The following is a 57,671-nucleotide window of genomic DNA, read 5'->3' as shown; positions in this document are numbered from 1 at the left end:
GGCCTGTGCCATGTGCTTCTCCTAGAAATCGGTGGTCGAGTGCCGAGGCGGAGCCTCGGCGTATCGAGACCGGGCCCGCGTTACTTGCGGCCGGCCTTCTTCTTGCCGGCGACCGTGCGCTTGGGGCCCTTGCGGGTGCGCGCGTTCGTCTTCGTGCGCTGACCGCGCACCGGGAGGCCACGGCGGTGGCGGATGCCCTCGTACGAGCCGATCTCGACCTTGCGGCGGATGTCGGCGGCCACCTCGCGGCGGAGGTCGCCCTCAACCTTGAAGTTCGCGTCGATGTAGTCGCGCAGGGAGATCAGCTGGTCGTCGCTGAGGTCCTTCACGCGGATGTTCTCGTCGATCGAGGTCGACTTGAGGATCTCGGTCGAGCGGGTACGGCCGATGCCGTAGATGTAGGTAAGTGCGATCACCACGCGCTTGTCGCGCGGGATGTCGACGCCGGCAAGACGTGCCATGCGGCTCTCCTAGGAGTGAGTGGAGGTGTGGAGCAGGATCGGTGCCCGGGCCTCCGCCCCGGGGTGTCCCCGATCGGTGATCGAGTGCCGGCGAAGCCGACGTATCGAGATCGGTTCTGATCCTGCCGTTCGTGTGTATTCAGTTATGGGTTCGCAGGGACGCCGCGTCGCGGCATCCGAGTCAGCCCTGGCGCTGCTTGTGGCGCGGGTTCGACTTGCAGATGACCATCACGCGGCCGTGGCGGCGGATCACCTTGCAGTGGTCGCAGATGGGCTTGACCGAGGGGTTGACCTTCATGATTCTCTTTCGCTGTCTTCGCCGGGCCGCTCCGGTGATCGAGTGCCGCGCGCAGCGCGGTGTATCGAGATCGGGGCGGGGGCGTTACTTCTCGACCGGTCTAGCGGTAGCGGTAGACGATGCGGCCGCGGGTGAGGTCGTAGGGGCTGAGCTCCACGACCACGCGGTCCTCGGGGATGATGCGGATGTAGTTCTGTCGCATCTTGCCCGAGATCGTGGCAAGCACTTTGTGTCCGTTGGTGAGCTCGACGCGGAACATCGCGTTGGGAAGAGCCTCGGACACCGTGCCTTCGATCTCGATGACACCGTCTTTCTTTGCCATAGCCTCGCTGACGCTTGTGCAGACCGGTCGGTCTGCGGTGGATGGGATGCGGTGCGGCGACACGCCAATAAAGGCGCAACGCACCAAAGGTCAACTATACGTGATAGGGAATGCCCCCGGCAACTCGCCGGGGGCATTCCCAGAACAGCGGGAGCTGCTCGCGTGTTACGCGCGGATGCGGCGCCAGATGAACAGCGCGGCTCCGATCAGCGTGATCACGCCGGCGCCGATCGGGACGATCGGGTTGACCGCACCGCCACCGGTCGCCGGAAGCGAGCCGGTCGGGGCTGCGCCGCCGGTCGGCGTGCCCGCCGACGCGGGGTCGTTCCCGACCTCCACGTCGTCGGCGCAGTCCTGGCCCTCGCAGTCCTCGGCGAGCGGGTCGAGCTGGCCGGGGTCATCGCACTCGGTCAGGTCGGCCCTCCACACGTCCTCGGCATCCTGCGGGAACGCATAGCCCTCGGCCGGAACCGCCCAGATGTAGGCGAAGTCGTCCTCTGAGGCTTCCTCCCAGATGACTGTGTCGGAGTCCACGTGCCACCAGCCCTCCTCGCACGTCCACACCGGGGCCTCCGGCGTGATCTCGACCACCGTTGGGGCGCACGGCTCGCCCGAGTCCGAATCCGACCATTCGGTCTGCGCCTCGTCCGGGAAGGAGTACCCCTCGGCAGGCGATGCGGTGGCGGTCACGACGCCCTCGTCGTTGGTGGCGGACTCCCAGACCACACCGTCTTGCTCGGCGGGCGTCCACGAGGCGTTGTCCGGCCCGCACGGGTCGTCCCAGAGCGGCGCGGCGGGGACGACCACGGTTGTCGCCTCCTGCTCGCAGGTCACCGGCTCGACAGCCGGCCGCGCCTCGACGTCGACGTGCTTCTGCGTCGTCCCCGTGCGGTAGTAGAGCGTCCAGTTGTAGATGTCGAGTGGCCCCTTGTCGGAGTGGGACCACCGGCCCTGGCTGCCCCTGACCGGCATGTACCAGTAGTCGGTGTGGCTGACCTCTGCGACCGCAGGGCTCCCCGGCGACGGAACGCATTCCACCACTTCGACCGGTGCCGCCGACGCGGGCGCAACCGCCACGAGAGGTGCCAGCACCAGTCCTGCGGCGACGGCGAGCGCGACTATCGTCTTGTTCTTCTTCATTCAATCCCCTTCATCGGGTCGAGCCGGAGTCGCCAGCGACTCCGGCCTTCTTCGTGCGCGCCGAACGTCTCGCGCGCGGCATGCGCGCCAGAGACGTCCGCTCTTCGATTACTCGAAGAGCGAGCGCAGCGCAGCGGGTTCGGGCAACTCGCTGTTGGAAATGACCTTACCGTTCACCGCGAGGGTCGGTGTGCCGATGCCGCCCGCCCCGGGCTGCACCGGCGTCTTCGCGGTCATCGCGCGGACGAACTTCGTGTAGCGCCCGTCGTTGATGCACGCGTCGACGCCCGAGACGCCCACGCTCCCGGCGATCTCGATGATCTGCGCGTCCGTGAGTCCGGGGGAGCCCTCCTCGGGCTGGTTGGCGAACATCGCCTGCATGAAGGGGACGGATGCCGCGGCATCCGCTTCGGCGACGCAGTACATCGCGCTCGCGGCCCGCGACGAGAACTGTGTGCCCTGCGACCGGCTGTCCAGGATCGCGATCGGGTGGATGTTCAGCGTGATCGTGCCGTCGTCGGCGAGACCCTGGATCGCGGAGCCGTACGCCTGCTCGAACTGGTTGCAGATCGGGCACATGAAGTCGATATAGGTGTCGAGCGTGCCCGCGCCGTCGCCGACGACGATCGCCCCGGTCTCGGCGCTGATGTTCGCCGCATCCGGAACGTCACCGGTCTCGGTCGACGGATTGTTCAACCACACGACGAGGGCTCCGACGCCGATGAGCACGACGACCACCGCCGCGCTCACCCAGATCGCGAACCAGTTGACCTCGCGGGCCGGTGCCATGTGTTCCTCCCAAGAACGTGGATCAGGCGATGGGCGCCGGGATGACGCCGAACGGTGCGAGGCCCTCGGCTCCGCCGTCGGGTGCGGTGAGCACCCAGATGCCTCCATCGTGCACCGCCACGCTATGTTCCCAATGAGAGCCGACCGAGCCGTCGAGTGTGGAGACCGTCCAGTCGTCGTCCTCGACGAACGTCGCCTGATCGCCGGCGACGACCATCGGCTCGATCGCGACCGCGAGGCCGGGACGCACCTCGGCACCGGGGTCGGGGACCCGGTAGTTGAACACCGACGGCGACTCGTGCATGCGACGCCCGATGCCGTGGCCGACGTAGTCCCGCAGAATGCCGTAGCCCCCGTCCGGGGCGTTGGCCTCGATGTGCTCCTGGACGGCGACGCCGACCTCGCCGAGGTGCCTCGCGGAGGCGAGCGCGGCGATGCCCGCCCACAGCGACCCTTCGGTCACCCACGAGAGCTTCTCGCGCTGGGCCACGAGCGCCGGGCGCGCCGGGTCGGGGACCACGATCGTGATCGCCGAGTCGCCGTTCCACCCCTTGTACTCGGCGCCGGCGTCGATCGAGACGATGTCGCCGGGCTCGAGCACGCGGCTTCCCGGGATGCCGTGCACGACCTGCTCGTTCACCGATGTGCAGACGGTGTGCCGATAGCCGCGCACGAGCTGGAAGTTCGAGCGGGCTCCGCGCGAGGTGATGATCCGGGATGCCTCGGCGTCCAGTTCGAGGGTCGTGACCCCTGGCCGCACCAGCGCACGCACCGCGTCGAGCGCCGCCGCGGTGATGAGCCCGGGCTCGACCATCGCCCGCAGCTGGGCGGGCGACTTGTAGATCGAACGGCGAAGTGCCACGTCAGGCTGCGGCGGAGCGGTTCAGGCCGCGCGCCTCGAGGGCGGCGACGATGCGCTGCGTCACCTCGTCGAGGGTTCCCACCCCGTCGATCTCATCGACGATGCCGCGCGTGCGATACACGCCGAGGATCGGCGCCGTCTCACGCTCGTAGATCGCCAGACGGTTCGCGATGACCTCTTCGGTGTCATCGGTGCGACCCTGCTGCTGAGCGCGCAGCGACAGACGCGAGATGCTCTCGTCGCGCGGCACGCGCAGCTCGATCACGGCGTCGAGCGTTTCGCCGCGGCCGGACAGGAACTCGTCGAGGTCACGCACCTGCGCGAGGTTGCGAGGGTACCCGTCGAGGAGGAACCCGTCCTGGGCGTCGGCGTGGTCGAGCCGCGAGCGCACAACCGCGCTGGTCAGCTCGTCCGAGACGAGCTCGCCCGCCTCGATGACCGACTTCACCTGCAGTCCCAGCTCGGTGCCGCCTGCCACTGCGGCGCGGAAGACATCACCGGTGGAGATCGCCGGGATGTCGAACGCCTCGGCGATGCGGACGCCCTGCGTGCCCTTGCCGGACCCCTGGGGTCCGATGATGAGCAGGCGTGCGGGGTGGGACTGGTGGACCATCAGCGGAGGAGCCCTTCGTAGTGGCGCTGCTGCAGCTGCGCGTCGATCTGCTTCACGGTCTCAAGACCCACACCGACGATGATGAGGATCGACGCACCGCCGAACGGGAAGTTCTGGTTCGCACCGACCGTCGCGAGGGCGATCAGCGGGAGCAGGGCGATGAGGCCGAGGTAGATCGAGCCGGGCAGCGTGATGCGCGTCAGCACGTAGTCGAGGTACTCGGCGGTGGGGCGACCGGCCCGGATGCCGGGGATGAAGCCGCCGTACTTCTTCATGTTGTCGGCGACCTCGACCGGGTTGAACGTGATCGCGACGTAGAAGTAGGTGAACCCGACGATGAGCAGGAAGTACAGCACCATGTACAGCGGGTGGTCGCCCTTGGTGAGGTAGTTGGTGATCCAGACCACCCACGCCGGCGCGGTCTCGCCCGGCTGCGGCTGGTTGAACTGCGCGATCAGCGCAGGGATGTACAGCAGCGACGACGCGAAGATGACCGGCACGACGCCCGCCATGTTCACCTTGATCGGGATGTACGTGTTCGTGCCGCCGTACGTGCGGCGACCGACCATGCGCTTGGCGTACTGCACCGGGATGCGGCGCTGGGACTGCTCCACGAAGACGACGAGCCCCACCACGACGATGCCCACCGCCAGCACGAGCAGGAACACGTCGAAGCCGCGCGACTGCGCGATGGCCCACATCGACGCGGGGAAGGCCGCCGCGATCGAGGTGAAGATCAGCAGCGACATGCCGTTGCCGATGCCGCGCTCGGTGACCAGTTCGGCGAACCACATGATGAGGCCCGTGCCCGCGGTCATCGTGATGATCATGAGCAGCTGCGCCCACCACGCGACGTTGGTCAGCAGCTGCTCGCACTCGGGGACGCCGGTGACCCCGAAGAGCTGGCCGCTGCGCGCCACGGTGACCAGCGTCGTCGACTGCAGCAGCGCCAGGGCGATGGTCAGGTAGCGCGTGTACTGCGTGAGGCGCGCCTGGCCGGCCTGGCCCTCCTTGTAGAGGGCCTCGAAGTGCGGGATCACCACGCGCAGCAGCTGCACGATGATCGTCGCCGTGATGTACGGCATGACGCCGAGGGCGAAGATCGACAGCTGCAGCAGGGCGCCGCCAGAGAAGAGGTTGACCAGCGAGAGCAGACCCTCGGTTCCGGCGCTCTGCCTGAGGCACGACTGCACATTCGGGAAGTCCACGAACGGAGCCGGCACGTGGGCGCCGAAACGATAGAGGGCGATGATCGCCAGGGTGAATGCGATCTTCCGACGGAGGTCGGGTGTACGGAAGACCCGCGCAATGGCGCTGAACAAGAGGATGCCTCCAGAAGGGGATGCCGGCCCGCTTCGGCGTGCCAACGTCCAGGGTAACCCAGTGGGGGCCGGAGCAAGCTCCGACCCCCACTTGGCCTGCTACTTGACGGTGCCGCCGGCGGCGACGATCTTCTGCTGGGCTGCGCCCGAGACCTTGTCGACCGCAACGTCGAGCTTGACCGAGATGTCTCCGGTGCCGAGCACCTTGACCTTCTCGTTCTTGCGCACGGCGCCCTTGGCGACGAGGTCGCTCACGGTGACCTCTCCGCCCTTGGGGTACAGCTCGGCGAGCTTGTCGAGGTTGACCACCTGGTACTCGACGCGGAACGGGTTCTTGAACCCGCGCAGCTTCGGAGTGCGCATGTGCAGCGGCATCTGGCCGCCCTCGAAGCCGACCTTCACCTGGTAGCGGGCCTTGGTGCCCTTGGTGCCACGGCCGGCGGTCTTGCCCTTCGAGCCCTCACCGCGACCCACACGGGTCTTGGCGGTGTTGGCGCCGGGGACCGGACGCAGGTGGTGCACCTTGAGCACACCGGGGCGCGCGGCCGGGGCATCCTTCGGCTGTGCCTTCTTTGCAGCGGGCTTGGCCGCTGCGGCCTTCTTCTTGGCGGGGGCCTTGACGGCCTCCGCCTCGACGGCCTCGTTCTTCTCGGCCTTGTCAGCCATCAGTCGATCTCCTCAACCTTCACGAGGTGTGCGACGGTCTTGACGTAGCCGCGCGTCTGCGCGTCGTCGGGACGGACGACCGAGTCGCCGATCCGCTTCAGACCCAGCGAACGCAGCGTGTCGCGCTGGTTCTGCTTCTCACTCACCTTGGACTTGACCTGGGTAACCTTCAGGCGCGCAGCCATCAGACACCTGCCTTCGCAGCAGCCGCGGCCTCGGCCTCGGCACGGACGAGACGAGCCGGCGCGACCTGGTCGAAGTCGAGACCGCGACGCGCGGCGACCGCACGGGGCTCCTCGAGCTGCTTCAGGGCCTCGACGGTCGCGTGCACGATGTTGATCGTGTTCGACGAACCCAGCGACTTCGACAGCACGTCGTGGATGCCGGCGCACTCGAGCACGGCACGCACCGGGCCACCGGCGATGACACCGGTACCGGCAGCGGCCGGACGCAGCAGCACCACACCGGCAGCGGCCTCACCCTGCACCGGGTGCGGGATGGTCGAGCCGGTACGGGGCACGCGGAAGAAATTGCGCTTGGCCTCTTCGACGCCCTTCGAGATGGCCAGCGGCACTTCGCGGGCCTTGCCGTAGCCGACGCCCACGACGCCGTTGCCGTCGCCCACGACCACGAGCGCCGTGAAGCTGAAGCGGCGACCGCCCTTGACGACCTTCGACACGCGGTTGATGGTGACCACGCGCTCCAGGAACTGGCTCTCGGCGCGGTCGCGGCCACCGCGGTCGCGGTTGGGGTTGCGCTCGCGACCGCCGCGACGCGGCTCGCGCTCGCGCTCGGCGGGTGCCGTGGCGCCCTCGGCGGGAGCCTCGGCAGGAGCCTCTGCGGTCACTTCGTTCTCCTTGTTGTTCACTGCATCGCTCACAGGTTCAGACCTCCCTCGCGAGCGCCGTCAGCGATCGCTGCGACGCGGCCCGCGTAGCGGTTGCCACCGCGGTCGAACACGACGTCCGAGACGCCGGCGGCCTTGGCGCGCTCGGCGAGGAGCTCGCCGACCTTGCGGGCCTTGGCGGTCTTGTCAGCGTCGGACGCACGCAGGTCGGTCTCGAGGGTCGAGGCCGAGGCCAGCGTGTGGCCCTTGCTGTCGTCGACGATCTGCACGAAGACGTGACGCGACGAACGGGTGACCACCAGGCGGGGACGCTCGGCGGTGCCGACGACCTTCTTGCGAAGGCGGGCGTGACGACGCGCACGCGCGTCGGACTTCGACTTCACAGCCATGGTTACTTACCAGCCTTTCCGGCCTTGCGACGGACGACCTCGCCGGCGTAGCGCACACCTTTGCCCTTGTACGGCTCGGGCTTGCGGATCTTGCGGATGTTCGCAGCGGCCTCGCCGACCGCCTGCTTCGAGATGCCCGATACCGTGAGCTTGTTGTTGCCCTCGACGGTCAGGGTGATGCCCTCGGGAGCCTCGACGAGGACGGGGTGCGAGAAGCCGAGAGCGAACTCGACCGCCGTGCCCTTCTGCGCGACACGGTAGCCCGTGCCGACGACCTCGAGGCCCTTGGTGTAGCCCTGGGTGACGCCGATGATGTCGTTGTTGATGAGCGTGCGGGTCAGGCCGTGGAGCGAGCGCGAAGCGCGCTCGTCGTCGGGGCGGGTGACGAGCACCTGGCCCTCTTCGACCTTGACCTCGATGGGGCGCGCCACGGTGAGCGTCAGCTCGCCCTTGGGGCCCTTGACGGCGACCGCCTGGCCGTCGACCGAGACGGTCACGCCGGCGGGGATGTCGATGGGAAGACGTCCGATTCGCGACATGTCAGATCACCACACGTAGGCGAGGACTTCCCCACCCACGCCCTTCGACTCGGCCTGGCGGTCCGTGAGGAGGCCAGAGGAGGTGGACAGGATGGCGACGCCGAGGCCACCGAGCACCTTGGGGATCTCGGTCGACTTGGCGTAGACGCGCAGGCCCGGCTTCGAGACGCGCTTGATGCCGGCGATCGACCGCTCGCGGTTCGGGCCGTACTTGAGCGTCAGCGTGAGGGTCTGCCCGACGCGGGCGTCAGCGACGACCCAATCGGCGATGTAGCCCTCCCGCTTGAGGATGTCGGCGATGTGGGTCTTGAGCTTGGAGCTCGGCAGCGACACGGAGTCGTGGTGCGCCGAGTTCGCGTTGCGCAGACGGGTCAGCAGATCTGCGACCGGGTCTGTCATTGTCATGTGTTGATTCCTTCGTTCATGAGGTTTCGACTGCCGTTACACGGCAGCCGACCTTCGATGACTGCGCGGTATTCAGTTGTAGAAGGATGCCTCGGCGCGGCGCTCGCGTCGGCCGAGGCATCCGGGACCCCGCCGGATCGAGTGCCGGCGGGGTGCGCCAGCGATCCGCCGGGGTATCGAGATCACGCCTGAGCGTCGTCCGACTTGAAGGGGAAGCCCAGGTGGCGCAGGAGCGCGCGACCCTCGTCATCCGTCTTCGCGGTGGTCACGACAGTGATGTCGAAGCCACGGACGCGATCGATCTTGTCCTGGTTGATCTCGTGGAACACGGACTGCTCCTGGAGACCGAAGGTGTAGTTGCCGTGACCGTCGAACTGCGCGCCCGAAAGGCCGCGGAAGTCGCGGATGCGGGGCAGCGCGAGGTTGACGAGGCGGTCCACGAACTCCCACGCGCGGTCGCCGCGAAGGGTGACGTGCGCGCCGATGGCCTGACCCTCACGCAGCTTGAACTGCGCGATGGACTTGCGGGCCTTGGTGACGACCGGCTTCTGACCGGTGATTTTGGTGAGGTCGTCGACCGCGCCATCGATCACCTTGCTGTCGCGAGCTGCCTCGCCGACACCGGTGTTCACCACGACCTTGACAAGGCCGGGGATCTGCATGACGTTCGGGTAGCCGAACTCCTCCTGCAGGGCCTTCTTGATCTCGGTGTTGTACTTCTGCTTGAGGCGCGGCTGGGTCTTGCCAGCCGTCGCGGCAGTTGCCGTGCTCATATCAGAGGTCCTTGCCTGACTTCTTCGCGTAGCGCACGCGGACCGTGCGCTTCACGCCGTCCTTCACCTGCTCCTCGACGCGGTGGCCGACACGGGTCGGCTTCTTGGTCGAGGGGTCGACGAGCTGGACGTTGGAGATGTGGATCGGCGCCTCGAAGGTCTCGATGCCGCCGGTCTTGGTGCCGCGCTGGGTCTGGCCCACGCGGTTGTGCTTGGTGACGTAGTTCACGCCCTCGACGATGACGCGGTTCTCAGCGGCAAGGACCTCGAGGACCTTGCCCTGCTTGCCGCGGTCGCCGCCACGCTCGGGCTTAGCGCCCGTGATGACCTGAACCAGGTCGCCCTTTTTGATGTTCGCCATGATCAGATGACCTCCGGGGCGAGCGAGACGATCTTCATGAACTTCTTGTCGCGAAGCTCACGACCGACCGGTCCGAAGATGCGGGTGCCGCGGGGCTCCCCGTCGCTCTTCAGGATGACGGCGGCGTTCTCGTCGAACTTGATGTAAGAGCCGTCGGGACGGCGGGTCTGCTTCACCACGCGGACGACGACAGCCTTGACGACATCGCCCTTCTTGACGTTGCCGCCGGGGATCGCGTCCTTGACGGTCGCGACGATGACATCGCCCAGGCCCGCGTAACGGCGGTTCGAGCCGCCGAGGACGCGGATGGTGAGCAGCTCCTTGGCGCCGGTGTTGTCGGCGACCTTGAGGCGGGTCTCGTTCTGGATCACTTGGCCTTCTCCAGGATCTCCACCAGACGCCAGCGCTTGGTGGCGCTCAGCGGGCGGGTCTCGTTGATGAGGACGAGGTCGCCGATGCCGGCGGTGTTGCCCTCATCGTGCGCCTTGACCTTCGAGGTGCGACGGATGACCTTGCCGTAGAGAGGGTGCTTCACGCGGTCCTCGACCTCGACGACGATCGTCTTGTCCATCTTGTCGCTGACGACGTAGCCGCGACGGGCCTTGCGGTACCCGCGGGCGCCCGCGTCACGCACGTCGTGCTCGGCGCTCTCGTGGCCGCTGACGACCGCAGCCTCGTCGGCGGCGGCCTTCTTCGTGGTGGCCATCACTCAGCCTCTTCCTTCACGGCCTCGGAGGCGGCATCCGCCTTCTTGGCCTTGGTCTTCTTCGCCTTCGTGGCCGTCTCGACCGGAGCGGGCGTGGCACGGATGCCAAGCTCGCGCTCGCGGATGACGGTGTAGAGCCGCGCGATGTCGCGCTTGACCGCACGGATGCGGCCGTGGCTCTCGAGCTGGCCGGTGGCCGACTGGAAGCGCAGGTTGAACAGCTCTTCCTTGGCCTTGCGCAGCTCTTCGACCAGACGCTGGTCTTCGAACGTGTCGAGCTCGCTGGTCGCGAGCGTCTTGGTGCCGATCGCCATTACGCGTCGCCCTCCTCGCGCTTGATGATGCGTGCCTTGAGAGGCAGCTTGTGGATGGCACGGGTCAGGGCCTCACGAGCGAGTTCCTCGTTGACGCCAGCGACCTCGAACAGGACGCGACCCGGCTTGACGTTTGCGACCCACCACTCGGGCGAACCCTTACCGGAACCCATGCGGGTCTCGGCTGGCTTCTTCGTGAGCGGACGGTCGGGGTAGATGTTGATCCACACCTTGCCGCCGCGCTTGATGTGACGGGTCATCGCGATACGAGCGGACTCGATCTGACGGTTGGTCACATAGGCGGAGGTCAGGGCCTGGATGCCGAACTCACCGAACGACACCTTGGTGCCACCGGTGGCCTGACCGGCGCGACCGGGGTGGTGCTGCTTGCGGTGCTTGACCTTGCGGGGGATGAGCATTACGCCGACGCTCCTTCTGCCACGGGGGCCTCGTTGCGGCGGTCGCTGCGGGGACCGCGACGGTCGCCGCGCTCACGCGCCGGCTTCTGGTTGGCCTGCTCGCGAGCGAGCTCCTTGTTGGTGAGGTCGCCCTTGTAGATCCAGACCTTCACGCCGATGCGGCCGAAGGTGGTCTTGGCCTCGTAGAAGCCGTAGTCGATGTTCGCGCGCAGCGTGTGCAGCGGCACACGACCCTCGCGGTAGAACTCCGAGCGGCTCATCTCGGCGCCGCCGAGGCGGCCGGAGACCTGGATTCGGACGCCCTTGGCGCCGGCGCGCTGCGCACCCTGCAGACCCTTGCGCATCGCACGACGGAACGCCACGCGAGCAGAGAGCTGCTCGGCGATGCCCTGCGCGACCAGCTGAGCGTCGGCCTCGGGGTTTTTGACCTCGAGGATGTTCAGCTGGATCTGCTTGCTGGTGAGCTTCTCGAGGTCGGCGCGGATGCGCTCGGCCTCGGCGCCGCGGCGGCCGATCACGATGCCCGGACGAGCGGTGTGGATGTCGACGCGGACGCGGTCACGCGTGCGCTCGATCTCGATGTTGCTCACACCGGCGCGGTCGAGGTTCGTCTGCAGCAGACGACGGATCTTGATGTCCTCCGCGACGTAGTCGGCGTAACGCTGGCCCGGCTTCGTCGAGTCCGAGAACCACCGCGACACGTGGTCGGTGGTGATCCCGAGGCGGAAGCCGTACGGGTTGACTTTCTGGCCCATTACTTGCTCGCCTTCTTGGTCTTGGTGCCGGCACCGGCGTCTGCGACCTCGGGGGTTGCGAGCACGACGGTGATGTGGCTGGTGCGCTTCTTGATCTGGAAGGCACGACCCTGCGCGCGGGGCTGGAAACGCTTGAGCGTCGTGCCCTCGTCGACGTACGCGTTCTTCACGTACAGGTCCTGCTCGAACAGCGTCTCGCCGTCCTTGTCGGCCTTCACCCGCGCGTTGGCGATGGCCGCCGCGACGAGCTTGTAGATCGGCTCGCTCGCGCCCTGCGGCGCGAACTTCAGGATGGCGAGGGCCTCTTCGGCCTGCTTTCCCTTGATGAGAGCGACGACACGACGAGCCTTCTGAGGGGTCACGCGGATGTGTCGCACGCGTGCGATGGACTCCACCATTTCTCTCTCCTATGCCCCCGCGTCAGCGGCGGCGGCCCTTCTTGTCGTCCTTCTCGTGGCCGCGGAAGGTGCGGGTGGGCGCGAACTCGCCCAGCTTGTGGCCGACCATGGTCTCGGACACGAACACGGGGATGTGCTTGCGTCCGTCGTGAACGGCGATCGTGTGGCCGAGCATGGCCGGGACGATCATCGAACGACGCGACCAGGTCTTGATGACGTTCTTGGTGCCGGCTTCGTTCTGCGAGGCGACCTTGCGAAGCAGGTGCTCGTCGACGAAGGGGCCCTTCTTAAGGCTGCGAGGCATCTTCCTCTACTCCTACTTGCGCTTCTTGCCGGCGGTGCGACGGCGAACGATGTACTTGTCGCTTTCCTTGTTGGCGTGACGGGTGCGGCCTTCCTTCTGGCCCCACGGCGACACGGGGTGACGTCCACCGGACGTCTTGCCCTCGCCACCACCGTGCGGGTGGTCGACCGGGTTCATCGCGACACCGCGGACGGTCGGGCGCACGCCCTTCCAGCGCTTGCGGCCGGCCTTGCCCCAGTTGATGTTCGACTGCTCGGCGTTGCCGACCTCGCCGACGGTCGCGCGGCAGCGCGCGTCGACGTTGCGGATCTCACCCGAGGGCAGACGCAGCTGGGCGTAGGGGCCGTCTTTCGCGACGAGGCGAACGGATGCACCGGCCGAGCGGGCGAGCTTGGCGCCGCCACCGGGACGGAGCTCGATCGCGTGGATCACGGTACCGGTCGGGATGTTGCGCAGCGGCAGGTTGTTGCCCGGCTTGATGTCGGCGCCCGCACCGGACTCGACGATGTCGCCCTGCTGCAGCTTGTTCGGCGCGAGGATGTAGCGCTTCTCGCCGTCCTTGTAGTGCAGCAGCGCGATGCGCGCCGTGCGGTTGGGGTCGTACTCGATGTGCGCGACCTTCGCGTCGATGCCGTCCTTGTCGTTGCGACGGAAGTCGATCACGCGGTACTGGCGCTTGTGACCGCCACCGATGTGACGGGTCGTGATGCGACCCTGGTTGTTGCGTCCGCCGGTCTTGCTCAGCGGGCGCAGGAGCGACTTCTCGGGCGTCGATCGGGTGATCTCGGCGAAGTCGGCCACCGACGAGCCGCGGCGACCGGGGGTCGTGGGCTTGTACTTGCGAATAGCCATGTGTCTAGTCCTCTATCCCGACCGTCAGCCGACTGCCGTGAAGATGTCGATGGTGCCCGACTTGAGCGTGACGATGGCGCGCTTGGTGTCCTTGCGCTTGCCCACGCCGAAGCGGGTGCGACGGGCCTTGCCGACGCGGTTGATCGTGTTGACGCCTGCGACCTTGACGCCGAAGATCTTCTCGATGGCGAGCTTGATCTCGGTCTTCGAGGCGCGCGGGTCGACGAGGAAGGTGTACTTGCCTTCGTCGATGAGCCCGTAGCTCTTCTCGGAGACGACCGGCTTCAGGATGATGTCGCGCGGGTCCTTGTTCACGGCGGTCATGCCGAGACCTCCTCGGTGGCGCCGACCCTGGACGCGACGAACGCGTCGTAGGCGGCCTTGGTGAAGACGATGTCGTCCGAGACGAGAACGTCGTAGGCGTTGAGCTGGTCGGAGTACAGCACGTGGACGTACGCGAGGTTGCGCACGCTCAGCGCGTTGATGTCGTCGTCACGGGTGATGACGACCAGCACGTTCTTGGTGGCGCCAAGGCCTGCCAGGACCGCAGCGGCCGACTTGGTCGACGGGGCGCCCTCGATGCCGAACGACTCCACGATGTGCAGACGTGCGCCGCGTGCGCGGTCGCTGAGCGCGCCGAGCAGGGCGGCCGCGATCATCTTCTTGGGGGTGCGCTGCGCGTAGTCGCGCGGCTTCGGACCGTGAACAATGCCACCGCCGGTCATGTGCGGCGCGCGGATCGAGCCCTGGCGGGCGTTACCCGTGCCCTTCTGCTTGAAGGGCTTGCGGCCGGCGCCGGAGACCTCACCGCGACGCTTGGTCGAGTGGGTGCCCTGGCGAGCCGCCGCGAGCTGCGCGACGACGACCTGGTGGATGAGCGGGATGTTCGTCTTGACGTCGAACAGCGCGGCGGGCAGCTCAACCGAGCCGGCCTTCTTGCCGTCTGCCTTCACGACGTCGAGCGCGAGAGTCGAGTCAGCCATGAGATCAGGCACCCTTCACTGCGTTGCGGACGTAGACGGTGCGGCCGCGCGCGCCGGGGACGGCGCCCTTGACGAGCAGCAGACCCTTCTCGGCGTCGACGGCGTGCACCGTGAGGTTGAGGACGGTCACGCGCTCGGCGCCCATACGGCCGGCCATGCGCATGCCCTTGAACACGCGGCTCGGGGTCGACGAGGCGCCGATCGAACCGGGCTTGCGGTGGTTGCGGTGGGCACCGTGCGATGCCGAGACACCCTTGAAGTTGTGACGCTTCATGACACCCGCGGTGCCCTTGCCCTTGCTGGTGCCGACGACGTCGACCAGCTGGCCGGCCTCGAACGTGCCGTCCACCGTGAGCTCCTGACCGAGTGAGTAGTCAGCGGCGTCCGCGGTGCGGATCTCGGTGAGGTGGCGACGCGGGGTCACACCGGCGGCCTCGAAGTGGGCCGTCAGGGGCTTGTTGACCTTGCGGGGGTCGATCTGGCCGGCAGCGATCTGAACGGCGTTGTAGCCGTCCTTCTCGGGGGTGCGAACCTGGGTGACCACGTTCGGCGCGACCTCGATGACGGTGACGGGAACGAGCTTGCCGTTCTCGTCCCAGACCTGGGTCATGCCGAGCTTGGTGCCCAGCAGTCCCTTGGAAACCTTGTTGTTGATGTCAGCCATGTCGAACCTCAGAGCTTGATCTCGATGTTGACATCGGCCGGCAGGTCGAGACGCATCAGCGAGTCGACAGCCTTGGGCGTCGGATCGATGATGTCGATCAGACGCTTGTGGGTGCGCATCTCGAAGTGCTCGCGGCTGTCCTTGTACTTGTGGGGCGACCGGATGACGACGACGACGTTCTTCTCAGTCGGAAGGGGCACGGGGCCCACAACGGTCGCGCCGGCACGGGTCACGGTGTCGACGATCTTGCGCGCCGACGAGTCGAGACCTGCATGGTCGTACGACTTCAGGCGAATGCGGATCTTCTGTCCCGCCATTGTCTGCTCACTCTCTTTCCGCGTCTTACCCTCGTGGCATTGGACGCACAGTGGCGCTGGGGCGCCATGGCACTTCGTCACCCGTATGGACGGGTGCTGCGCACCACTGTTCTGCTGTCAAACCGGCGCCGAGGCATCCGGTCCCGAAGCCCCTGACGCGCACGCGCGTTCCCCGCGGATGCGGGTGGGTGGCTTCGGTGTCGTGTTCTGCTGCCCGCGGCCTAGGACCCTGCGCCTGTGGCGCCGCCTATGCACTGCCCTGGCAGTGATCCCGCGCACGCCCGAAGGCGCGCAGGAATGTGGAACCTCACTAGTCTAGGGGTCGCCCGGGCGTGTCGCAAACCCGGGCGTGTCGCGAATCCCGCTGCTCGGCAGCTTCTCAGGTTGACCGCGCGGATGCCACCTCACGCCGAAGGGGCGGCCGCGCTGCGCGCGACCGCCCCTCGATGCTCAGCGTGGCAGGTTACCGCGGGCCGGCCTTACGACGTCGCCACGCCACGATCAGCACGACCGCGATGCCGGCGACCAGCGCCGCACCGCCGCCGGCGACGACGATCGGGCTGACCGCACCGCCGCCGGTCGCCGCGAGCGGGTCGGAGCCGGGCGTCGAGGCCGGCGCGCCGTCTGTCAGCAGCGGGTTTGCGCACAGCGCCGTCGCCGCCGGGTACTCCACCGTGGTCGAGTACGTCGGGTTGACGTCGAAGCGGACCGTGACGCCCTCGCGGGTCCAGTCGAAGTTGCCCGTCGTCTTGACGTACTCGCCGTCGACGAGCTCCCAGCCGGGCCACATCTTGGGCTCTGCGGCAGAGGCGCCCGGCCACAGGAGCGAGCCCGCGAGGGGCTGGTTGTCGACCACGTAGTCCTCGCCACCGGGGTTGACGAAGCTGATCGTCACCGGCGTCTGGCTGTCGGCCGTGTAGCCCTCGGGCAGGGCAACCTCGTAGCCGAGGTAGGGCACGTCGCCCACGCACACGGACTCGATGCCGCCGGGCACGAGCGGGCAGTCGCCGATCTCGTCCTCGGTGAGATCGCGGGTCTGGCTCTCGAGCGAGATCGCGGAACTGGCCACAGGGTTGCCCTGCTCGTCGTACGCGTACACGGTCTCACTGATCTGGCGGGTCTGGGTGACGGTCGTGTCGCCGCACTCCCACTCGCCATCCACCCACGAGCCGTTCTCGACGACGGTCTCGGGCAGCGGGCAGTCCAGCTTCTCTTCGACGGTCATCGGGCGGTCCTCGGACGCGGTCGAGGTGACCGGTTCGCCCAGAACCCACTCGGCGACCTGGTCGTCCCACACGTAGGGGGTCGTCGTCGTGGTGGTGGTGATGGTCACCGTCGTGCTCGCGCAGTCGCTGTCGGACGCGTCGGTGCTCGTCTGCTCAGCGCGCGGCTGATCCGGGCGACAGGCCTGGCCGGACAGTTGGTCGAGGCTCGGCACGGTCCAGGTGGTCTCGGCCCCGGTCGCGAACACCGTTGCGGGCTTGGCGACGGCTGTCCAGGTGGTGGTGCCGTCCTCGTTCTTCGTGGACGTCCACGTGACATTCTCGCTGCGAGTGAGCACGCCCGGCGCCGTGCACGAAGGCGGGCGGTATGTCAGCGTCGGCGTCACGACGGTGGGCGGAGTCGGCGGGATCGTCCCCTTGCAGACGATCCAGTACGACACGTCCGGCTGCTTCTTTCCGTCCTTCGGCGGGCCGTAGGCGACACCCGCGGCGGGCTCCTCGAACACGTTGTCGCCGGTCTTGGCGTGGACGATGAGGGCCACCCAGGCATTGCCGTGCCACGACTGCTGGAACTCGTTCAGCGTGACCGTCTTGCCGTTGCCGGTGATCTTGCCGTGGCTGGTCTTGTCGTTGGGCTTGTACTTGTAGCACTCGGCGTCGTAGGACTTGTAGTGCTTCTCCCAGTAGTCCGGCTCGTCCTCGTTGTTACCGTTGTTGTTACCGTTGTTGTTGCCGTTGTTGTTGCCGTTGTTGTTGCCGTTGTTGCCGTTGTTGTTGTTGCCGGCGTGCGCGATCGTACCGACCCCGCCGCCGAGCCCCGTCGCGGACGCTCCGCTCGTCACGAGCGGAGCGGCGACCAGCGCCGCGGCGAGCGCGACGCCCGCCAATGCCTTGAATGTCCTTCTCCTGCGCGCCTCAGGCACGAGTGTCCCCTCCCCATCAGACGCCGCAGCGTCTTGTCCCAGCGGCGCGCGGAGCGCGCACCGATCTACCCAGCGGCGCGCGCTGGCGCGCCATCGAACACCCGTCGGACGGGCTTGCGCCGCGCGCAGTTCGGGGCTGAGCGCGACCGGTGTTTCCGCCGCCCTTCGACGGGCCGGCGGCAGACGGAGAGCCGTCGTTCGCACAGGCTATCGGGTCACGTTCCTCGAAGCGAAATCGCCACACTCCCCCGGCGCGACGAAACACGCCGCCCCCGGCCGAGACCGGGGGCGGCGTGTTTCAGGCGGTGCGGGAGAGGACGGGCGTTGGGCCGGCCCGTCCTCCCTCACGTCCTACAGACGCGGTGCGGGTTCTCCGCGGCGTCGGCGGGTGATGACCACGGATGCCGCACCCACTGCCAGTGCCAGGAAGCCCAGCATGATCAGCGGAAGCACCGGGCTGCCACCCGTCGCCGGCAGGGCCGACAGCGTGACCGTCGCGTCATCCACGTCGCGGCCGGTGTCCTCCGGGTCGCCGAAGGTGTAGTAGTCGACCACCGCCGTGTTGACGATCACGTTCGCCTTCGACGACGGGTTCACCGTCGAGGCGAGGGTGATCGTCGGGGCGGCCGAGACGCCACCCGGAACGCTCGTCGCCTGCAGCGGGCCGTACAGCTCGCAGACGAGCATGCCGCCGTAGCCGGCCGAGTTCTGTCCCGTCACCGCGCAGCTCTGCCAGTTCGGGAAGACGCTCGCGTCGCCCTTGCCCGGCCAGGTCACGTCGGTGATCTTGACGTCCGACGGGATCGGGTCGGTCACGACCACGCCCTCAGCCGCCGAGTCGGTGCTGACGTTCTTGACCTCGAGCGAGTACGTGTACGACTTGCCCGGATCGGTCGAGGGGACGCTCGAGGACTTCTCGATCTGCACCTCGGTGTGGCGGGCGACGAAGCACTCCGGCGTCGCCTGCGGGTACGAGGCCGAGAAGACCAGCTCCGGGTTGACCTCGATCGACACCGATGTGGTGGCGCTGTCATACGTGCCCGGAACGAAGCGCCATGCGGCGTCCGGCTCGGCTCCATCGGCGATGAGGCCGTTGAAGATGAACAAGGACTGCTCTTGCGGCGTCATGACGTCGGTCGTGCCGGGGAAGTAGTACTGCGTCTGCCCCTGCTCGTTCACTCCCGCGATGTCCGACAGGACGATCGGCCGCCAGCCGGGGTAGTCGACCGAGATGCCCGACGGTGTGAACACCGTGCCCGGCCACTGCTCCAGCCCGCTCCACTCCAACTCGCCGCCCGGCGCCGTGAACACCACGTTCATCGGGTCGGTGTCGGGAGTCACCACCGTCGGCGCCCACGTGAGCGTGATCGGCTGGTCGCGCAGCGACTCCGACTTGCGGACGGCCCAGCCCAGCAGCGGCGCGTCGTTCACGCAGCGCGTGAACACGGTCGCCGTGATGTCACGGGTCTCGATCGTCTCGGAGTCGCAGTCCGGCGTGCCGTCCTGATCCGATGTGACACACGCGGTGTTGTCGAGCTGATCCAGCGGGTCGACGAAGTCCGGCGCCTCCTCATCGCCGATCACGTCGGGCGCGGCGGGCGTCGGCGCGGGCAGGAACTGCACCCGGACGAACACCTGTGTCGACGCGCCGACAGCGAGCGGCTCATTGAGCGTCAGATCGACGTCGTTGCCCACGTGACCCGGACCGTCGAACGTGAAGCCCGGCGTCGTGATCGAGACGATCTCGAGACGGTCGTTGATCGTCGGGTCCTGCACGCGCACGCCGGTGGCCGGACGCGTGCCGTTGTTGGTCACGGTCAGCACGTAGTCGAACACGTCACCCGGCTCGACAGACGGCGTCTCGCTGCCCGGAGGAATCGGAACACCCTCGGACGTCTTCACGAGCGTGACGTCGTCGTAGTGCACCTCTTCGCAGGCCTCGGAGTCGTCCGCGTACTCACCCGAGGTGATCTCGACCGAGTTCCAGATGTCGATGCCGCCCGAGTCGCCCTCGCCGCACGGGTCCGGGTTCTCCGCCGGCTTCGCGGTCACCTCGAGGTCGGCCCACACCGTGTAGGTGTGCGTGAGCAGCCCCTCGGTGCGGTCGGCGGCCGAGAAGTCGCCGTCGTCCTGAATGGTCCAGTCGCCCTGCCCATCCCACGTCGCCTCACCCACCGGCGGGGTGTCGGCATCCGCTGCCTCTGCGTGCCACAGTCCGTCGCCGCCGACCGTGACACCGGCCGGAAGCGCATCGGGCGTGTCGCTCAGCACGTACGGGACGTTCGAGACGGGCTGGCCCTCGGCGGGTGCCGGCGCGGTGACCGTCACCTGGTAGGTGACGCGCTGCGTGCCGTCCTCGCGGTCCTCGACCGACACCGGCGTCTTGACGACGTCCGGGTACACCGGCACGGTGCAGGCCGTGTCCTCACGCGGCGGCAGGTCGTCGTCGAAGAAGATCAGCGCCTTGTTGAAGAAGCCGAGCTGGTGCTGCTCGCCCTGGCTGCTGCATCCGATCTCGTACTCCTCGAGGTCGGAGGGCGTGATCGTCGCGTGCACCGTGATGGTGTACGTGTGCGTCTCACCCGCCTTGATCGGTTCGAAGCCGACGTCCGGCAGAGGTGCCAGGTGAGCGGTGTCCGAGCCGTCGGCGAACGTGCCCGAGGTGCGCCCGGTCCACGATGCGTCGTCGACATCGATCACGTCGTAGTCGAGCTCCTCGTCGAGGGAGTACTCCGACGACAGGCCGTCGGGGTTCGCCGGGCTGCCTTCGGCCGCCAGGCTCACCTTGACGTCGTAGACGATCTCCCACTCGCCGTTCGCGGGGTCGTGCGACAGGCCGGTCACCGTCTTGGTGATGTCGGGGTACACCTTCTCTTTCACCGGGATGCAGTCCTCGTCGGTCTGCGTCACGTCGCCCACCGTCAGGAAGGCGTAGTTGTCGAGGCCGCCGCCGTTCTCGGTGCAGTCCCGCAGCGAAGGCGGCAGGATCTGGCTCGGGATGTCGACGATCCAGACCACGCGCCAGACGTGAGCCGTCTCGGCTGCGCCGAGCGGGACGTCTTCGACGAACGGCACCGGGTCGCCGCCGGTCGGAACCGGAACCTCGTAGACCACCGGGTCAGGGCCGGCTCCGGCATCGATGCGAACCGCCGTGCCGGGGCCGACGATGTCGACGCCTGCCACGAAGTTCGGCACGTCGGCCAGGTCGTAGAACGTGGCGGTGCCCTGCGGGGTGACCGTCAGGTCATACGTCACGGCCCACTGCGAGGGGTCGTCCTGCTGGACGACGCTCACGGCGTGCTTCTTGATCTTCGGCAGCTTCGGCTCGATGCAGCCGTCGTCGGTGTCGGAGTGGCCGCCCGCGGTCGCCGTCGCGCTGTTGAGCAGCCCGCCGTCATCGCAGGGAAGGGTCAGCACATCGCCCGCGCCCTCCTGCCACGCCTCGTCGTTGATCGTCGCGGTGATCTGGACGACGTAGTAGTCCACACCGGCCGAGCCGACGTGCGGCGCGAGCACCTTGCCCTCTGCGATCGGCGTCGCGTCCGAGAACGGACCCGTCGGCGCGCCCGCGGAGTCGGCCGGAGCCCACTGCACATCGTCGGCTGCGGCATCCGTTCCGAACAGCGGCACGTCGATCAAGTCGTAGACCGCCGTCTTGGTGGCGCTGTCGTTCGTCACCGACACGAGGTAGGTGACCAGCCACGTGCCGTCGGCGTTCTGAGAGACCGACTTCGCGTCCTTCTCGACCGACACCGTCGGCGGCAGCACCTCGACACAGCCGTTGTCGGCGTCCTTCGCGGTGCCCGACCACACGGTGGCCGTGTTGATCAGGCCGCCCGTCTCGGTGTGCGGCTTGCACGGACCGATCGGCGCCGCGCCCGCGGACGGCTTCAGGATCGCGCTGACCGTGAAGTCGTACGAGTCGTTCGCCGGCAGCGTGCCGGACCAGATCGTCCCGGTGGAGCCCGGGGCGAAGGGACCGTCGTCGATCACCAGGCCCGCCTCGGACGTCGCCGCGCTCCACGAGTCGGGAACGAACGACCATCCGGCCGGAGCCGTCGGGAACGCGTCGTCCACGGACACCTGGATCGGCTTGTCGCCGGTGTTGGCCGCCGTGATGAGGTACGAGACATTCCACGTGCCGTCGGGGTTCTGCACCGCCGCGTTGCCGCGCTTGGTGACCTCGGGGAACGACGGGGTCGAGCAGTCCTTCGACGTGCTCGTCTTGTGCCCGACCGTCAGCGCGGACTCGTTGAGGAATCCGGTGCCCTTCTCGCGGTGGTCGACCGTGCAGTTCTGCCACTTGTCGCCCGGAGCCGGGAAGGCGGGGATCGTCGCGGTCACCGTCACGGTGTAGACGTGGGTCGCGTTGCCCTCCGCGTTCTGCGGGAGCTGCGCTCCGGTGGCGATCTGCGTCGACCAGTTCGTCGTGTCGGCGAAGTCCGTCGTCGGGGTGGTGACGTTCGGGCCGGCCCACGTGGCGCTGTGCACCACGATTCCCGAGCCGAACTTCACGTCGTCGGCGAGGTCGTAGGTGAGGGTCGAGGCGATCGAGGTGTTCTTCACCGTGATCTCGTAGACGATCGTCCAGACGCCGTCGGGGCCCTGCGTGGTGCTCGTGACCTTCTTCTCGTGAGTGCCCGAGGCGGGGATCGCCGTGTTGGTGATCGCGCACGTCACGTTCTTGCCGAGACCGAGCTTCACGACGCCGTTGTGCAGCGAACCGCCTGCCGTGCACGACCAGCTGCCGGGCGTGTAGCCGGGGATCGTCGACTCGCCGAGCGTGTAGCCCGTGTCCGCCTTGACCGTGTGGGTCTGGGTGGTCGACGAGTTCGCGGTCACGTTCTGCTCCGCCTTCTCGGTGAAGCCGCCGTTGCCGACTGCCGAGAGCGTCCAGTCGGTCGACGGGTGGGTTCCGCCCCCGGTGTTCACGACCGTCTTCTTCAGCGTGAGCTTGGGTGCGATGTCGTCGTTGAAGAACGTGCAGACGATCTTCGCGGCCGCAGGCACCACGATCTTGGCGGGCGTGTGTCCGGATGCCGGGGTGAACGTTCCGCCGCCGGTGCAGACGAGGTTCGTCTGCGTGTAGCCCGCGGGGCCGTCGGTCTCGGTGAGCTCGTACGTGCCGACCGGGACGAAGCGGTCCGTGATGCTGTCGTCGCCTTCGCGGCCCGAGATCTCGACGATGCCGTCGGCGTTGAGCTTCCAGTCGCGATCGACGGCCGTGCCGCCGTCGGCGTTGTCGACGTTCTTCCGCAGCGTGATCTTGCCGCGAACGTTGGTGTTCTTGAACGTGCAGATCACGTCGGCGTCGGGCATCGACGCGATGTCGAAGCTCCTGCCGACACTCGGCGTCACCGCGGCCGGCGTGCACGAGTACGTCGAGACGTAGTCGCTGCCGCTGATCGCGTTGACGGTCTCGGCGAAAGCCACCGCGTCGCCGACGCGCACGCTGGCGGTCGCCTTGTTCGTCGGGTCGAGCCACGAGTCGGGCTGGCCGTTCGCGGTGCTGACCACAGGGGTGCCGCCGTTGATGGTCAGCGACGCCTTGTCGCCCTGGATCGCGTCGACCCACTTCTTGTCGAGCGTCACCCGGTGGGTGCGGGCCGTGTTCTTGAACCAGCAGTGGACGTCGACCTCGGCCTTGAACGACGGGATGGTCGTTCCGGCGGTGTAGCCGACCGAGCCGCATCCGTACTGCGAGTCGTAGCGACCCCTGTTCGAGCCGGGCAGGCTCTCGGAGATGTTGACCGTGTCGCCGACGCGCACGACCTTCGTGACGACGGCGCCGTCGGTCTCGGTGCCGTCAGCGTCGTCGATCGTCGACGTGCCCTGCGTGCCGTTGACGGTGATCTTCGCGACATCACCCGTGAAGCCGTTCACCCACTGCTTGTCCACAGTGACCGTGATCGTCTTCGGGGTGTTGGTCACCGTGCAGGACAGCGGACCGGTGACGGTGATCTCGCCGGTCTTGTCGGCACCGTCCTGCGGAGCCAGGCCGTCAATCGTGCAGGTCCAGCTGGTGTCGTACTTGCCCTGGTTCATCGAGCCCAGAGTCTCGGACAGCACGATCTTGTCGCCGATCCGGACCGGCGTGCTGATCGTCGTCGGCGCCAGAGCCGTCGAGACGCCGGTCGTGAGCACCTCGGCGCCGCTCTTGATGTTCAGCGTGGCCTTGTCGCCGGTGAAGGAGTCGTCCGCCCACACCTTCTTCAGCTCGACCGTCACCGAACTGGCCGCATTGCGGAACGTGCAGGTGACGTCCTGAGCCGGGGCGACGAACGACTGGTGGCGGTCGTCGGTCTTGGTCAGGGTCTGGGTGGGGCTGCAGTCGAGTGTCGTGGCGTATGTGCCGGGACCCTCCACGGTCTCAGACAGGTCGACCGTCGCTCCCTCGGCGACCTCGAGCGTCGCGACCTTGTCCTGCGGTGCGTCGCCGACGTTGGAGGTGACCGGAGCGGACGTGCGCCCGCCCGAGGCGATGCCCAACGCTGCGGAAGCGCCGGTCAGTCCGTTCTGCCAGTCCTTCTTCAGTTTGACGATGTGCGTCTTCACCGTGTTGGTGATGGTGCAGGTGACATCGTCGCCCGGTGCCAGCTTCAGCTGATCGGGGCCGGTGAAGGTGCCGCCGTTGCACACCCAGGCGCTCTCGGAGTAGCCCGCGGGGCCGTCCTCGCCGAGTGTGTAGGTGACGTTCGCGCGGACAGGATTCTTGTCGGTCGTCGAGGTGTTCTCGCCGACGTTCACGTTCTGGTCCGCCACCTGCGAGAAGCCGCCGTTCGAGCCGGTGGCCGAGAGCGTCCACTCCGTCGACGAGGCGGTGCCGATGCCGTTCTTGTTGTCGACCTTCTTCTTCAGCGTGAGCGTCGGAGCGACATCGACGTTGTAGAACGTGCAGACCACGTTCGCGCCCTTGGGGACGTTCACGCTGTTGCCGGTGAGCGTGCCGCCGGTGCACGACAGAGCCGTCGGGCTCGCCTCGGTGTAGCCCGCGAACTGGTCCTCGGTGAGGACGTAGTTGCCCGAGGGGACGGGCTTCGCGCTGGTTCCGTCGTATGGGGAGCCGTTCGCGTAGAGCTTGTCCTCCCAGTCGGCCGGGGTGAGCGAACCGCCGTTCGAGTTGGTGACATCCTTGACCAGCTTCAGCGTCGAGCGCTGCGCCGTGTTCGTGACGGTGAACTTCACCGGCGTCGTCGAGGGCAGGTCAGTCGCGCCGGAGGGAGCGACGACCGACGACTTCCAGGTGTAGCCCGTGAAGGACGACAGCAACGAGTCGTTCGGGGTGGTCTCGGTGACCGTGCAGTCCGAGGTCAGCGGGATCTGCGTGCGCGGACCGGTGTAGGCCGTCGCACCGGCGGCGCCGCCCGTGAAGGTGATGCTCCACGTGCCGCTCTTGTTGTCACCCGGGTACACGCACGACCAGTCACCGGTGAAGGTGCCGTTGAACCCGCTCGGCACATCGACGAGCTTCTTCTCGACCTGGATGGAGCCGTAGACGCGCTTGGTCTTGTTCGTGATCGTGAGAACAGACGTCTTGTCCTTTTCGATCGTCACGTTCGCCGGCGACACGGACCCGGTGACATCCCACACGTAGGAGGCGTCGACGAGCCCGTTCGAGCCGGTGAGCGAGCCGGTGTTCTCGGTGACCGTGCAGGAGCGGCCGGCGGGGATGCCCCCGATCGTGACGGGAGCGGCCGGCGTCAGCGTGCTGAAGGCGCCGGTGAATCCCTGGCCGCAGTCGTACGTGCCGCTGAACGTCGTGCCGTCGGCCAGGCCACCGCCGTTGACGACCTTGCGGATCTCGAGGCTGCCGACCTTCGGTGCAGCGACGTTCTTGACGGTGCAGGTGATGTCGTCGCCGAGGGTGAAGTCCGAGATGGTCCACTTGTCGCCCGCCAACTGCACAGGCTGCCCGTTGCACGAGACGCTCGAGATATCCCAATCGGGCTTCGTCGTCTCGGTGACCTCTACGGTCGCGTGCTGTCCGGTGGCGCTGAAGGACTGCTGCCACGTCACCGAGTTGCCCTGGGTGGTCGTCTTGGCGGTGTTGTTGCCCGCCAGCGTTCCCTCGCCGCCGGTCATCTTCGCGGTGAAGGTCCAGCCGCCGGCGAGCGGGGTCTCGACCCCGGTGGCCGAGACCTCGGTCTTGTTCACGTGGATCTCAGCCGTGCAGGCGAGCTTCTGAGCGATCCTCTTCAGCTCGACGCCGAGACCGCTCCAGTCCGCCGTGAAGAAGTCCTGGTTGGCGGTCTTGCCAGAGATCGCCTCAAGGTTCGGCTGCGAGTTGGCGGGCATCGCCACGCCGACGGCGATGACGGGCATGCCCTTCGCCTTCGCCGCGTTCGCGGACAGCACGGCCTGCTCGATGTGGAAGATGCGGACGTTGTCTGCGCTGCCCGTGCTGGTGCTCTGCGTCGGCGCGCCGTCGGTGACCATCAGCACGACGTTGTACGAGCCGTTCGCGGCAGCCTGGAGAGCGACATCCCAGTTCGTGGCGGCCGCCCAGCCGTTGCTGCCGGTGTTCGAAAGCGTGTCGTGGAGGCTGTTGGCAAGCGTCGAAGAGGCGACGCTCGTCGAGCCGACGGTGGCGCCCGAGTTGAACATGATCGGAGTGATGCTGATGTTGTTCGCCGGCGTGACGAGCGCGTTGACCAGATCGCGCACGGCGTCGCCATAGGCGGCACGCTCGTTCGATTCGATCGACGTCGAGCGGTCGAGCACGAGTGCGACGTTCAGCCCTCCGAGGCACGTGGATGCGAGCGAGGGGTTGATGATGCCGTTGGTGACCTCGCCGATGCTGGAGGTGTCACCGGAGCCGCTGAGCGGGACATTGATGCTGGCACCGGAATTGACAGTGCCCGTCTGGCCCGGGTAGGCGCGCGGAGGATTGAGGTTGCCGGTGGCCGGGCCGACCGCGACGTTCTCGAGGGCGAACGTGCCGGGGGCGGGCGTCTTCTCGACGACCCAGTAGTTCTGACCGAGAGCGGTGTTCGGCACGTTGATGGTGCACGAGTTGGCCGGAGTGCTCGGCGGGTCGATCTCACACGTCGCCCAGGCGTCGTTGACCGGTGTTGTGGGGTTCGACGCGCCCGTGTAGAGCTGGAAGACGGCGCCGTCGAGGTACGCGGTGCTGTCGCGGAGAACTCGCTTGGTGACCTTGATGGTCGCGCCGGGAACCGGGTTGTTCACGAAGTTGCCGAAGCTGTAGACGCTGCCGGACCACGGGCTTGTGGTCGGGGTCTGTCCCGACCCTGGGATCTTGCGGAAGGCGGTGTCGGTGAAGGTGTAACCCGTCGGCGCGGCGTTGATCTGCTGGACGCGGTACCGGCGGTTGTTCAGCACGGTGTGGCCGTCGAACGTCTTGACGAGGAACTCGCCCGGGTCGGAGTCCTGGTCGGGCCCGGAGCACGGCAGGGCGATACAGTCGACCACCGTCGCCTCGTTGCTGCTCCACTGACTGTTCTGGTCGTCATTGCCGGTGCTGGAATTCGACCGCGGCCCCTGGATCGTGAAGCGCGCTCCACCGACCGGCACATTGCCGCTCGTCTTCACGGTCCAGTACACGTAGGGGGCCGTCGCGCCGTCAGGCCCCGCGACGAGCGCCTCGAAGCCCGGCACGTCGAGCGCGAGCGACTTGAACGTCTGCTCGGGCGCCGTCTCGGTGGGCGACGGCGTCGGGGTGGGCTCCTCGGTGGGGGCATCCGACGGCTCTTCGGTCGGCTCCGTGTCGACGGGCTGCGGGTCCTCGGTCGGCACCGTGTCCACGGGCTGCGGCTCTTCAGTCGGCACCGTGTCCACGGGCTGCGGGTCCTCGGTCGGCACCGTGTCGACGGGCTGCGGGTCCTCGGTCGGCACGGTGTCGACGGGCTGCGGCTCTTCGGTCGGCGTCGGGTCGGTCGTCTCGGCCTCGGTCGATGTGGTCGCGTCAGGCGACGGGGTGACCGTCTCTGCCGTCGCGGGCGCCACGCCCGAGAAGATGAGCGCACCGCTGAGAAGCGTTGCGATACCGCCGGCGTACCAACGGTGGCGCAGCGTCAGAAGGCGCTCGCGCTCCCTCTGCACCCGCTGCTCTCGCTGCCGACGACGCGTCCCCGCGTTGCGTGCACGACTGTTTTCCCCAAAGAGCTCGCCCATGATTCCCTCATCGATTGCAGGCAGAGGGGATCCCCCAAGCTGGATCTCCCCTTGGCGTCAGCCCTGACGTATTTCCCAGACCCCAGAACGCACGTGGCTGAACACCTATCGGCGAACCTAACCTCGACTGACCGGCCCGTCAAGTAACGACTCGGCATCCTTCGCAGATCCTGAGGTGCAGGCGGACGCACGAGTGCCCGGCCCGCCCGAACGCGAGATCGACCGGGCCGGCGCCCGGCGAGCGAAGAAACGACCCGGAGCATGGCCCCGGGTCGTTGCATCCTGCACTCTCGTTCTACTGGTTGCCGATCGCGCCGTCGATCGAGTCGCGAACGCCGTCGACCTTTGCGTCGTGTTCGTCGGGGAGGACCTTCTTCGCCAGGTCTGCTCCGGCGTCGAGGACCTTGTCGCTGATGTCCTCGGCCTGGTCGGACTTGAGCAGGCCCTGCACCTTGTCTTTGTTGTCTTCGAAGAGCTGCTTGCCCTGGTTGACGAGGTCTTCGATACCCATTTTCGGCTCCTTCACTGCCCGGGGCGGGCGTCTCGGTGCCCATTGTGCTCCGCGGATCCCCGCCGCAACACCCCTCCTGCCGTCACTGGCGCGGATGCCCCGGGGCGCCGATCCGCAGGGCCGGGCGGCCCTTCCCGCCGGAACCTGTCCGCGCGGGCCGACCGGGTCACCGAGGGAAGGTCACTCAGCCGCAGGGAACAGTGCCGCGCACGATGCATCCACCGTGACAGGCGTCTGCGTGACCGTCGGCGAATAGCGCACCTCGAGCGGGCCGAGCTCGCCCTCGGGAAGCTGTGTCGTGAACGAGACGGTCTTGGTCTCACCCATCGTCAGCAGCATGGTTCGGCTCGAGAGCGGATGCCCCTTCTCTGCGCCGTCGCGATTCCACTTCGTCATGTCGCCGTCAGTCGGGTCGATCGCGGTGATCGTCGAGCCGGGGGGCGCCGCGTAGAGCGTGTCGAGGATCATCGTGGTGCGCGGGATGTGCAGCGATGGGTTGCGCCATGCGAGTGTGTATTGGCTGAGGTTGCCGCCCGGCACCGTTGAGACCATTGTGAGCGACGTGGTCATCGTGCGAGCTGCGGCGTCGCACGTGACATTCATCGAGGTCGACAGGTAGTACTCGAGCTTGCTGTAAGAGGCGTTGTTGAGGAAGATTCCGACCTGCGTCGCCGCCATGTTGTCAGCGGTGAGCGCACCGTCGACTTTGAACTCCGACGTGAGCGCATTCTCGTCCTCGCGCGGGAACCACGCATAGATCCGCTGCTCGCCGACAGCGCGCATCACCTGGTCGATCATCGCCGTCGGACCCCATGAGCCGCTTGCGACTTTGTCGAACACCCGCGAGGCGACATCCGAGAAGTATGCGTCGGCGGCGAGACCGTCCGTGCCGAACCGCTCGTAGGCCTCGCTCAGCAGCAGCCGGACCGCATTGTCGGCGTTGATCTCGGTGCCGTCGTCGAGCGGCACCGGCCCCGTGGCCGCGAGCATGTACGACAGCGCGACCGGGTCGATGGAGATCACGCCATCGAGTTGCGACTCGTTCGTCTGCTGCCACAGTTGATTGAAAAGACTGGCCGTCGTCGGAAAGTCGGGAGTCCGGGTGAAGTTCTGCGAGAACTGGTCGAAGTCGGACTCGTAGAGCTCGAGCGTTTCAGCGGGAAGGTCTGAGCGCAGGTCTCCATTGATGCCGGCGACGAGGAAGTCGTCGACGGGCTTGCCCTCGACCTTCTGAATGCTGCCGTTGTCGACGTGGATCAACGTCGACGTCGCAGCGTTTCCGCCGGTTGCGCGGATCTCTGCGTTGTTCTGGAACAAGACGAGGTAGTCGCGCGGCCCCTCCACCCCCGCCATCCGCAGGGCGATGGGCAGAAGCTGCTCTACCGTGTCGAGCATCGGGCCCGCTTCGTCGACGACGCTGATCAGCTGCCCGACGGCATCGTCGACCACCGGAAGAAGCGCCTCACGGTCGATTCCTGAGATCTTTGTGCGCGCATCTGCGAGCACCGTCTTGATCTGCGGCAGGGTCTGCTGCGCCTCTTGGAAGGGCACGAGATTGATGCCCCCGCCTTCGACTTTGAGCTTGTCAGGCGTCATCACACCGAGCAGCTCGATCCCGGCCGGCAACGCGTCGCGCACGATGATGTGCGTGGCTTCGGTGGCGCTTTTGACAGCGGCGATGTTCTGGCCGACGAACGGAAGAGCGGATGCAGCGTCCCACAGCGGCCCCTGAACCGTCGCGTCTGCGCTGGTCGTCAGCTCTAGTGTCTCAGCGCCGATCGACTCCAAGGCCGCGGCGTCCCCGGTCTTGTACGCTTCGGTCAGCGAGCTCAGCTCGAGCTTGGCTGCCATGAGGTCGTCGCGGACCTCCAGCGCTTGAAGCGCGAAAACCCCACCTACCACGGCGACTCCGACGAGAACCGCAAACGTGCCGAGAAGAACCCACGGCCACGCCCGACGGAGCTTCGGAGACGGCCCGTGATTACCCGCGCGACCGCGACGGAAGCGTCCAGGCACGGGTTTGGATGACACCAGAGGATGGTACCCGAGCCGGCCTGTGACAGTGCCGAGAAACGCGCTCAGTGGGCGCTGTCGCCCGGAACCAGCACCGCGCGAATCGTGCGGAAGAGGATCTGGATGTCTTGCGTGAACGACCAGTTCTCGACGTAGTAGAGGTCGAGCCTGATCGTGTCCTCCCAAGAGAGCGTGGAGCGTCCGCTCACCTGCCAGAGCCCGCTCATGCCGGGCTTGACCAGCATGCGACGGTGTGCATCGTCGTCATAGAGTGCGACTTCGGCGGCACGCTGCGGGCGGGGCCCGACGAGGCTCATGCTCCCGGTGAGCACGTTGAACAGCTGCGGCAGTTCGTCGATCGAGTGCTTGCGGATGAACCGGCCGACCCGGGTGATCCGCGGATCGTCCGTCACCTTGAACAGGGGCTGGTCGGTGGTCCCCTGCACGTCGAGCAGACTCGCAAGCTGGTCGTCGGCGTTGGCGACCATGGAGCGGAACTTGAGCATGCCGAACTCGACACCACCGCGGCCCACCCGGGTCTGCCGGTAGATCACCGGTCCGCGTCCGTCCACGCGGATCGCGATCGCGGTGACCACCATGATCGGCGACAGCACCAGGATCATTATCAGCGACCCGACAAGATCGAACGCGCGCTTTGCGACTCGCTTGTACCCCGCCAAGGTGGGGAAGTCGATGTGAACCAGCGGAAGCCCGGCGACGGGCCGAGCGTGGATGCGCGGACCGGCGACATCCGTAAGAGTAGGAGCAACAACCCAGTTGACGTCGCGGTCGGCCATCTCCCACCCGAGGCGCCGCATCGTCTGCGGGTCGAGCTCGTCCGAGCCGGCGACGATGAAGGTGTCGGCGCCTGCTCGTTCGACGGCGCTTCCGGCATCGGCGAAGTGTCCGAGTACGGGGATATCGCCGATCGCACGCACGCCACCGGTCGTCAGCGCGCCGATGATGACGTAGCCGGAGTCGGGAGTGCGCTGAATCTGGCTGGCGATGTGCGCGATCTTCGAACGCTCCCCCGCGACGATTGCGCGGAAGACGTAGCTGCCTTGCCGTTGCCGACGGCGGAGCCATTGTCTCCACAGCCAGCGCGACAGCAGGAGGCCCACCAAACCGAGCGGCAGGGTGACGACGAAGATGGAGCGCGCGATATCGACGCGCAAGAAGAAGGCCACCGCGATCACGAGGGCGAAGACGATGACGGTCGCGTTGACGATCCGGCGGTACTCCGTGATGCCGTGACCGATCATGTGCCGGTCGCGCGTGTCGATCGCGTCCAAGGAGAGAAGCCAGACAAGGCCGAGGACGACGAGGAAGGCCCAATAGGGGATGGAGGGGCCGTCCGGCCAGGACACCGGCCGGACGAGCTGATCGAGGGCGATCCAGCCGTAGATCGCCAACGTTGCGGCCACGACCAGCGCATCGGAGTAGAACAGACGGCTGGCGTATCGACGCGGCCAGTCGGCGTCACGTGGGGCTCTTTGGGTCTCGGTCATCGCGCGGGGGTACGGTCGCCCGAAACGGGCGTTGGCGACGGGGATGGTGTCCGAACTGCTTCGGCCGGTGCCGTCACCGACACCGCGTGAAGCCTATCAAAGCAGACCGACGCGCCGCGCCGCGTTCGTGGGCCAGGTACGACTCGCGGAGGTCAATCGAGGCCGTAGATGTCACGGGTGCAGACGAGGACGTCACTGTAGGGCACCTGTCTCCCTCGGCCGCCGGCCACTCAGACGGCACGCCGCGTTTCAGGGTAACTCAGCGCATCGGAGTAGCCGGACGACGAAACCCCCAGCCAAGGACTGGTCGGGGGTCTCGCCGCACATCGCCGTGGATGTCGCGGAGGCAGACCGCGCCCGCGATGGCGGCGGATACGGGCAGGCGGGGGACCGCCCGTAATGTGTCGAGGGTGAACCATCCGGAGGACGACTCCCCGCAAGACCCGCCGCCGGCCGGGCGATCCAACCCCGCCGTCAAGGCGGTCGGCTGGGTGATCGCCGCGGCCGCGATCGGCTTCTGCGTGTGGGCGCTCTGGTCGAGTTGGCCCGAGGTGGAAACAGCCGTTCGGCAGGCGGACCTCTGGCTACTCGCAGCGGCCGTCGCCGTGGGCGGTGCGGGCCTCGTATTCCAGGCTTTCGGCTGGCGTCAGGTGCTCGCGCTCCTCGGTGACCGGCATCCCCCGTCGCTCGTGCTTCAGTGGTTCTTCGCCGGCGAGGTCGGCAAGTACGTCCCGGGCGGCGTCTGGGCGATTGTCGGTCGCAGCGAACTGGCTCGCCGTGGCGGCGTCGACCGCCGCACGGCATACATCGGCACGCTGCTCAGCCTCGGCCTCACCGTTGTAGGCGCCATGTGGTTCTGCGCAATCGCGGGGGTGTTCGCGTCGATCGGGCTCGCTGGTGTTGCGCGGTTCGCCCCGCTGCTCTTGCTGCCGGCTGGGGCGCTGTGCCTCCACCCCGCCGTCGTCGGGCTGGTCTTGAGAGTGACTCAGAAGGTCACCAAGCGCGACCAGTCGTGGATCGTTCCGACCTGGTCGCAGATGCTCGCAGCTGCCGCGATCACCGTTCCCGGGTGGGCTCTGACCGGAGTCGCTGCCGTGCTCGTGGCAATGTCGCTGGGACCTCCACATGATCCCGGCCGCATCGCGTTTGCCGCGGTCGCCGCCTGGGCAATCGGCATCGTCGCCGTGCCTGTGCCCGCCGGGGCGGGCTTGCGAGAGGTCGTGTTCGCGGCAATCAGCGGGATCGCGTATGCACCAGCAGTGCTGATCGCCGCCGTCTCACGGCTCGGCTATGTCCTCTTCGACCTCGTCGCGGCAGCGATTTCGATGCTTCTGTTGCGTCGCTCCGCCCGTCGCGCCCCCGGGCCGTAGACGATCTCAAGCTCTGGGAACAGGCCTATCAGCGCCCGGCGGCAGCTGTCATGCGCCCCGTGCCGCCGTTCCGCTCACGAGACACCGATTGACCGTTGGACGCTGCGGGGGCGACCTCGATCCGGTTGGGGTCCAGTTGGCGGTCTGGCGCATATTGCAGCGCCTTGATTCGTTCGAGCGAATCCACGAGCAGCGTGCGTCACCCTTGCATGGCGCTTCGGCGGGCGAGCACTGCTGCAGTCGACGTCGTCGGGGACGGCGCACCGTGGCTGACGACGCGAACCGGCGTCATCGCGCGGCGCCGACAAGCGTGGCGATGAGGTCGGCCTGCATGATCGAGCGCTCCTTGACCTTCGGCAGGTGGGTGTCGAGCTTGGCTCTGACCTCCTCTCGCGCGTTGTCGAGCGCTGTGAATCGCTCGCCGAGGTAATCCAGCGTCAGCTCATCGTGACCGAACGCCCACTCCTCGAGCTCGAACATCTCAAGCACCTCCCGGTACTTGTGGCTCCAGCCGATCACGAGAGTCGGCACAGCCATCGCGAGGGACGACACCATCGCATGGAACCGACTGGCCACGAACAGCGAACAGCGGCCGATGACGTACCGGAGCTGTTGAGACGACAGCTCACGGTCGATGAAGAGCAGATCGTCGCCGAGTCGCAGTCGGGAGTGGATCTCACGGCACAGCGGCAGATCGTTGTTGTGTGTCTTGTCGGTCCCGGTGCGCACGCTGTGCGGCACCAAGAGCACGCGCTTGCCCTGCGCGCGGAGCGACTCGATGAAGGCGACGATCTGGCCGACGTAGTCACCGCCCCGCGCATCCACCTTCATCTGCAGGACGACACTCGGGCACACTCCCACGACGTCCGCGTCGAAGAATGACATGTCGACCTGCTCTGCGACCGCTTCGTGCTCGGTGCCGTCGAGCTCCAGTGAGAAGGCGTAGTCGGCACCCGCCACGAGGTTCGTGAGCCCAAGCGCCTCCGCGAACTCGTGGGTGATCCGCCCCCGCGTCACGATCGTGCGGGCCTTCGGCAGGAAGGTCTTGGACGCCCACCTGTTGACCGGGTTCTGGAAGGGACCCACGGCCTGTGCGCACTTGAACACCGGCGTGCGGGTGTTCAGCGCGGGCAGGATCGACGCCACGTTGTACAGCAGGAATTTCTCGCGCCCGTCTGTGAACGTGATACCCCCCTGGTCGAGCAGCACATCGGACTCTGCGAGGGCTTTGATCGCACGCGAGCGCGAGCGGAGGATGCGTCGGAGGAACGGCAGGACGCGGTAGGCCAGTGCCAGCGAGTTGATCGTCACGCCGAGCTGACGCGGTCCGGCCGGGACGATTTCGAGGTTCGAGTAGACGTTCTGCGCGGCATCCTCCGCCGGGTACATGCTCAGCAAGGTGAACTGCGGGTCGTCCAGCCGCGCGCCGAGTGTCTGGATGGCCGCTTCCAGCATCGCCGAAGCCCCCTTGTTGCCCGATAGAGCGGAGCCGACGATCGTGATTCGGGGACCTGTCATGGACGGTGCTCCTTGGGGATGGTGCGGCGCATGCCGACATAGAGGAGGGCAACCAGTCCGTCGCCGAGCGTGCTGAGCAGTCGCGCGAGCAGGCTGATGACGATCGCCTCGGGAACGGGGATGTACTGGCTCAGGATGAGCACGATGATCGCCTCTCGCACACCGAGACCGCTCGGCACGAAGAAGGCGAGGATGCCGACGGCACCGGCCAGGACGTACGCGGCCGCGAACGGGAGCCACTGCTCGGGGCCAATGTCGGCCACCGTTCCGGCGAGAAGGACGAAGCCGACGCCGTTCAGGATGCGCGGGGCAAGGAACTCGAACGAGAAGCGCACAGCCTGCCAAGAGGTGAGGAAATAATCGGGCGGCACCTCGCTCTTGAGCACTCGGCGTGCGGGGATGTTGACGAGCGCGTGGAAGAGCGGCTTGTAGCCGATGGCCGTCATCGGCACGAGCACGAGAAGAGGAAAAACGAGGAGTGTCGCGTTGTCGCCGAAGATCTGTGGGCCGAGGCTTGCAAGGAGGATCGCGACGCTCGGGACGACGGACGCGATCTGCAGGAACACGTTCTCGTAGACGAAGGTGATCATCACGAGCGAGCGGCTCACACCCTTCTTGCCCGCCCATACGACCTTGTTGACGACGGACCCGACCTGACCGGGGATGTACTTGAGGAGCCAGGATGCGCACTGCACCACGATCGCCTCGACAGGGGCGACGCGGCCGTCGGGGTCTCGATCCAGCAGTCTCACCATCCGACCCCACAGCAGGCCGGTGACGGGGACGGCGCTCGCGAACACGATGGTTGCGAGGATCCAGAGCGGGTCGAACGCGAGGTGCTCGGCGGCGATGCGATCCCAGTTCTCCCACAGCGCGACGGCGAAGAAGTACGCGACCACGCCCAGGACCAGGACCGTGACGCCCCAGCGGATGGCGCGCTTGGCCCAGCGCGGTACGGGTGCTGCCTCTGTCATCTCGGATCGATCAGTTGTAGCGCCGGAAGGTGTCGAGTTCCTTCTTCTGCGAGTAAGGGACCATGCCTTCGGGGTGGGCATAGCCGATCGCGATGAGCATCACGACGCGATCGGTGAGCGCCAGATCGAGCGACTTCTGCATCTTGCGCTCAAGGGGCTCGAAATCCGGCCAGTTGATGACGGACGAGCTGAGGCCGAGCGTCTCCAGGCCGAGCATGAACTGCATGGCCGCGAGGGAGCTGTCGACGTAGATGGCGTGTCGGTCGCGAGGGCTGAAGTACGACTCCAGCTTTCCGACGACGACGGCGATCGCGGGGATGTTGTGCCCATAGCCGGCGGTTCCGAACGGGATCGCCGAGACCATCCTGACCTGTTCGGGCTCGTCGAAGATCCGGAACTCGTACGGGAGCCGGTTGCAGGCGGTGGGCGCCTGACGTGCGAGGAGCAGGGCCTTGTCGACGAGGTCGCGCGGAATCTCGCGGTCCTCGAACCATCGCACGCTACGGCGCTGCATCACGAGCGAGGACAGCGACTCGTAGTCGACGTCCGACAGCGAGGTCTTGACGTAGGGGACCTTCCCCGTGGACTCGCCCGGGTACTCCGCCGCCTCGAACCGGCTGCGGGCCGCCTGGACGGTGGCGTCCTCGCCCACCGCGACGCGGAAATACTCGGTGAGCACGTCGTGCGCCCAGTCCATCTCGCTCTGCTCCATCGTGCCCGGCGAGACGCGGCACTGGTTCACGGCCTCCTCGTAGAACTCGATCGTCTCGGTGATGTAGTCGCGGGCGAACACATCACGGCGAGGGCGCATGGTGAGGCCCTTCTCTAGCCGATGGATGTTGCGGCGCAGTTCGACGTGGGTCACGCGGTCGCGGTGCTTGTTGCGGTAGTAGTCGCGCCTTCCTCGCAGGACGGCGGACTGCTCGCGATTGAACGTGATGAAGCTCACCAGGTACCAGAGATACGTCAGGAACCTGCTGGAACCGAACGTCTCGAGGACGACGCGGTTCACGACCTCGTAGACGCGCCGGATCCAGGTGATCGCGAGCAGATCCTTCGCGATGCGCTTGAGCGTGTTCAGCACGCGGGGTCTCCCAAGGGTTCGTACGAGCGGATGGGCTGCGGTCAGCGCGAGGCGGATTCGGGGATGCCGGGCCGAACGTTATTCGCGGCATCCTCCCCCGCTTCGTGCTCGCGCGCGACGACGGCGACGGTGGCCGGGTCGTCGACCGGGCCGCGCTGGTCGCGCCGTGCGAGCAGCGCCTGGACCGCATCGACGCTCACAGGCAGCGAGGGGTGATGCGACGCATCCGCCGACGTCACCGCGGTCGGATCGATAAGGCGATCGGGCGCGTATTGGAGGAGCTTGATGCGCTCGAGGGCGTCTTCGACGAGCGTCCGATTCGTGCGCAGCATGTCGGAGATGACGAGCAGTGCGACGCTGAGCAGCGCTCCTACGAGCATCGCCGAGCCGAAGATAAGCGATTGTATGTGGTCGCCGGCGATTCCGAGCCACGTGAGCGCCAGGAACCTGCCGAAGGGGATGGCGGCGCCGAGGAAGAACACCGCGGCCAACGTGAGGAACACCACGTGCGGCTTGAACATGATGTAGCTGCGCATGATCGCCTGACCGGAGCGACCCATGTGCTGGAAGATGTTCTTGAACAGCCGCGATTCGCGCGTCTTGGGGTTGGTCTTGACCGGGGCGCTGGCGATGCGCAGTCGCTTGTTGCCGGCCTGGATGATCGTCTCCATGCAGTAGCTGAACTGCGTCACCACGTTCAGCCGGATGAGTGACTCACGGGAGTATGCCCGGAACCCGCTCGCGGCGTCGGGGAGGTCGGTCTCGGCTGCGAAGTTGACGATCGTGCTGCCGACGCCCTGCATGAGCTTCTTGAACGGCGAGAAGTGCGCGATCGTCTTCGTCTGGCGGTCGCCGATGACGATGTCAGCCTCGCCTCGCAGGATGGGCTGGACGAGGTCCGCGATCCGGTCCTGAGGGTACTGGTTGTCACCGTCGGTGTTGACGACGATGTCGGCGCCGTGCTGGAGCGCATAATCCACCCCGTCGCGGAAGGAGCGTGCGAGGCCCATGTTGCGCGTGTGGAAGACGAAGTGCTCGACACCCAACTCGCGCGCGACCTCCACCGTGCGGTCCGACGAGCCGTCGTCGACGACGAGGATGTGGATCTCGTCGACGCCGTCGATCTGTTTCGGGATGCTGTTCAACACGAGCGGCAACGTCGCCTCCTCGTTGAGGCACGGCACCTGGACGAAGACACGCATGTATTGAACCTCTTAAAGCTGGGGGCGGCACGGCGGGAGTCCCGCCAGCCCGATGCTCCAGTCTACCCGGCGCTCCTCGCCGCCCTCCCCCGGGCGTGGTCGCCTCAGGGCGTGCTGAGCGTGATGCTGCGCAACCCCACGCCGAGCGTGCGACGATCGGACGAGACTCCGGCGTCTGCGGGCGAGATCGCGTCGGGCAACGAGAAGGTGAGCGCGAGGGCGCCATCCACAACGGCGGATTCGGGCACCGCGAACTCGATCTTCGTCGCGCGCCCGATGACCCACTCGCCGAGGGGAGTGTCGCCGGCGTGGACTAGTACACGTTGCGGGCTGTGGCCCGGCGGCACGTAAGCCTGCACATCGAGACTCAGGTGCATGTCGCCCTGCACGTCCTCAGGAAGGCGAAGCGACACTTCGGCTCGCGCTTGGTCGGTCCACGTGCCCCACTCCTCGGGCTCGGACCACCCATCGCCCAGCATTGTGGCGGAGTACCCGCCGACACCGAAGGCCGCGGCTTGGCCAGGAATGATAGTGATCGGTCCTGCTGCAGTGTCGATGTCGTCGAGTGCGTAAATGCGAACCGGGTACCTTCCATCCGTTTCTGGCGCGAGCAGATTGAGAAGGTGAATCGTGGCGTTGGCGCCCGTCTCGTAGTCCATGCGCTGGAGCAGAGCGGACGTGGCGAAGAGCGGCGTGGCACCGCCTATCTCGTCCTGCGTGATCAGCACGGCGGGACCGGACTTCTCGAACTCGCCCATTGCGAAGGCGGCCTCGAAAGTCGACCGACGGAAGACGGGGTTACGCTCGGTGCCCTGAAGGGTGAGGCAGAGCGCCTTGCAGAGTGGGCCGTCCTGCACGACGATTACCGTATCGTCCGGCAGCGCGTCGACCTCGGCACGCACCTCGGCGAGAGCCTGGAAGTCCATGTTGCCCATGTCGGCGCCACGAACCAGCGCCGGAGCGAATGGCGCCATTGCGATGACCGTAACGGCGGCCACAGCGATCTGCCACCGCACGCGCAGTCGGTTGAGGCATACCGCCGCGGCAAGCAACACGACCGGCACGAATGGTGCGAGGTATCTAGCGTAGTAGTAGTAGTACCACAGCGAAGGGCGCAGGAACGCCGCGTAGACCATCACGCAGTAGACGAAGGCGATCGCGATCACCCAATACTGCGTGCGCTGCTCGTCGTCGCGCAGCAGTCTCCGGTGCCATACGGTGAATCCGACGATCGCGACGCCCAAGAGAACGAAGCCGACCGAGAAGGCGAAGGCGAACAGCGTGAGCTGGGGCGCCGCCTGCAACAGCCCTCCACCCTTGTACCACGCGTCAGGGTCGCTCTCGTCAGGGGGAACAGCTGCGAAGCGCCACCAGCGGTAGGCGATCACGGCGAGGCAGCCGATGATCGCGGTGGGTACGAGCCACGAAGCCCAGTGGCGTTGGCGCGCAGTCGCCTCGGCCAACCTCTCGCCGAGGCGACTGCGCACCAGCATCCACGCGACGACGATGATCGCGAGAGTCGCCGCGACAACGACTGCGATGAGGGGGTAAAGTCCCGCGGCGGATGATTCCAACCCGAAGACCCCGGTCAGGTGGCGATAGTTTTCGAATGTGTACGACGGCGACGTGCGCGTCATCGCGAGGGCGCCGGCTGCGAACGAGAGCACCGTGAGGCATGCAGAGACCAGCGTGCCGACGGTGCGTGTGGTCACCATCGTGTAGATCGCGATGACCACGAAGAAGGGCATCAGCGTGTAGATGCTGACGTGGAAGAACGAGAACGCCGCCACAGGCACCCAAGCGAGCGCCTTGATCGTGGCGCTCTGGCTCGTCACCAGATAGAGGAAAACGCTCATGATGAGCGCGAGGAAGATCTCAGTGAGCGAGGTCTTCGACACCCACAGCACAAGTGGCGAGAGCGCGAACGCGCCGCAGGCAATTCCCGTGGTCAGTTTCGACACCCGCAGGTTGCGGTCGAGCGTGAGATACAGCACCACGATCGTGACGAGGTAGGGCACGGTGAGAATGCTCATCATCCCGGCGGCGCCGAAAACCATCCCCGACAGCGACAGCAGGGCCGGAAAGTTCGGGATGCCGTGGAAGATGGCACACATCCTGTCGGGGTCGACACCTGACCAGGTGCCGTAATGCAGTTGACTCCACGCCGAGTAGAATCCTGCGCCGAACCGCTGACCACCCAGATCGGTGCGCACGAGGGCATCGCCCGTGTCTCCGACTGCACCGAACTCGTCCGACAAGCACACGAGGCTGTTGTCCACGCCGTTCATCAGCAGCAGCGCATGCGTCTGGTAGACGCCCTGGTCCTGCCCCATGCCGAAGAGGCCGAACTTCACCACGGTCAAGCCGCAGGCCACCACGAGGATGCCGAGGAGCATCCACGATCCATGGCGAGAGCGCGCACGCCACGACCACGCCGAGAAGTCTGGTCCGCGGCGCAACATGAGCACCGCGGCCGCTGCGGCCGCGATGAGCGCTACGAGAAGCAGAGCGAACCCGGGCGAGTAGTCGTTGATCGCGAAGAGCGACTCGCTGACCACCATGAACGCGAACAGAAAGAACGAGATCCCCAGGGCCGCATCGCGCACGAGCATCCAGCCGCCGTGAAGCAGCGCGCTCACCCACGCATAGCCCGCACAGATCGCCACGCATGCCAGCAGCAGGATCACTCCGAACATCACGCCGATCGCTCCGGCCGGTCCGCACGAAGCGGCATCACGAGCTGCTCCCAGAGATCCGTGGCGTAGTCGTCCCAGGTACGCAGCGAGCGGGCGGCTGCTTCGGCACGCAGACGCTGCAGGAGGGCGTCATCCGTCAGCAGCAGGCGCATCTTGTCACGGATGTCGTCGTCGGAGTAGGCGTCGACCAGCAGGGCTCCACCGCCCTCGGCGTTCTCCTTCATACTGCCGAATCCCGAGGTGATACACGGGGTGCCCGATGCGAGGGACTCTGCCACCGGAAGTCCGAAACCCTCGTAGAAGGAAGGGAACATCGTGAATCTGGCCAGCCGGTAGGCGGCCCAGATGAAGCCATCGGACACGCCCGAGACGATGTCGAGCGGCATGCCGGCGTCCATTAGTCCGCGTGCACGTACCGTGAAATCGTCGCCTCCCCACGCGCCTCCGCCGATGAACGCCAGCGAGAACTCCAGCCCTTCTTCCCAAAGGCGCGAGGCTGCTTCCAGGATGGGGAGGTGGTTCTTTCGCGGCTCATGCGAGCCGACGACGAGCACCATCGGAAGACTCCCCACGCGAAGCCGTTCCTCGGCTGCACGCCAGCTCTTCTGCGAGACGGTGCCCGCGTGCAACGGCAGTGGGACGCCGACGATCTCCGGCCCGGTGACACCGATCGCCGTGAGCCCGGCCTTCCAGCCTTCGTGTTCGTCCGCGACCGAATGCGAGACAGCGGCGATGCGGCGGTTATGGCGCAGCGCCGAAAGATAGCGTGCGAACTCGTCTGGCATCCCGACAACCGTGGTCTCAGAGGCGACGAGGGGCACGAGGTCATGGACGATCGTGCCGACGGGATTGCCCGAAAAACGACCGACAGCCCGCATCCGCTTCGCACGGATCGCCTCTGCAGCCAGCTCCGGCACGATGATCGGCGTCTGCCAAGGCACGATGATCTCGGCCCTGTCCGCGTTCTCGGAGAGCGTGCGGTCGACGATCCCCAACCTGGCCGCCTCATGCGTCGTGAGACGCCGCATTGCGGTGAATCCGGCTGTCCAGGCCACCGGGAGCACATCGTCGTGGGTCTTGAGCCACCGGCCCACCGTCTCACGGACCACGCGCTGAATGCCGGTCACGTAGTCGTTCGACACGGTGTGGCTGACATCGACCAGCACAGGACCGGACACGACTCTCAGGCCCCCCAGCGGGCCGGGAGGGAGGAGCGAGGCGACAGATCGATCGAACGCGTCCGGATCGAGTTCAGCCTCCCGTGCCAGGCGGATGATCGTCTGGTCGTCGTGGAGCTCGCCGCTGACCACCGACGCCGCAAGCCAGACCTGGGATCGGTCTGCCGGATCGATGAGATCGGCCAGGACGGCCCGTGAGGCGCGGCCCGTCGAGGTGGGCTTGCCGAGGACGTCAGCAAGCAGTTCAACGCGCTCGCGAGGAAGCAGCGGGCCGAGCACCATGCTCGAAAGAGGCGACGTCAGCCCCGGGAGCCTGCGTCGCGCCGAGCTGACGATGGTGCGAACGCGGCTCACGACGCCACCGCCGTCTCGGATTCGATGAAGAAGTCCCAGAGGTCGGTGGCGTAGTCGTCCCAGCGGCGCCGCGGCCGCTCCGCGATCTGCGCCCGCAGTTCTTCGCGCAGGGCGGGTTCGCCCACGAGGCGTCGCAGCGCGTCTGTCACGGCGACGTCATCACGCGGATCGACGAGAAGGCACCCGCCGAGCCGGCCGATCTCGCCCTGGCTGCCGTACTCGGTCGTGAGCACAGGCGTGCCGACCGAGAGTGCTTCGACGACGGGCAGGCCGAACCCTTCCTGCAGCGAGATGAACACCACGGCGTCAGCAGACTTGAGCTCTTTCCAAAGTGTCTCGTCTGTGACCAGCCCGAGGTCGATGATCGGGCGTCCCTTCGCGATGAGCTTGCTCTCGACATCCTTGAACGATGCGAAATCGATGCCCATCCGGCCCATGAAGTGCAGCTCGAAGTCGAGTCCCTCGCGCCAGAGCCGCTCGGCAGCCCAAAGGATCGTCTCGTGGTTCTTGTGAAGCTCGCGGGTACCGGGGCACAGGATCACGACCGGCTCGCCATCGGTGCGGACGCGCTTGGTGATCGCCGACGCGTCGACCGCGCCGACCTCGGGAAGCGGCACCGAACCGACCAGCGGTCCCTTCAGGCCCTGCGCGGGGAAGGCACGCGCCACACCCGCGAACTCACGCCGAGTCGTGTCCGAGATGCACGCGACCTTGTGGGAGTGCTTGATGACAGAGAGGTACGCCGCAGAGTTGCCTGCCTCACCATGGCTGCGCAGGTCGGCACTCGAGATGGGAATGAGGTCATAGCCCACGTGAGAGACGCGATTGCCAGAGAACCTCGCCATACACGCCCAGGCATCGGCCTTTCGGCCATCGGGCGCATCGAGAAAGAGCACATCTGTGCGGAAGGGCACGATCAGGCTGTCGATCGGCGGCTCCTGGGCTTGCGGCCCGTGCAACTGCAGTCGCCTCATCTCCGTCACGCTGAGCGACCGCAGGCCCCAGTCGGTCTCGTGCCACATCGCCGGGGTGAAGCGATGGCTTTCAGACCATCGGCGAAGCGTCTCACGAACGACGCGCTGGATGCCCGTGACGTAGTCGGCGCTGGCGGACGACGACAGCTCCGCCACCGGCCTGTCGCTGACGACCCGCATCCCCTGGTCGAAGTATGGCCCGTGGCCCTGAAGGGCGTGAGCGAGCAGCCACTGAGTAGCCACTTCCGGGCGATCGGACTCCAGAGATCGCGCGAACCGGAGAAACTCCGATGATCCGGGATAACGGCCGAAGACCGCCACGAACAGCAGCCAGCGCTCGGGGTTCGCGCCCGAAGGCCGCGCGGCTTCGATCAACGCTCCCAGGAGTGCGGAAGCACGCACCGACGGGTCATCGGTGCGAGCATCCGACGGCAGGTCGCCGAGCAGATACGGCGCCGCCGCGGCAAGCCGCTCCGCGAGCCCTCGAACGATAGTGAATCCAGCACTCGAGTCGTCGTACACCCTCATTGCCCTCGACCGCTGATCGCGAACTGGGCCTTGCGCACGGCCCGCAGCGGCGCAGTCACCCGCCACGAGATCGTGCCCTCCATGACGGCGATGTGCTCCAGCAGGCGCGTGATCTCTGTGCGTGCTGCGGCCAGTTCGGCAGTGAGAGACGTCGAGGGCGCGCTGGCGACAGGCGCGGCCCATGCCTGCAGCGCGCGTGCACGCCAGAACAGCAGCTGTCGTGTGGTGTCGGCGCGTTTCTCGCTTTCGGATGCCAGAGCTTCTGCCTGCTCCTTCTGAAGTGTGGCCAACTGCTGGGCGTGGAGCACGTCGAGCTGCACCACCTGGGCCGGCACGAAACTGTCGAGTACGCACGCGGGGTAGGACAGTGCCTGTTTCAGGTCGACGTGCTCTTTCGCCACGTAGAACCTCGAGACACCGTCGAACAGGCAGAACTCGTACCCCGCGGCGAGCACGCCGGGCTCCCACTCCCCGGCGGTTGACTCGGCGCTGTTGGGCAGGGTCGCCTCGATCACCAGCACCCACGGCCGCCACACACTGAGATCGATCGTCGACAGAACCTGCGCCTCGGACCCCTCGACGTCGACGATCAGAAACTGAATGTCGCTGCGGCCCCACCCCGTCGCCTCCAGCAACGTGTCGAGCCGCGCGGTCGGCACGGTGAGATCCTCAACATCCCATCCGCGGTCGACATGCCGCGCCTTGATGCCGTCGACGAGCGTCGACAGGCCGGTGTTCGGAATCACATGAAGCGTGATCTCGTCGGCCTCCGCATCGGTCACCGCGGCCTCGACCTGCTGGTCCCGGGGGCGCTGCTGGCGGTGCAGCGCCGCGAAGGCGGGGACCGGTTCGACCGTCAGTCCGCTCCAACCGCGGTCGTAGAAGGCGCGCGTGATCGAGTCGTCGGTCGGATGATTCGCTCCGACCTCGACGTAGCGGCCCGCGACAACTCCACTCAGCGCACGCCACAGCACGACGTCCTCGTGATTCTGGCCGTACGAGATGAAGGGGGTGTCGGTCACCGACGAATCCTACCAAGCGGCGCGCTGGGCAAACGCACAGACGGGGGCGCCCGGCTGGAGGCGCAAACCCGTCCACGTAGACTGATCACGGCGCGTCCGCGGCATCCGGCCCCGGCGCAGGGCCCGGGTGCGGCCGACACTCGATGAGAGGATCCACGTGGAAGACGCTGCGTCCGAGCGGGCGAACCGACTCGCCGACGCCCCCTGGCGCGAGGTCACGCCCACTGTCGGCGTCATGCGCGGCACGTGGGGCTCGGTGCGCGAGCTCTTCGCGAACCGGGAGCTGCTGGGCCTGCTCACGCGCCGGGAGATCCGGGCGAAGTACAAGGATTCCGTGCTGGGCATGCTGTGGAGCATCGCCCGGCCGCTCGTGCAGCTCGGCATGTACTACCTGGTGCTCGGCCAGTTCCTGAGGGCCGCTCGAGGCATTCCCGACTTCGCCGTGTTCATCTTCGCAGGCCTCGCGATCTGGGGCCTCTTCAGCGAGATCGTGAGCCAGGGCACCGGGACGATGGTCGCCAACGCCGCGCTCATCAAGAAAGTGCATCTGCCCCGCGAGATCTTTCCGCTGGCGACCGTGGGCTCGGCACTGTTCAATTTCGCGCTGCAGTTCGTGATCCTGCTGGCCGCGACCCTCCTCACCGGCGGCATGAACCTCGAGCATTTCGTCGCGCTGCCCCTGGCGATCCTCGTCACCCTGACGTGGGCCCTCGCGCTGGCGTTCGTGCTCAGCGCAGTCAACGTGTATCTGCGCGATATGACGTACATCGTCGAACTGGCACTGATGATCGGTTTCTGGTTCTCGCCCATCGTGTACAGCTTCGCGATGGTGAAAGACGTCATGCCGGATCTCTTCGTTCAGATCTACCTCTTGAATCCCGTCACCCTCGCCGTGTTCGGCATCCAGCGTGTCATGTGGAACAAGGGCACCGACGCGATGTTCCCCGATCGACTCGAGCTGTCGCTGCTCATCGCCCTCGCCGTGGGCGTGGTGGCCCTGTTCATCTGTCAGCGCGCGTTCGACCGCCTGCAGCGCGATTTCGCCCAGGAGCTCTGAGTGACCAAAGTCATCCGCGTCGAAGACGTTGTCAAGACCTTCACGATCCGCAAGCAGAAGTCGCTCAAAGAGGCGATCGTCAACTCGCGGCAAAGACGCCTGCACACCGAGACCTTCACGGCTCTCGACCACGTGTCGACCGCCATCTCGTCGGGTGAGTCGGTGGGGCTCGTCGGCCCCAACGGCTCAGGCAAGTCGACACTGCTCAAGCTCATCGGAGGCATCCTCGCGCCCAACCAAGGGCGCGTGGCCACTCGCGGGCGCATCGCCGCCCTGCTCGAGCTCGGCGCAGGCTTTCACAACGACCTTTCCGGCCGTGAGAACGTCTTCCTCAACGCGTCGGTGCTGGGCCTGTCGCAGGCCGAAACGAAGCGGTACTTCGACGACATCGTGGAATTCTCCGAGATCGGCGAGTTCATCGACACGCAGGTGAAGTTCTACTCGTCGGGAATGTACGTGCGGCTCGCGTTCGCCATCGCAGTCCACGTCGACCCCGACATCCTGCTCGTCGACGAGGTGCTGGCCGTGGGCGACGAGCCCTTCCAGGCCAAGTGCATGCAGCGCATCCGTCGCTTCCAGCGCGAGGGTCGGACCATCGTCTTCGTCTCGCACGCCCCCGCCCAGGTGGCCGACCTCTGCGACCGTGCGATCCTGCTGCAGCATGGCCGCATCATCGCCGACGACGAGCCCAAGGTCGCGCTGGCGACGCTGCACGACTTCTACCAGCCGGCGATCGACTCGGCGCGACAGGAATCGGCGGCCCGTTCGCCCCATGCGGCGGGACTCGGAGCGTTGCACATCTCGGATGCCGGTGGCCAGGCGCTGACCGATGGCGCGACCCTCACCCCCGGCGGCGGGATCCGGCTGGACTGCGTCGTGGACTTTCCAGAGGCAGTGCCCGGCTGGGCGTTCCGCGTGAGCATCGAAGACGGTACGGGGAACCAGTACACCGCCATCGACTCGCGGGAGCACCTCGAGCTCACTCTTCCCGCCGAGACCGGCACACAGCGCTTCACCGTCGTGGTGCCGGAGCTCTGGGTGGGCGATGGCGACTACCACGTCGCACTCAGCGTGCGCGATGGCGACGACCTGACCATCGGCGAGGTGAGCCGCGCCGGTTCATTCACCGTGCGAGGACTCAAGCTCAGCGACGGCCCCGTGTACGCCGCCGCCCGGATCGAGATGCACTGATGCGCATCCTGGTGGTCGCCCCGCAGTTCGAAGAAGAGGGCCGGGGAATTGCGGGCATCGTGCGCTCCGTGGTCGCCGGAGCCACCGCCGCAGGGCATGAGGTGGGCCTGCTGACAGGGTTCGTCCCCGACGGCGGCGACCCCTACGCACAGGCGGTCGACTACCTCGCCTCGGGGGACTCCACGATCCTCACTCAGGCCGGCGGGCTCAAGAACGGCATGTTCCTGGCTCTCGCGCAGGGTCTGCGCGGCGCGCCCCTGCGACGGCAGGTCATCAGGCCGCCTCAGGGTCAGCCGAGCCGACTGCTCGGCGGTGCGGACTTCGCCGTGAACACCCCGCTGCTCTACTTGTTCTTCCACCTGCGGCGCCTGGGGATCTTCCGCTGGCTCGTACGGCGAGCGGCGCGCAAAGCAGGCGCCGAGCTCGTCATCGCGGGAGCACCCCTTCCTCTCACCGCGAAGCAGGTGCGACCCGCCCGACTGGCGCAGGTGATGTACGACTTCATGCCCCTGGAGCTGAGTGAGATCGGAGAAGGCACGCGCGAGCGCTTCCGCCAATCCATCACGACGGCGATCCGTGGCAGTGACTTCTTTCTCTCCATCTCGCGCGACACGTCCGCGAAGGTGCGCGAGCGTCGGCCCGATGCACGCGTCTACGAGGTCTACGGCGTCGCACACCCCGTGGGCGCTCCCGTGCCCGAGTCCGAACAGGTAGCGATCCTCGACAACGAGATGCTCGAACCAGGGCGATACCTCCTGTTCATTTCGGCGCTGGAGACCCGCAAGAACCTCGTGCGACTGATGGATGCCTTCCGCATCGCGCACCCCACGATCGCCATGCCGCTCGTCGTCGTCGGATCGCCCGGTGAGAGCTTCGCCGAGATCGACGAGCGCTATCGCAGTCTTCGCCGTGACGTACGACAAGACATCGTGTTCACCGGGCGGGTGAGCGAGGCCAAGAAGCACGTGCTGCTCGCGAACTGCAACGCCGTCGTCTTCCCGTCTCTCTATGAGGGCCTGGGACTGCCGGTGCTCGAGGGGCTCGCCTACGGCAAGCCCGTCGTGACGAGCCGAGTGGGAGCTCTCCCCGAAGCGGGCGGCGAGGCGGCGCTCTACGTCGACGATCCGCGCAGCACCGCTGAGATCGCCGATGCCCTCGTGAGAATCGTGACGGATGCCGGGCTTCGCGCCTCGCTCACCGAGCACGCGGCCGACCAGGTGGCCTTCTTCACGCAGGAACGCTTCACCGAACGGGTCGCGACCGCGCTGGCGGCCGAGGCGGGCAGAACCGCCTGATCCGCATCAGCAGGCGGCCCCTGCACGCGACCGCGGCTCCATGCGCGCGCTCACCCCAGCCGCGAGCCGCCCCAAGAAGCCCTCCCCCATGCTGGTCTCGACCTCGAGACGAACCGGGCAGCGACGAAGCGTCGCCTGAGGGCGCGACGCGCGCCGAGACGAGGCGCATGCCGAGCGCTCGCGCATCGGCGCTCTGCCCGAGATCAGCGGGGCTGACGGGCGCGAAGATCTCGAACCTCACGTGAAGCGATTCGGAGCCCGCAGCGACGGCGGCGGGAATCGTGGCCGTCTGCGGCACGACATCCCACGTGTCGAAAGTCCACTCGGCGACGTGCACATCGTTCACGCGCACACCGACGCGCTGTGCGCCGAGCGCAACGTCGAACAGTGCCGCGGCCTCTACCGTGAGCGTTGCCTCGTTGACCAGCGGCTCGGACAAGGGGATGCGCAGCACGGATGTCGCACCGAGCGACCACTGCCCGCCGTCCTCGGGCACCGACCACCCGCTCACGGCGAAGGGCGCACCCGTCGCATTGCGAAAGTCGATGCCGTCGCCCGGGCGGTATACGCCGTAGCGCACCGTCAGCGCGGGAAAGCGCAGGGCGATTCTCTGCGCCACCCGATCGAAGCCATCCACGTAGAGCCGACGGAACCGATTCTGCCAACTCGGCTCCTCCTCGGGGAGGATCAGATGCCGCCAGCCCGTGCCCGCCGCAAGTCCGCCCCGACGGTCGTAGCGCTCGACCTTCGCGCTGCGTCGCTGGGCGTCGGTGACCGCCCACTGCAGATGCACCATCGCGGCCTCGGCGGGAGCGGTCTGCAGTCGCAGGCCGTCCGTGTCGAAGCCCGGTGTGTGGATAGTCGAGACATAGCTCACGCGGTCGCGTCGGTAGAGCCGCCACTGCCGGTGTTCGAACGGGTCGAATCGGGTGCTGAGCAGCAGAGCGCCGTCCGGCGACACCGCGCTCTCGTAGCGGGGAAAAGCCCAGGCATCCACCTCTTCGGAGCCGATCGCCTCGCGCACGAAGCGCAGCAATGCAGGGGTCGGCAGTTCGTCGTCATCGAATCGCAGCACCCACGGAGTGTCGAGCTGCCGGGAGACGGCACCGATGAGGCCCTCCACCACGCTGTCTGGATTGTGCACGACATGCACGTGCGCAGCGTGCTTGCGGGCCACGGCGGCCGTCTCATCCACGCTCTTGCCGTCGACGAAGACGTGCACGGGCAGGTCGGTGAGACTCCTCCAGTGGTCGAGGACGATATCGAGATACGCCGCCGAGTCGAGTGTGGGGATGACGATCGTGACGGCTGCCGACGCCGCCGCCAGGGGGTCTGGCCGGCTGTGCTCTTTCGCGGCGGCAGCGCTGAAGCGGGGGCCGACGAAGCGGATCGTCGGCACATCGGACAGGCTCTGCCCGAACACCTCGGCGTTCTCGTCGTATGACCCGGCGTAGAGCGTGCACCCAACGCCCAACAGGGCCGACGCGATGCCCACATGCAGGCGGTCGGTGTTGACATGGGCGGCGAGCGAGACCGTATGAAGGACGCTCCACGCCGCCAGCCGGGTCTGCTCAGCGCCGAGCCCGAACGCGAAGAGCTGCGAGATGTCGGCGTCGGTGCGCACGGACTGGCCGATCGCTTCACCGTCGGCGCGAAAGAAGTCGACGCTCGGCCACGTGGACAGGTCCTGCTCGTTCAGGCCCGCGTCGTGGAGCACCGAACGACTCAGCGGATGGGCGCGCGCCGTGAGCGCGTCGTCTTCGAGCACTGCGCGCACGTCGAGATGGAACGCCATGTCGTGAGAGAGGCGCACATCGAGCGTCGGGTTCACGGCGTGCAGGTGCGCGGCGCTGGCTCGGTCGCGAACGAAGACGGTGACGCTGTGGTCGAGTCGACGCACCAGGTCTTCGTGCCCCCGCACCGAATGCGGCAGCAGCACGATCCGTTCGGCCCGACCGAGGAATCGGCTCAGTGCCGCGCGGAGGTCGCCATACGGCGGCACCAGGTTTCCTCCCCCGGCGAGAAGGACGGTGCGTCCACGCACGTCGGCATCCACGTCGATGGTCTCGGCGTGGACGCCCGCCCGCGCCAGCGCCTGGTCCGTCCCGAGCGTCATCAGCGCATCGCCGCCGTTGCCGGGGTTGGGAAGGCGCAGCACGCTCTGACCTCTCAGCTCGTGAAGGAAGCCCGCGACCACCCGGCGCTGCTCGTTCCACACGCTGAACTCCGGCACACACCGTTCGAGTCGCGACGACATGCGCTTCACGCTAGTGCAGCGCTCAGAGTCACCTTCGCACCCGAACTAGACTTGACGGGGCGGGCGCTCTGTCTCGCCCATGCACCGCAGGAGAAGAACACGTGACCGCACCGCGACGACGCGCCCTTGTGACAGGCATCACGGGGCAGGACGGCGGCCATCTGGCCCAGCTGCTCAGCGAGAAAGACTATGACGTCTACGGTCTCGTGCGCGGGCAGAACAACCCGCGCAAGGTTGCGGTGGAGGCCGAGTTCCCCGACGTGACGCTCATCGAGGGCGACCTCGCAGACCCCACGTCGCTCGTGCGCGCCATCGAGATCAGCAACCCCGACGAGGTGTACAACCTCGCCGCCGTCAGCCACGTGGGCTTCTCGTTCACCAACCCCACGCTGACGCTCGATGTGACCGGCAAGGGCGTGCTCAACCTGCTCGAAGCGGTCCGGCTCACCGGGCGCGCCCAGCACACGCGGTTCTACCAGGCGTCGACGAGCGAGATGTTCGGCGGCCTCGACTACAACCGGCCGGGCGCGGGCTACGACGAGGACTCTCTCTTCCACCCCCGCAGCCCCTACGGCGTCGCCAAGCTCTACGGGCACTGGATCGCCAAGAACTACCGCGAGAGCTACGGGATGTTCGTCTCGTGCGGCATCCTGTTCAATCACGAAGGCGAGCGGCGCGGCCGCGAGTTCGTCACCCGCAAGATCACCGACGCGATCGCCCGCATCCACCTCGGGCTGCAGTCGCACATCGAGCTCGGCGACCTGTGGCCCAAGCGCGACTGGGGGTACGCAGGCGACTTCACGCGCGGAATGTGGCAGATGCTGCAGCACGACACGCCAGAGGACTTCGTGCTCGCCACCGGGCAGACCCAGTCGATCGAAGACTTCCTCACCCTCGCGTTCGCCGAGATCGGGATCGACGACTGGCGACCGCTCGTGAAGCAGAACCCCGCGTTCATGCGCCCCGCCGAGGTCGACATCCTGCTCGGCAACCCGGCAAAAGCCGAGAGCGTGCTCGGATGGAAGCGCGAGGTGAGCTTCGAGCAGATGGTGAAGCTCATGGTCGCGCACGACATCGCCCTCAACTCCCCCGCAGAGTAGCCCCGTGACGCAGCGCACCCTCGCTGTCACCGGCGTCGACGGATTCGTCGGGCAGCACGTCGCGCGACTGGCCGTCGAGGGCGGCTGGCGCGTCGTAGGCCTCTCGCGCACGGCGCAGCCGGACCCCGAGTTGTCGCGCCTGCTCGCCGACTACCACGCAGGCGACCTGGCGAGGCAGTGGCCGGCGTCGCTGCGCGCCGACGCCGTGATCCACCTCGCCGGACTCGCCGCCGTCGGGCCGTCGTTCGACCGCCCCCAGGAGTACATCTCGACCAACAGCGCCATGGTCACCCTCATGTGCGAGGCGATGCTCGGCTGGGAGGCGCCGCCTCGACTGGTCGGCGTGAGCTCGGGTGCCGTCTACAGTGCCGGCCCCCCATCTCAGGCAGTCGACGAGGCCACTGCGACCGCTCCCACCTCGCCCTACGTCGTGAGCAAGCTGCTCGTAGAACAGCAGCTGGGCTACTACGCGCGGCGCGGCATCGACACCGTGATCGCACGGCCGTTCAACCACATCGGCCCCGGTCAGGGCCCGGGCTTCATCGTGCCCGACCTGACCGCGGCCCTGCGCGAACTCTCGCCCGGGGAGGCCCTTGCCACGGGCAACCTCGCGTCCGAACGCGACTACACCGACGTGCGCGATGTCGCGGCCGCCTACCTGATGCTCGCCGGAGCGCCATCCCACGAGCAGTCGGTGTACAACGTCTGCTCTGGCAGGGCGCTGGCGGGGCACGAACTGCTCGCGCTCGTGGCCTCCGCGCTGGACATTCCCGTTCCTCAGACGAGCGTCGACCCGGCACGCCTGCGCGCGATCGACAATCCGCGCATCACAGGATCCGCAGCGCGACTGCGCGACGAGTTCGGCTGGGCGCCGCAGATCGACGTCGCCCAGTCGATCGCCGACTTCGTCGCAGCGTAGGCGCCCGATGCGCAGCCGCCCCGGCGCCGGCAAAGGGGACCGCCTCTGCGGGTGCGAGAACCCAGGTCAGGCGAGTGCCTGCTCCAAGACGTCCGAGACGATGCCGCCCGTGCGGTCCCAGTCGTAGGCGCCCGGCGAAGGCGGCTCGACGCGGCGCGGCGAGTCGGCGGCCGCGGTGAGCGCACCGGCCCATTCCTCGGCATCGCGCCATGTCCCCAGTGCCCACCCGCGGTCGCCCACGATCTCGGCGACCGCGTCGCAGCCGCGCCAGAACGCCACCGGCACCCCACACGCGATCGACTCGAGCGCAGGCAGGCCGAATCCCTCCAGCGTCGAGGGCATCACGGTGGCGGCGGCACCCCGGTAGAGCGCCGCGAGGTGCTCGTCGTCCATGCCGTGCAGCACGGTGAGCCGGTCGGCGACACCGAGCGCCGTCGCCCGCGCGACCACCGCGGCGATCTCGTTGTGCGGCACGACGGCAGTCAGCCGCACGCCCGACGCGAGCGCCAGCGCCCGCAGCACCACATCCAGGTTCTTGTGCGGACGGACGTTGCCGACGAAGACGACGTACGGATCCGCCGCGTGCGCTCGCGGCCCGTCGGGCCGGAACGCGGCGGAGCATCCGTTGCCGGCATTGACCACGCGCACCGCCTCGTCGCGCACCCACTCGCGGATGTCGCGCGCCGACGTCTCAGACACGGTGAGCACGAGCCCCGCCCTACGAACGGTGCGTCGCACCGGCCCGCCGTAGTAGGCGACGAACTTCGCCCTCCCGGGCCAGGACGAGCGCAACTGGATGAGATCGTGGATCGTCACGATCTGGCGCGGCGCGCGCACGAGAGCGCCGTACCCCGGCGAGTACACGAGCGCGTCGCTGTCGAGCCCACGGAGCGGCCGGAACGCATCGAGCGGTGAGTGGGGACTGCCGTCGAGGCCGAGCGGATGCCACTCGGGACGCAGGCGAGGCAGCACCTCGCGAGCGTAGCGGCCGATCCCGTGTGCGCCTCGGTAGCGGTCGTCGATGAACAGCGTCACGGATGCAGGCCGCCTGGAGAAAGGGGCGCGGGCGCGGCATCCGTCCCCGTCGCACTGGCGACCCATGCCCTGATGCGGTCGACGAAGACCGCAGTGTCGAACTCGAGCGCGCGCGAGACACAGGCATCGGCCTGCGCACCGGCGGCGCGCTCGATCGCAAGCTTCAGTTCGGGGCGCGTCCACTCGTGCACCAGCGCCCCCGTGACCCCGTCGATGACCGTCTCGGCGGTGCCGCCGACGGCGCTGGCCACCACGGGCGTGCCCGTCGCCATCGCCTCGACCGGCATGATGCCGAAATCCTCGATCGAGGGGAAGACGAACGCGAGAGACCGCCGGTAGAGCTCCCTGAGGACCGCGAAGGACGGGTCGTGCACGAAGACCACCCGCTCGCCGAGGTCGGCGGCGATCGAACGGAGCCGGTCTTCGTCGGGGCCGCGTCCGGCGAGCACGACCGGCACACCCACAGCCAGACCCGCCTCGATCACGCGATCGAGGCGCTTGTACGGCACGAACCGCGAGACGCCGAGCAGGAACTGCGAAGGCAGCCCCGCGAGGATCACGCGCTCGGGCGGTGTGAGCTCAGCAGGCCCGCCGACGAACGCCGACACATCGATCGGCGGGTGGATGACCGTCGATGAGCGTTCCCAGGTGTCGGCGATGCGCTGGGCGATGAACGCGCTGTTGGCCGCGATCGCGACCGGCTCTGCCGCCCGCTTGCGGTCGAGCGGCTTCACGAGCGTCGAGAAGGCGCGCGCCGCCGGCCCCTCACCACGGCCGTCGAACTCTGGGGTCCAGACGTATCGGGCCGGGGTGTGCGCGTACACGAGCTTCGGCGCACCCCTGGCGGGACCGCCGAATCGGGCGTGGTGAGCGAACAGGTGGCTGCTGCAGAGCACCCATTCCGCGTCGCGATGAGGCAGGTGCCGCCAGACAGCGGGCATGAACGGCAGCGCAGCCGCCTTGCTGCGGCGAAGCGGGGTGCGCGCGAGCACGGTCTCGTGGACGCCCTGGAACCTGCCGTCGCTGTCGTTCCAGAGGCAGAACCGCTCAGCTTCGGGGAAGGTGCTCGACAGCACCTCGAAGACATTCTCGGAGCCGCCATGCCGAGCGAGCCACTCGTGCACGAGAATGCCAGCCATCGGGACGCTCCTTCCGCACTGCAGATTGGTCAGGTGGCCACACGCTATGGCCGCTCTCGCGAGGCCGCGGTGATGATTCGGGGGTGCCAATGGACGCCGGATGCCGTCGGCTCAAGAATAGTCGGGGCCGGGCGCAAGACCGGCCCCGACCAGGGCCGCTTGCATACGACAGAACCCCCCAGGCTGAAGCCTGAGGGGTTCTGTCAAGCAACCGGAGAGATTACTTGATGATCTTCGTGACCGTGCCGGCGCCGACGGTGCGGCCACCCTCACGGATCGCGTAGCCGAGGCCCTCTTCCATGGCGATGGGCTGGATCAGCTCGACCGTCATGTCGGTGGTGTCGCCGGGCATGACCATCTCGGTGCCCTCGGGCAGCGTGATGACGCCGGTGACGTCGGTGGTGCGGAAGTAGAACTGCGGGCGGTAGTTCGTGAAGAACGGGTTGTGACGGCCGCCCTCCTCCTTGGACAGGATGTACGCCGTGCCCTCGAAGTTGGTGTGCGGGGTGACCGAACCGGGCTTGACGACGACCTGGCCGCGCTCGACGTCGTCACGCTTGGTGCCGCGAAGGAGCAGACCGCAGTTCTCGCCGGCCCAGGCCTCGTCGAGCTGCTTGTGGAACATCTCGATACCGGTGACGATCGTCTTCTGCGTCGGGCGCAGACCCACGATCTCGACCTCGGAGTTGATGGCCAGCGTGCCACGCTCGGCGCGGCCCGTGACGACCGTGCCACGACCGGTGATCGTGAAGACGTCCTCGATGGGCATGAGGAACGGCTTGTCCTTGTCGCGCACCGGGTCGGGGATCGACTCGTCGACGGCCTCCATGAGGTCGAGGATCGACTGCGTCCACTTCTCGTCGCCCTCGAGCGCCTTCAGGCCCGAGACGCGCACGACGGGGGCGTTGTCGCCGTCGAAGTCCTGCGACGACAGCAGCTCGCGAACCTCGAGCTCGACGAGCTCCAGGATCTCCTCGTCGTCGACCATGTCCGACTTGTTCAGCGCGACCAGCAGGTAGGGCACGCCGACCTGCTTGGCGAGCAGCACGTGCTCACGCGTCTGCGCCATCGGGCCGTCGGTGGCGGCGACCACGAGGATCGCGCCGTCCATCTGAGCGGCACCGGTGATCATGTTCTTGATGTAGTCGGCGTGACCCGGGGCGTCGACGTGTGCGTAGTGACGCTTCGGGGTCTCGTACTCGACGTGCGAGATGTTGATCGTGATGCCGCGCTGACGCTCCTCGGGAGCCGAGTCGATCGACGCGAAGTCACGCTGCACGTTGGTGGCCGACGGGTACTTGTCGGCGAGCACCTTCGAGATCGCTGCGGTGAGCGTGGTCTTGCCGTGGTCGACGTGACCGATCGTTCCGATGTTCACGTGCGGCTTGGTGCGCTCGAACTTGGCCTTAGCCACTGGGTCCTCCTCAGGACGTTCGTGTAGAAGGTTCGGGCGCTGGTTTGCGACCGATCATCTACGGGGATTCCTCCAGCTTAGTGGAGGGATTTCTGGTGTTCAGTGTGTGTCTCGACGCCCGCCTGCGGCGGCACTCGACAACCGATATTCAGTTAGCCGGACGCCGGGGCGCCGAGCCCCGGCATCCGGAGGGCTACTCGCCCTTGTTCTTCTGGACGATCTCGTCAGCGACGTTGCGAGGAACCTCGGCGTAGCTGTCGAACACCATCGAGTAGACGGCGCGTCCGGAGGTCTTCGAACGCAGGTCGCCGATGTAGCCGAACATCTCGGACAGCGGCACGTTCGCACGCACCACCTTGACGCCCGAGGCGTCCTCCATCGACTGGATCTGGCCGCGACGCGAGTTCAGGTCGCCGATGACGTCGCCCATGTACTCCTCGGGCGTACGCACCTCGACGGCCATGATCGGCTCGAGCAGGACCGGGTTCGCCTTGCGGAGGGCCTCCTTGAAGCCCATCGAGCCGGCGATCTTGAACGCCATCTCGGACGAGTCGACGTCGTGCGACGCGCCGTCCATGAGGATCGCCTTCACGCCCACGATCGGGTAGCCGGCGAGGACGCCCACTGCCATCGCGTCCTGGAAGCCCTGGTTGGTGGGCTCGATGTACTCGCGCGGGATGCGGCCACCGGTGACCTTGTTCTCGAACTCGTAGATCTTCTCGGCCGTGACCTCGAGAGGCTCGAGCGCGAACTGGATCTTCGCGAACTGACCCGATCCACCGGTCTGCTTCTTGTGCGTGTAGTCGTGGCGGTCGACGACCTTGCGGATCGTCTCGCGGTACGCGACCTGGGGCTTGCCCACGTTCGCCTCGACCTTGAACTCGCGGCGCATGCGGTCGACCATGATGTCGAGGTGCAGCTCGCCCATGCCCTTGATGACGGTCTGACCCGTCTCGTGGTTCTGCTCGACGCGGAACGTCGGGTCTTCTTCGGCGAGCTTCTGGATCGCCAGACCCAGCTTCTCCTGGTCGGCCTTGGTCTTGGGCTCGATCGCAACCTCGAGGACGGGCTCGGCGAAGGTCATCGACTCGAGCACGACCTGGTGTGCGGCATCCGACAGGGTGTCACCGGTCGTGGTGTCCTTCAGGCCGATCACCGCGTAGATGTGGCCGGCGGTCACCGAGTCGACAGGGTTCTCCTTGTTGGCGTGCATCTGGAAGATCTTCCCGATGCGCTCCTTCTTGCCCTTGGTCGAGTTGACGATCTGCGAGCCCGAGTCGAGGTGACCCGAGTACACGCGGATGTAGGTCAGGCGACCGAAGAACGGGTGCGTGACGACCTTGAACGCGAGCGCCGCGAACGGCTCGTCGCGGTCGGCGTGACGCTCGATGATCGTCTCTTCGTTCTTGGGGTCGTGCGCCTCGATGGCGGGCACGTCCAGCGGTGACGGCAGGTAGTCCACGACCGCGTCGAGCATGGGCTGCACGCCGCGGTTCTTGAACGCCGAGCCGCACAGCACGGGGTACAGCTCGCCGGAGACGGTGAGCTTGCGG

At 67.2% G+C, this 57,671-nt stretch carries 53 protein-coding genes (2 of these 53 running past the window's edge); 6 read left to right on the top strand and 47 right to left on the bottom strand.

All coding sequences use genetic code 11. The features are described from left to right. From rpsK to AB1K54_RS01070, 34 genes are all read right to left on the bottom strand, one after another. Positions 1-12, bottom strand: the start of a protein-coding gene (gene rpsK, locus AB1K54_RS01235) for a 30S ribosomal protein S11 (protein WP_167038520.1). Its footprint begins 387 nt before the window's first position; only the first 12 of its 399 coding nucleotides appear in the window; the start codon lies at positions 10-12; its stop codon lies off the left edge, out of view. Positions 13-80: 68 nt separating this feature from the next. Continuing rightward, entirely contained in the window at positions 81-461 is a 381-nt protein-coding gene (gene rpsM, locus AB1K54_RS01230) for a 30S ribosomal protein S13 (RefSeq protein ID WP_371200869.1), read from the bottom strand. A 181-nt stretch (positions 462-642) separates the two neighbouring features. Beyond that, a complete protein-coding gene (gene rpmJ, locus AB1K54_RS01225; protein ID WP_005050492.1) occupies positions 643-759 on the bottom strand; it encodes a 50S ribosomal protein L36 in 117 nt (38 codons plus the stop codon). Between the two features lie 100 nt (positions 760-859). Further along, positions 860-1,081, bottom strand: a complete 222-nt coding sequence (gene infA / locus AB1K54_RS01220; RefSeq protein ID WP_013583992.1) for a translation initiation factor IF-1 — start codon at positions 1,079-1,081, stop codon at positions 860-862. A gap of 165 nt (positions 1,082-1,246) precedes the next feature. Beyond that, a complete protein-coding gene (locus tag AB1K54_RS01215; RefSeq protein ID WP_371200868.1) occupies positions 1,247-2,221 on the bottom strand; it encodes a hypothetical protein in 975 nt (324 codons plus the stop codon). Between the two features lie 108 nt (positions 2,222-2,329). Continuing rightward, positions 2,330-3,010 carry a DsbA family protein gene (locus AB1K54_RS01210; protein ID WP_371200867.1) on the bottom strand — a complete coding sequence of 227 codons (681 nt, stop codon included), beginning with the start codon at positions 3,008-3,010 and terminating at the stop codon, positions 2,330-2,332. Positions 3,011-3,032: 22 nt separating this feature from the next. Then, positions 3,033-3,872 (bottom strand): type I methionyl aminopeptidase, encoded by an 840-nt coding sequence (map, locus tag AB1K54_RS01205; protein ID WP_371200866.1) that lies wholly within the window; start codon positions 3,870-3,872, stop codon positions 3,033-3,035. Between the two features lies 1 nt (position 3,873). Further along, positions 3,874-4,485 carry an adenylate kinase gene (locus AB1K54_RS01200; protein ID WP_371200865.1) on the bottom strand — a complete coding sequence of 204 codons (612 nt, stop codon included), beginning with the start codon at positions 4,483-4,485 and terminating at the stop codon, positions 3,874-3,876. After that, positions 4,485-5,807: a preprotein translocase subunit SecY gene (gene secY / locus AB1K54_RS01195; protein WP_371200864.1), complete on the bottom strand. Its 1,323-nt coding sequence runs from the start codon at positions 5,805-5,807 to the stop codon at positions 4,485-4,487. Before secY ends, AB1K54_RS01200 begins: the two co-directional genes overlap by 1 nt. A 99-nt stretch (positions 5,808-5,906) precedes the next feature. Next, positions 5,907-6,473, bottom strand: a complete 567-nt coding sequence (gene rplO / locus AB1K54_RS01190) for a 50S ribosomal protein L15 (protein ID WP_371200863.1) — start codon at positions 6,471-6,473, stop codon at positions 5,907-5,909. Beyond that, complete coding sequence (rpmD, locus tag AB1K54_RS01185) at positions 6,473-6,658, bottom strand: 50S ribosomal protein L30 (protein ID WP_023954062.1); 186 nt, start codon at positions 6,656-6,658, stop codon at positions 6,473-6,475. Before rpmD ends, rplO begins: the two co-directional genes overlap by 1 nt. Continuing rightward, positions 6,658-7,353 carry a 30S ribosomal protein S5 gene (rpsE, locus tag AB1K54_RS01180; protein ID WP_371200862.1) on the bottom strand — a complete coding sequence of 232 codons (696 nt, stop codon included), beginning with the start codon at positions 7,351-7,353 and terminating at the stop codon, positions 6,658-6,660. The genes rpmD and rpsE overlap by 1 nt, the downstream gene beginning before the upstream one ends. After that, positions 7,350-7,709, bottom strand: a complete 360-nt coding sequence (gene rplR, locus AB1K54_RS01175) for a 50S ribosomal protein L18 (RefSeq protein ID WP_371200861.1) — start codon at positions 7,707-7,709, stop codon at positions 7,350-7,352. Before rplR ends, rpsE begins: the two co-directional genes overlap by 4 nt. A gap of 2 nt (positions 7,710-7,711) precedes the next feature. Beyond that, positions 7,712-8,248, bottom strand: coding sequence for a 50S ribosomal protein L6 (rplF, locus tag AB1K54_RS01170; protein WP_371200860.1), 537 nt, complete (start codon positions 8,246-8,248; stop codon positions 7,712-7,714). A gap of 6 nt (positions 8,249-8,254) precedes the next feature. After that, positions 8,255-8,653, bottom strand: coding sequence for a 30S ribosomal protein S8 (rpsH, locus tag AB1K54_RS01165; protein WP_371200859.1), 399 nt, complete (start codon positions 8,651-8,653; stop codon positions 8,255-8,257). A 182-nt stretch (positions 8,654-8,835) separates the two neighbouring features. Beyond that, complete coding sequence (gene rplE / locus AB1K54_RS01160) at positions 8,836-9,426, bottom strand: 50S ribosomal protein L5 (protein ID WP_371200858.1); 591 nt, start codon at positions 9,424-9,426, stop codon at positions 8,836-8,838. Position 9,427: 1 nt separating this feature from the next. Further along, entirely contained in the window at positions 9,428-9,787 is a 360-nt protein-coding gene (rplX, locus tag AB1K54_RS01155; RefSeq protein ID WP_371200857.1) for a 50S ribosomal protein L24, read from the bottom strand. Between the two features lie 2 nt (positions 9,788-9,789). Further along, positions 9,790-10,158 (bottom strand): 50S ribosomal protein L14, encoded by a 369-nt coding sequence (gene rplN / locus AB1K54_RS01150; RefSeq protein ID WP_371200856.1) that lies wholly within the window; start codon positions 10,156-10,158, stop codon positions 9,790-9,792. Beyond that, positions 10,155-10,493, bottom strand: coding sequence for a 30S ribosomal protein S17 (gene rpsQ, locus AB1K54_RS01145; RefSeq protein WP_371200855.1), 339 nt, complete (start codon positions 10,491-10,493; stop codon positions 10,155-10,157). Before rpsQ ends, rplN begins: the two co-directional genes overlap by 4 nt. Beyond that, positions 10,493-10,807, bottom strand: a complete 315-nt coding sequence (rpmC, locus tag AB1K54_RS01140; RefSeq protein WP_371200854.1) for a 50S ribosomal protein L29 — start codon at positions 10,805-10,807, stop codon at positions 10,493-10,495. Before rpmC ends, rpsQ begins: the two co-directional genes overlap by 1 nt. Next, the gene (gene rplP, locus AB1K54_RS01135; protein ID WP_371200853.1) at positions 10,807-11,226 is read right to left on the bottom strand and encodes a 50S ribosomal protein L16; all 420 of its coding nucleotides are present in this window, start codon (positions 11,224-11,226) and stop codon (positions 10,807-10,809) included. Before rplP ends, rpmC begins: the two co-directional genes overlap by 1 nt. Beyond that, positions 11,226-11,981 carry a 30S ribosomal protein S3 gene (rpsC, locus tag AB1K54_RS01130; protein ID WP_371200852.1) on the bottom strand — a complete coding sequence of 252 codons (756 nt, stop codon included), beginning with the start codon at positions 11,979-11,981 and terminating at the stop codon, positions 11,226-11,228. The genes rplP and rpsC overlap by 1 nt, the downstream gene beginning before the upstream one ends. Then, complete coding sequence (gene rplV, locus AB1K54_RS01125; protein WP_371200851.1) at positions 11,981-12,379, bottom strand: 50S ribosomal protein L22; 399 nt, start codon at positions 12,377-12,379, stop codon at positions 11,981-11,983. Before rplV ends, rpsC begins: the two co-directional genes overlap by 1 nt. A 22-nt stretch (positions 12,380-12,401) precedes the next feature. After that, the gene (rpsS, locus tag AB1K54_RS01120) at positions 12,402-12,683 is read right to left on the bottom strand and encodes a 30S ribosomal protein S19 (RefSeq protein WP_371200850.1); all 282 of its coding nucleotides are present in this window, start codon (positions 12,681-12,683) and stop codon (positions 12,402-12,404) included. A 12-nt stretch (positions 12,684-12,695) separates the two neighbouring features. After that, a complete protein-coding gene (gene rplB / locus AB1K54_RS01115; RefSeq protein ID WP_371200849.1) occupies positions 12,696-13,535 on the bottom strand; it encodes a 50S ribosomal protein L2 in 840 nt (279 codons plus the stop codon). Positions 13,536-13,559: 24 nt separating this feature from the next. Continuing rightward, on the bottom strand, positions 13,560-13,859 hold the full coding sequence (rplW, locus tag AB1K54_RS01110; RefSeq protein ID WP_371200848.1) for a 50S ribosomal protein L23: 300 nt from the start codon (positions 13,857-13,859) through the stop codon (positions 13,560-13,562). Beyond that, the gene (gene rplD / locus AB1K54_RS01105) at positions 13,856-14,518 is read right to left on the bottom strand and encodes a 50S ribosomal protein L4 (RefSeq protein ID WP_371200847.1); all 663 of its coding nucleotides are present in this window, start codon (positions 14,516-14,518) and stop codon (positions 13,856-13,858) included. Before rplD ends, rplW begins: the two co-directional genes overlap by 4 nt. A 4-nt stretch (positions 14,519-14,522) precedes the next feature. Beyond that, positions 14,523-15,182, bottom strand: coding sequence for a 50S ribosomal protein L3 (rplC, locus tag AB1K54_RS01100; RefSeq protein ID WP_371200846.1), 660 nt, complete (start codon positions 15,180-15,182; stop codon positions 14,523-14,525). An 8-nt stretch (positions 15,183-15,190) separates the two neighbouring features. After that, complete coding sequence (gene rpsJ / locus AB1K54_RS01095; protein ID WP_045246810.1) at positions 15,191-15,499, bottom strand: 30S ribosomal protein S10; 309 nt, start codon at positions 15,497-15,499, stop codon at positions 15,191-15,193. 463 nt (positions 15,500-15,962) lie between these two features. After that, positions 15,963-17,645, bottom strand: coding sequence for a hypothetical protein (locus tag AB1K54_RS01090; protein WP_371200845.1), 1,683 nt, complete (start codon positions 17,643-17,645; stop codon positions 15,963-15,965). 351 nt (positions 17,646-17,996) lie between these two features. Continuing rightward, the gene (locus AB1K54_RS01085) at positions 17,997-27,707 is read right to left on the bottom strand and encodes a DUF5979 domain-containing protein (RefSeq protein ID WP_371200844.1); all 9,711 of its coding nucleotides are present in this window, start codon (positions 27,705-27,707) and stop codon (positions 17,997-17,999) included. A gap of 367 nt (positions 27,708-28,074) precedes the next feature. Continuing rightward, entirely contained in the window at positions 28,075-28,290 is a 216-nt protein-coding gene (locus tag AB1K54_RS01080; protein ID WP_371200843.1) for an Rv0909 family putative TA system antitoxin, read from the bottom strand. 180 nt (positions 28,291-28,470) lie between these two features. Beyond that, positions 28,471-30,192, bottom strand: a complete 1,722-nt coding sequence (locus AB1K54_RS01075) for a DUF4012 domain-containing protein (RefSeq protein WP_371200842.1) — start codon at positions 30,190-30,192, stop codon at positions 28,471-28,473. Positions 30,193-30,368: 176 nt separating this feature from the next. Further along, a complete protein-coding gene (locus AB1K54_RS01070; RefSeq protein WP_371200841.1) occupies positions 30,369-31,811 on the bottom strand; it encodes a sugar transferase in 1,443 nt (480 codons plus the stop codon). A 410-nt stretch (positions 31,812-32,221) separates the two neighbouring features. Here AB1K54_RS01070 and AB1K54_RS01065 point away from each other — a divergent pair, with 410 nt between their 5' ends. Then, on the top strand, positions 32,222-33,181 hold the full coding sequence (locus AB1K54_RS01065; protein ID WP_371200840.1) for a lysylphosphatidylglycerol synthase domain-containing protein: 960 nt from the start codon (positions 32,222-32,224) through the stop codon (positions 33,179-33,181). Positions 33,182-33,469: 288 nt separating this feature from the next. Here the strand turns inward: AB1K54_RS01065 and AB1K54_RS01060 are convergent, their stop codons facing one another. The 8 genes from AB1K54_RS01060 to AB1K54_RS01025 all read right to left on the bottom strand — a co-directional run bounded on the left by AB1K54_RS01060 (position 33,470) and on the right by AB1K54_RS01025 (position 44,711). Beyond that, the gene (locus tag AB1K54_RS01060; RefSeq protein WP_371200839.1) at positions 33,470-34,699 is read right to left on the bottom strand and encodes a polysaccharide pyruvyl transferase family protein; all 1,230 of its coding nucleotides are present in this window, start codon (positions 34,697-34,699) and stop codon (positions 33,470-33,472) included. Further along, positions 34,696-35,673 carry a lysylphosphatidylglycerol synthase domain-containing protein gene (locus AB1K54_RS01055; protein WP_371200838.1) on the bottom strand — a complete coding sequence of 326 codons (978 nt, stop codon included), beginning with the start codon at positions 35,671-35,673 and terminating at the stop codon, positions 34,696-34,698. Before AB1K54_RS01055 ends, AB1K54_RS01060 begins: the two co-directional genes overlap by 4 nt. Before the next feature lie 10 nt (positions 35,674-35,683). Further along, a complete protein-coding gene (locus AB1K54_RS01050; RefSeq protein WP_371200837.1) occupies positions 35,684-36,757 on the bottom strand; it encodes a nitroreductase family protein in 1,074 nt (357 codons plus the stop codon). Positions 36,758-36,798: 41 nt separating this feature from the next. Continuing rightward, the gene (locus tag AB1K54_RS01045) at positions 36,799-37,959 is read right to left on the bottom strand and encodes a glycosyltransferase family 2 protein (protein ID WP_371200836.1); all 1,161 of its coding nucleotides are present in this window, start codon (positions 37,957-37,959) and stop codon (positions 36,799-36,801) included. A 104-nt stretch (positions 37,960-38,063) separates the two neighbouring features. Next, on the bottom strand, positions 38,064-40,655 hold the full coding sequence (locus AB1K54_RS01040) for a hypothetical protein (protein ID WP_371200835.1): 2,592 nt from the start codon (positions 40,653-40,655) through the stop codon (positions 38,064-38,066). Further along, the gene (locus AB1K54_RS01035) at positions 40,655-42,115 is read right to left on the bottom strand and encodes a glycosyltransferase family 4 protein (protein WP_371200834.1); all 1,461 of its coding nucleotides are present in this window, start codon (positions 42,113-42,115) and stop codon (positions 40,655-40,657) included. The genes AB1K54_RS01040 and AB1K54_RS01035 overlap by 1 nt, the downstream gene beginning before the upstream one ends. A gap of 68 nt (positions 42,116-42,183) precedes the next feature. After that, positions 42,184-43,689: a glycosyltransferase gene (locus AB1K54_RS01030; protein WP_371200833.1), complete on the bottom strand. Its 1,506-nt coding sequence runs from the start codon at positions 43,687-43,689 to the stop codon at positions 42,184-42,186. Beyond that, on the bottom strand, positions 43,686-44,711 hold the full coding sequence (locus AB1K54_RS01025; RefSeq protein WP_371200832.1) for an FkbM family methyltransferase: 1,026 nt from the start codon (positions 44,709-44,711) through the stop codon (positions 43,686-43,688). The genes AB1K54_RS01030 and AB1K54_RS01025 overlap by 4 nt, the downstream gene beginning before the upstream one ends. 157 nt (positions 44,712-44,868) lie before the next feature. Here AB1K54_RS01025 and AB1K54_RS01020 point away from each other — a divergent pair, with 157 nt between their 5' ends. From AB1K54_RS01020 to AB1K54_RS01010, 3 genes are read left to right on the top strand one after another with little or no spacing between them, the layout of a single operon-like run. Further along, entirely contained in the window at positions 44,869-45,768 is a 900-nt protein-coding gene (locus AB1K54_RS01020) for an ABC transporter permease (protein WP_371200831.1), read from the top strand. Further along, positions 45,769-46,959: an ABC transporter ATP-binding protein gene (locus tag AB1K54_RS01015; protein WP_371200830.1), complete on the top strand. Its 1,191-nt coding sequence runs from the start codon at positions 45,769-45,771 to the stop codon at positions 46,957-46,959. It abuts the gene before it with no gap. Continuing rightward, on the top strand, positions 46,959-48,254 hold the full coding sequence (locus AB1K54_RS01010; protein ID WP_371200829.1) for a glycosyltransferase family 4 protein: 1,296 nt from the start codon (positions 46,959-46,961) through the stop codon (positions 48,252-48,254). The genes AB1K54_RS01015 and AB1K54_RS01010 overlap by 1 nt, the downstream gene beginning before the upstream one ends. On the opposite strand, the gene AB1K54_RS01005 is transcribed toward AB1K54_RS01010, so the two are convergent. Next, positions 48,202-50,511: a polysaccharide pyruvyl transferase family protein gene (locus AB1K54_RS01005; RefSeq protein WP_371200828.1), complete on the bottom strand. Its 2,310-nt coding sequence runs from the start codon at positions 50,509-50,511 to the stop codon at positions 48,202-48,204. The two genes, AB1K54_RS01010 and AB1K54_RS01005, sit on opposite strands and share 53 nt — an antisense overlap. Positions 50,512-50,612: 101 nt before the next feature. On the opposite strand from AB1K54_RS01005, the gene AB1K54_RS01000 reads away from it, so the two are divergent. Both AB1K54_RS01000 and AB1K54_RS00995 read left to right on the top strand, forming a co-directional pair. Continuing rightward, the gene (locus AB1K54_RS01000; RefSeq protein ID WP_371200827.1) at positions 50,613-51,611 is read left to right on the top strand and encodes a GDP-mannose 4,6-dehydratase; all 999 of its coding nucleotides are present in this window, start codon (positions 50,613-50,615) and stop codon (positions 51,609-51,611) included. Positions 51,612-51,615: 4 nt separating this feature from the next. Then, complete coding sequence (locus tag AB1K54_RS00995; protein WP_371200826.1) at positions 51,616-52,530, top strand: NAD-dependent epimerase/dehydratase family protein; 915 nt, start codon at positions 51,616-51,618, stop codon at positions 52,528-52,530. A 66-nt stretch (positions 52,531-52,596) separates the two neighbouring features. Here the strand turns inward: AB1K54_RS00995 and AB1K54_RS00990 are convergent, their stop codons facing one another. The 4 genes from AB1K54_RS00990 to fusA all read right to left on the bottom strand — a co-directional run. After that, entirely contained in the window at positions 52,597-53,565 is a 969-nt protein-coding gene (locus AB1K54_RS00990) for a glycosyltransferase family 4 protein (protein WP_371200825.1), read from the bottom strand. Beyond that, complete coding sequence (locus tag AB1K54_RS00985; RefSeq protein ID WP_371200824.1) at positions 53,562-54,704, bottom strand: glycosyltransferase; 1,143 nt, start codon at positions 54,702-54,704, stop codon at positions 53,562-53,564. The genes AB1K54_RS00990 and AB1K54_RS00985 overlap by 4 nt, the downstream gene beginning before the upstream one ends. Before the next feature lie 220 nt (positions 54,705-54,924). Beyond that, on the bottom strand, positions 54,925-56,118 hold the full coding sequence (gene tuf / locus AB1K54_RS00980) for an elongation factor Tu (RefSeq protein ID WP_371200823.1): 1,194 nt from the start codon (positions 56,116-56,118) through the stop codon (positions 54,925-54,927). A 193-nt stretch (positions 56,119-56,311) separates the two neighbouring features. Continuing rightward, positions 56,312-57,671: the 3' portion of an elongation factor G gene (gene fusA, locus AB1K54_RS00975; protein WP_371200822.1), read on the bottom strand. It continues 755 nt past the right edge of the window; the window shows 1,360 of its 2,115 coding nt (coding positions 756-2,115); the start codon falls outside the window, past its right edge; the stop codon is at positions 56,312-56,314.

The organism is Microbacterium sp. BWT-B31, assembly GCF_041379855.1.
Taxonomy (GTDB): domain Bacteria; phylum Actinomycetota; class Actinomycetes; order Actinomycetales; family Microbacteriaceae; genus Microbacterium.
Note: the sequence above shows the minus strand (reverse complement) of the source record. Positions and strands in the feature narration are given on the sequence as shown.

Coding starts and splice junctions, on each gene's coding strand:
- rpsM (WP_371200869.1), bottom strand. CDS start 461: ATGGCACGTCTTGCCGGCGTCGACATCCCGCGCGACAAGCGCGTGGTG.
- rpmJ (WP_005050492.1), bottom strand. CDS start 759: ATGAAGGTCAACCCCTCGGTCAAGCCCATCTGCGACCACTGCAAGGTG.
- infA (WP_013583992.1), bottom strand. CDS start 1,081: ATGGCAAAGAAAGACGGTGTCATCGAGATCGAAGGCACGGTGTCCGAG.
- AB1K54_RS01215 (WP_371200868.1), bottom strand. CDS start 2,221: ATGAAGAAGAACAAGACGATAGTCGCGCTCGCCGTCGCCGCAGGACTG.
- AB1K54_RS01210 (WP_371200867.1), bottom strand. CDS start 3,010: ATGGCACCGGCCCGCGAGGTCAACTGGTTCGCGATCTGGGTGAGCGCG.
- AB1K54_RS01200 (WP_371200865.1), bottom strand. CDS start 4,485: ATGGTCCACCAGTCCCACCCCGCACGCCTGCTCATCATCGGACCCCAG.
- rplO (WP_371200863.1), bottom strand. CDS start 6,473: ATGGCTGACAAGGCCGAGAAGAACGAGGCCGTCGAGGCGGAGGCCGTC.
- rpmD (WP_023954062.1), bottom strand. CDS start 6,658: ATGGCTGCGCGCCTGAAGGTTACCCAGGTCAAGTCCAAGGTGAGTGAG.
- rplR (WP_371200861.1), bottom strand. CDS start 7,709: ATGGCTGTGAAGTCGAAGTCCGACGCGCGTGCGCGTCGTCACGCCCGC.
- rplF (WP_371200860.1), bottom strand. CDS start 8,248: ATGTCGCGAATCGGACGTCTTCCCATCGACATCCCCGCCGGCGTGACC.
- rpsH (WP_371200859.1), bottom strand. CDS start 8,653: ATGACAATGACAGACCCGGTCGCAGATCTGCTGACCCGTCTGCGCAAC.
- rplE (WP_371200858.1), bottom strand. CDS start 9,426: ATGAGCACGGCAACTGCCGCGACGGCTGGCAAGACCCAGCCGCGCCTC.
- rplX (WP_371200857.1), bottom strand. CDS start 9,787: ATGGCGAACATCAAAAAGGGCGACCTGGTTCAGGTCATCACGGGCGCT.
- rpsQ (WP_371200855.1), bottom strand. CDS start 10,493: ATGGCCACCACGAAGAAGGCCGCCGCCGACGAGGCTGCGGTCGTCAGC.
- rpmC (WP_371200854.1), bottom strand. CDS start 10,807: ATGGCGATCGGCACCAAGACGCTCGCGACCAGCGAGCTCGACACGTTC.
- rplP (WP_371200853.1), bottom strand. CDS start 11,226: ATGCTCATCCCCCGCAAGGTCAAGCACCGCAAGCAGCACCACCCCGGT.
- rpsC (WP_371200852.1), bottom strand. CDS start 11,981: ATGGGCCAGAAAGTCAACCCGTACGGCTTCCGCCTCGGGATCACCACC.
- rplV (WP_371200851.1), bottom strand. CDS start 12,379: ATGGTGGAGTCCATCGCACGCGTGCGACACATCCGCGTGACCCCTCAG.
- rpsS (WP_371200850.1), bottom strand. CDS start 12,683: ATGCCTCGCAGCCTTAAGAAGGGCCCCTTCGTCGACGAGCACCTGCTT.
- rplB (WP_371200849.1), bottom strand. CDS start 13,535: ATGGCTATTCGCAAGTACAAGCCCACGACCCCCGGTCGCCGCGGCTCG.
- rplW (WP_371200848.1), bottom strand. CDS start 13,859: ATGACCGCCGTGAACAAGGACCCGCGCGACATCATCCTGAAGCCGGTC.
- rplD (WP_371200847.1), bottom strand. CDS start 14,518: ATGGCTGACTCGACTCTCGCGCTCGACGTCGTGAAGGCAGACGGCAAG.
- rplC (WP_371200846.1), bottom strand. CDS start 15,182: ATGGCTGACATCAACAACAAGGTTTCCAAGGGACTGCTGGGCACCAAG.
- rpsJ (WP_045246810.1), bottom strand. CDS start 15,499: ATGGCGGGACAGAAGATCCGCATTCGCCTGAAGTCGTACGACCATGCA.
- AB1K54_RS01080 (WP_371200843.1), bottom strand. CDS start 28,290: ATGGGTATCGAAGACCTCGTCAACCAGGGCAAGCAGCTCTTCGAAGAC.
- AB1K54_RS01070 (WP_371200841.1), bottom strand. CDS start 31,811: ATGACCGAGACCCAAAGAGCCCCACGTGACGCCGACTGGCCGCGTCGA.
- AB1K54_RS01060 (WP_371200839.1), bottom strand. CDS start 34,699: ATGACAGGTCCCCGAATCACGATCGTCGGCTCCGCTCTATCGGGCAAC.
- AB1K54_RS01055 (WP_371200838.1), bottom strand. CDS start 35,673: ATGACAGAGGCAGCACCCGTACCGCGCTGGGCCAAGCGCGCCATCCGC.
- AB1K54_RS01045 (WP_371200836.1), bottom strand. CDS start 37,959: ATGCGTGTCTTCGTCCAGGTGCCGTGCCTCAACGAGGAGGCGACGTTG.
- AB1K54_RS01040 (WP_371200835.1), bottom strand. CDS start 40,655: ATGTTCGGAGTGATCCTGCTGCTGGCATGCGTGGCGATCTGTGCGGGC.
- AB1K54_RS01035 (WP_371200834.1), bottom strand. CDS start 42,115: ATGGTGCTCGGCCCGCTGCTTCCTCGCGAGCGCGTTGAACTGCTTGCT.
- AB1K54_RS01030 (WP_371200833.1), bottom strand. CDS start 43,689: ATGAGGGTGTACGACGACTCGAGTGCTGGATTCACTATCGTTCGAGGG.
- AB1K54_RS01010 (WP_371200829.1), top strand. CDS start 46,959: ATGCGCATCCTGGTGGTCGCCCCGCAGTTCGAAGAAGAGGGCCGGGGA.
- AB1K54_RS01005 (WP_371200828.1), bottom strand. CDS start 50,511: ATGTCGTCGCGACTCGAACGGTGTGTGCCGGAGTTCAGCGTGTGGAAC.
- AB1K54_RS00985 (WP_371200824.1), bottom strand. CDS start 54,704: ATGGCTGGCATTCTCGTGCACGAGTGGCTCGCTCGGCATGGCGGCTCC.